Raw genomic sequence first — 54,386 nt, 5'->3', positions numbered from 1 at the left:
TTTGGAAACAATAGAAATGCTTCAGGAGCAGGATGCACCTGTCTGGAGCAGCGTAGCTGAAAACCTTGGAAAAGTTAACAGGAGAAGAGCAGAAGTCAATCTCTCAGATATTGAGAGAGTTGCTGAAGACGGTGAAACCATCGTTGTACCTGGAAAAGTTCTTGGAAGCGGTTACCTAAACAAAGAAGTCAATGTCGCTGCTTTCAAGGCTTCGAACAGCGCCAAGAATCAGATTAGTGAGGAAGGCGAGTTTATGTTCATCCAGGACCTAGTTGAAGAAAATCCTGAAGGAGAAAATGTCAGAGTGGTGAAATAAATAATGAAAGTAATCAATGCTGAAGGAAAAGTTCTCGGAAGACTTGCTTCCGAAGTCGCAGAGATCGCAAGAGATGGCGAAGAAGTTGCAGTTGTCAACTCTAGCAAAGCTGTTATCTCCGGCGACGAGAAAAATGTAAAGGAGAAGTACCAGCAGAAATATGAGAGAGGTAGAAGAGACACTGGTCCTTACTACCCGAAGAGAGCTGACAAAATCTTGAAGAGAACAATCAGGAACATGCTTCCATTCAAAGAAAGCGATGGAAGAGAGCAGTTCAAGAATGTGAAGACTTACTTGGGAATCCCTGAAAGAATGGAGGAAGAAGTTGAAGAGGCCGAAGCCAAGGAAGGCGACGACCTCAAACATAGGAATTATGTAAAGCTTGGTGAAGTATCAGAGTTTATCGGAGGTGCCGAATAAAATGGCAACACACACATCAGGAAGAAGAAAGACAGCAAAGGCAAGAGCCACCGTCAAAGAAGACGGAGAAGGCACACTCAGAGTCAACTCCAGACCACTTCACACTTACAGAGACATGTTTGAAAGCCGTGTAGAAGAACCTCTCACCATCGCCGGTGAAGAAGTATTCGGCGACCTAGAGATAACTGTAGATACTGAAGGAGGAGGAATCCAGGCTCAGGCAGAAGCCGCCAGAATGGCAGTAGCCAGGGCACTAGTCGATCACACAGGAAGCGACGACCTAGAGAGAGACTTCAGAGAATACGATCGTAACATGATGGTCGAGGATCCAAGAAGAACAGAAACCCACAAGCCAAGCCAGTCTTCGAAAGGAGCACGGCACAAACAGCAGAAATCCTACAGATAGGATTTTTCCACTCTTTATTTATTCCACGAGGTGCAAAGTTAATCTATGCAGTTTCCGGTAAGATGCATGTCATGCGGTAAAGTCATCAGCGACAAATGGGAAGAATTCGAAGAAAGAGCCCAAGAAGGTGACGAGGACAAAGGAGAAGTCCTAGATGATCTAGGAGTTGAGAAATACTGCTGCAGAACAATCTTCTTGACACATGTCGACACCATCGACGAAGTAGCAGAACACAAATTAACCTAATCTACATATTTTCCTATTTTGTTTTCTAGGATTGAAACTTGGGCATTTTTCCATACAATTTTAAATCTGTATGTACAATGTACATACATGACTACTAGGGTAAACTTTAGGCTGCCTGAGAAACTGCTTGAGAAGGCTGATGTTACAGCAGAAGCCACGCACAGAGATAGAACTGAGATAATGAAGGAAGCCCTGAGAGAGTACTTAGGAAATTTCGAAAATGATGAGGATTTCAAGCAGAAGGTCGTAGAACTCTATCTCGATGGAGAACTAGGTTTTGATGAGATGAAAGCTGTGATAGGTAAACAGGACGCTGAGTCAGTAAAAGCCACTTCTGAAATACTGAACGAATCCGATGAGAAAGCATCTGAACTTGCAGGCCTAAGCGAAAAATGATAATACTAGACACTACAGCATTTATCTCGCTTTCAATAGCAGAAATATTAGAAGAAACAATAAAACAACACTCAGTCCACACAACAGAAGAAGTCATCTCAGAGCTCGAAGAAATCTCCCAACAAGACGACTACCTGGCTGAAGCAGCAGAAAATGCACTTCAATCTAAGGAAGAGATAAATATTCATCAACTGGAATTTGGCAGATTTCAGACAAACCGGATTGATTCTGGAGAGGCAAGCTGCCTAGCGTTGACACGGGAAATAGACCCAGATTTCCTATTTACGGATGACCTTCATGCAATGGCTGAGATCAAAAAACTGTCTTCCTCGGAAGTAGCTATATCTCCAATAATGCTTCAATCGATGGTCAAAAACAATTCTATAACAAAGGAAACAGCTTCGAACAAGTTAGATAAATTGATGGAAACAAGAGACCGGATGGGAACGCCGATATACAGAAGAGCAAAAAATCAACTTGAAGAATAGCTACAACTTTCTCAACGCAGGCAATATCATTTTCAAGTTAGGAGCGAGTTCTAAATTATCCAGTTCGCTTCCTTCGAACCATTCTAACTTTCCAAAGTTATCTTCCGTTATTTCGGGTTCTCCTTCCTCTATTTCCGCGATATAGCCGTTCCACAAAAATAAGTCGTCATTATGTTGGAATTCTCCGGTGTAGAAAGGTTTCTCCAGTGAAACTTCAACTCCTATCTCTTCTTCAGCCTCCCGCACAGCAGCTTCAGTAGGGCTTTCGTCCTCCTCTACTTTGCCGCCCGGTACTTCCCAGTGTTCTTCGTCTTCTCTGTATAAGAGGAGTATTTTCCCATCTTCAACTATCAGGTTTCCAGCTAGTTCTTTCATATGAAGGTGAATAGGAGTATCATGATTATTAGTCCTGCGGTGTTTCCTCCGATAAATTCTGGCCAGCCACTTGTATCTATGTCCTCGGCTTCTTCAAATGCTTCTTCGACGAATTCTGTCAGCACTAGGTAGATCATTGCTCCTGCTGCGAATCCGTAGCCTATTGGCAGGAATGCCTGTGCTTCTCTGACGAATAGGAATGCTATTACTGCTCCGATAGGCTGTGGAACTGAAGAGAATATTGCCGCACCCATTGTTTTCCAATTGGAAACCCCGTTGGCTTTGAAAGGTATTGAAATGGCTACTCCTTCCGGTATGTTGTGGATTGAAATCGCTATAGTCATTGTGATCGCGATAGCTGGTACTGCGAATCCAAGTATTGGTACTCCGCTACCTAGTCCAAGTTCTGCGAATGCTACTCCTATAGCTACGCCTTCTGGGAAGCTGTGAATGGTTAAGACGCCTAGGATTAAAACCATTTTCTTGAATCCGGCTTCTTCGAATGTTCCAGGATCTAGTTCTGCATCATCCACTAGGCGCCGTGCTCCGATGACTAGAAGTCCTCCTGCGATTAAACCTATGCCGACAGCCAGGAATTCTGAGTTAAAGAACGGGTATTCTCGGGCAGCCTTCAATCCCTCTGGTATCAATCCGAGGAAGGATGCTGAAAGCATGATGCCTGAAGCTAATCCCCACATTCCTACAAGGTAGCGCTGAGAGAACTCTTCCACGAAGAAGAAAGGAATCGTTCCTAAACCGGTAGCCAAGTCTGTTATTAAGGCTGCTACAAATACTATTAACAGGTTTTCAAGAATTGCCATATTAATTTTTGAGGCTTGTTCTCTTATGATTCTTTCGTTAAAAGAAGGAAAAATAGCTGTGGGATAACTTTAGAGCTGTTCGCTGATCTCCTCAGCTACTGAATCACCTGATTCAAGGCTTGAACGGTTGTATGTGATATCCAGTTCATCTCCTTCGTAGATCGGAGTTACATGGAAGTGTAGGTGGAAGACTTCTTGCCCTGCTTTCTCACCGTTGTTCTGGGCGATATTCACGCCTTCAGCACCGAAGGCATCTTTCACAGCGTTGGAAACCTTGACCAATGGCTCCCACATATAGTCCATATCAGCAGCACCGTGAATATCATCTACATGCTCCTTCGGAATCACCAGTGTGTGACCTTTGGAAACCGGTTCAGCATCCAGAAAAGCGTAGACATTTTCATCTTCGTATACCTTGTAGCTTGGTACATCGCCTTCAATAATTTTGCAGAAAATACAGTCGTCACTCATAATCAACCTGTTTCGTGTTCTTTGTGAAAAGTTTTTGGGAGAGAAGAAATCCCATTTAAAAGTATTAAGTTCGTCAATGTTTTTCACACCGAAGCGGTTGTAGTGTAGTCTGGTCAATCATTTCGGCCTTTCGAGCCGATGACCCGGGTTCAAATCCCGGCAACCGCACAACTTCTCCAACTTACTTTAATACAAATTGCTAATTTGCCTCTATGACACAGAACTCAGAGTATGATTGGCTTTCGTTAGATGAAGAAGAACAGGTTCTCTGGAGCGGAGAACCATTGATGAAAAGCATTTATCCGGCACTGGCTATAGGAATTCCTTTGTCCGTGGTCGGTATAGGTATTCCGATTGTGGTAGGTGCTTATCTGAATATCAAGAACACTGATTTCGTGGTTACTACACAAGGTCTCTATAAGAAGACTGGTGTCTTGTCTAGAAGCGTTCAGAAGATCGGTTTCGACAAGGTTCAGAACATCAGCTTCTCACAGGGCTTCTTCGGAACACAGTTCGGTTACGGAAACATAGAGGTTTCTACTGCTGGAGGTTCTGGCGTTGAGATGCGTTTCAGAAGTATAGAAGAGCCTAAACAGGTTCAGGAATTGATTAACAAGCATATCAAGAAGGATAAGGAAGGAGGTTCTGACTCCGTAAACAGGAATGATATTCTGATGGAGATTTTAAAGGAACTTCAGGAGACAAGGAAATCAGTGGAAAGGATGGAAAAGAAGATTTAGTGAATATTCCTTCCTTTCTCACTATCTCTTCTATTCAATACAGCATCTACGCTTTCTTCTTCCGCGTTCTCTGCTGATTCGATTATCTCGTTGACTCTCTGATTTCCTGAGTATTCTGGCTCTAACTGTCCTCTGAACAGGTCTTGTAGTTCGTCCCATTTCTCGTCTTTGATCATTTCTTGGACTCTTTCCTGTTTCAGGGCGTCGACAAGTTCTTCCTGGTCCATGTCTTCTAGTTCCTGGACGATTCCTTGGTCCTCCATCAGCTGCTGTTTTCTCTTAACAGCGATTAATCCGTCGATTACTCTGAGTGCGTCCATTACCTGTGCGTGTTCATTGTGGTAGATGCTCATTTCGTCCTCGATACTGGCTATTTCTTCGGCTAGTTCTTCTTGTAGAAGATCGTCTTCTGTGTTTTGAAGCTTCTCAAATTTCACTCTTCTGTCTTCGGCTAGTCCTTCATGTTTATCTCGTTTTAGTTCTAGGTCTGCTCTTAGTTCGCTTCTTTCTTTCTTTAGTTCTTCTAGATCCATGTTCTCTATGCTGATTTCATCGTCCTCGGTGAATCTGTCGAATACTTTGCTTAGTACGCTTACCATGCTGAAAACTTGGTAAAACCTGTAATTAAAACCTGTGTATTCAAAAACCTCTGTCCGTCATTAGAACTACATGGTGTTAGAACAGCTTTTCCCGGATGTTCAGATCTATTTCAGGCTTCTAAGATTCCTTATAGTGATGTTTCTCGGGATTTCCATAACTAGGGTGGTCCTCATGCCGCTGACAGAGAAATTAATGGCTCGTAGGAACACTGATATGGTGACAAGACACTCATTCTCCAATCTAACAGGTATCACAGGAGTTTTCCTATCTTTCATAGTAGCTCTTCAGGCTGCAGAGTTCGGAAACCTTGTTAGTGTTCTCGGAGCAATAACTGCAGCTGCAACAGTTGCAGTAGGTTTCGGGATGAGGGATCAGATATCAAACCTGGTTGCAGGATTTATGCTGTACCTTGACAGTCCTTTTATCAAAGGAGATTACATCGAAGTCGGTGAAAAATCTGGAGTAGTCAAAGAAATACGCCTGCGACACACAACGGTAAAGAATGGGGAAAGTGAGAAGACTGTGCTGCCTAACAGCATGCTGACCACAACTCCGTTAGAAAATTACTCCAGGGGAAAGAGAGCAACAGCCTCAATAGAGTTTAAGGTAGAAAACTCTAAATCACAGAAACTTGAGGAGATGTTAATTGAATCCATGAATTTGGAAGAAGATATACTTGACAAGCCGGAGCCAAAAGTAAATTATAAGGGTTTAGAAGAAGGTAAAACTGTTTTAGAAGCTGTTTTCTCAGTAAGTACTGCGACAAAAGTCGGTGAAGCCAAGAAAAAACTTAACCGAGCAGTAAATCAGAAGGCAGCTGAGGAAAAACTGTTCGAAAAAGAAGAATAGTAATTGTGTTAGTGTAGCTGGTGGTAGGCACGCCACCTATAATTTAACCGCCTGAAACATTCTTCGACCTCATCTCCTACATGAAAGAAAAGTCTCTTCCACTTTCCATCAACTTTTATCTTGATGTTAGGATAGATGGAAGCCTTCTCCAATTTGATGTCCTCTACATCTTCAAAGTCCACGTAATCTACAAGATTCTCTTCGCTAAAGTTTTCATCTATTCTGTCCCAGTCATCGCTCTGACTTCTCTTCCTCTCTACATGGCCTCGGGTAACGGCTACTTCGCCTAGACTGGAGCGGAATCTATCTACATCAACCACTTCTCATTCACCTGTGTATTCTCCATCTTCTCTTCTGAAATCTTCGTTTTCCATCTCTTCGTGGACATGCGCTACTAATCCTGGTGTCCTGGCTATGATGAAAAATCCTTTACCAAGTTCTGAAGGCCATCCCAGATCACTCATGACTGCGGAGATAGCCCCGTCCACATTTATGACAAGCGGAACCTTTTCCTCTGCAAACTCCTGAGAAATACTCTTCATCCTCTCAACATACTTCCCGGAAATACCTAGTTTTTCAGCTTTCTCAAAGATTTTCTCCGCCCGAGGATCAACATCCTCGTAGACTTTGTGCCCCAAGCCAGGAATCTTGTCTCCAGACTCTATAAAAACATCTACAATTTCTTCTGGAGAGTAATCTTCGTCCTGAAGCACTTCCATACAGTCCTCTATCGCTCCACCGTGCTTATCGCCTAGTGCTAGAATTCCTCCAGCTACTGAAGTATTCATGTCGTTTCCACCGCTCTGAACTGTGCGGGCGGAAACAGTTGAAGGCGTCCCGACTCCATGATCGATAGAACTACTTAGTATAGTGTTGAATATTTTGGATTCTTGTTCAGAAGGTTTCTCACCTTTCAGTATCAACCATATTGCGTCAGCAAAGTCCATGTCCATTATTTCTTCTCTTGGAACTCCTCTGACTACTGAGTCTTCTCCTGAGGACGAGATTGAAGTTTTCCATTTATCGCTCATTGTGGGCTACCTAAGTTTACACAAGTCGATTCTAACTGTTAAACTTATGTTATTCATAATGTTGTCTTTTAATTATGCCTGGATTATACTAACTTTGTGGACAGGAAAACGGGCTTAGTTGCTTTGACAATTATTGTTTTAGCAGCGATTTCATACGCAGCAGTACATTTAGGAGCTGAATTCCAAACTAAAACCGATAAAGATAACGATATTCAAAATAAGGAAGAACTTGCCGATATACTTATTCAAAATAGTAACTCTGAATTAGGCAGAAATGTTAATACCTCATATACTACTGTTAAATCTTCTTTTTATCGTGAGGGTGAGGTTGATGTAGCTCAAAAGCAGTTTAAGGCGACCAGTAGTACAGGAAGTTCACCTCTATTTGTATACTCTACTGTAAAGAGGCATAATTCCTCAGAAGCAGCAGAAAATGCCTTCAATAATTATCTCTCAAAATATCAGGTCCAGAATATTGAGACGCCTGTTCCTATGACTCGGCAGCTTGAAGCATCAAACATTGGAACCGTATCTTATGGTCAGACCTATGAAGTTTATGCCCATAACGGCAAGTATCTTATCTCATTAGATATCCAAAGCATATACGACTCTAAGGTGGTCGCTGAAAACCTGTTCATGCTGATGTATATAGAAACGAACTAGAATATTTTCTGAAGTTTTTCGCCGATCTCATGGTGTACATCTACAACATGCGCGCCAGACTCCTGTAAAACTTTCTTCTTATAACTCGGCTTGTCCTCATCGCCTCGGATCACTGCTCCTGCATGTCCATACTGTTGAGTCGGCATAGACTCAGTGAATTCTCCTGTGATAAAGACAACAACGGGCATAGAGATTTCGTCCATAACTTCTGCGACCTGGTTCTCGTAAGTGCCTCCTAGCTCTCCGAAGATGACGACTGCATCGGTTTGATCGTCTTCTTCAAACATTTTCAGTGCTTCCACGAAGTTTGTTCCTGCTATTTTGTCGCCGCCGATATCCATAGCGGTGGAAATCCCGAATCCGGCGTTCTGAACGACCTGTGCGGTCTCTGTGGTCATACCGCCAGACTTGGATATAATACCTATATTTCCTTCTTCGTATGCTTCTTCAGCTTTGTTGCCGCCTATAGGACCGATCTTGGATTTTCCAGGGCTTATTACTCCGACAGATGTTGGACCTACGAGTGTGGCATCTTTTTGCTCTAGTTTGTCTTTGACTTCCCACATGTCTCGAGTGGGGATTCTCTCTGTTGTCACATTGATCTCCGTGATATCGTTGTCCAGTGCTTCCAGGATTGCATCTTTTGCTGCGAAGTGAGGGACATACACTAGTGAAGTATTGATTTCTGGGTGCTGTCTCTTGGCCTCCCGGACGGTGTCGTAGACAGGTACGCCATGCACTTCCTCGCCTCCTTTGCCCGGGGTGACGCCTGCCACGACATCGGTGCCGTAGTCTATCATGTGTGGTGTCTTTTCACTTGCTGCTCTGCCAGTAATACCCTGAATAACTAGTTTGGTGTCTTCATTTGCGAAAATACTCATCTTGTAACCTCCTCTCTAACATTCTCAAAGTTTAGTTTTGAAACCTGTCTGCCGTTCCAGTTATCTCCGAATACTTCGAACTGTTTTACGAGCACAAATTGCATTCCAACATTTTCACATGCTGAGTCTCTCGGAATATTGTTTCCAAAGTAGACGCAGTTTTCTCCGGATAAACTCCTCCTATTTAGAAATTCCTGAAAAATTCCTTTTTCTGGCTTCTTAACTCCTATCTCTTCAGAAACTACAAAGCCCTCTATTTCAACATTTTCTTCTTCGAACATATCCTTGTAGAATTTCTTGGCAGCTACTTTGTTGTCACTGATAATTCCAGGGGTTTCAATCTCTTTCCCGATTTTTCTGAGCATTTCAAACATTTCAAGCTCTTTTAACCTCTCTTTCTTTGCTTCTTTATACTTCTCAACAGCTACCTCGGCGTCAGCATCAATATCATCTCTTTCAAACCATTCCTGGATTGATTCTACACTCATCTCGTTGAATCCTTCATAAGGATACTTCGGAGGGTTCTCAACACCTTGCCTCTCTAATTCTTCTCTGAAGACTTTCCGGGAGAACTCTTTCGAAGGAGATAGAGTATCTCCGATATCGAAAACAGGAATTTTACTCATTCATCTCACCTTTGTATGCTTCGACCATCTCCATAAGGTCTTCAGCTGATTCTGTCATCGGTTTATCGTTTCTAAACAGCTTCATGTTCAAGTTGAGCTCTTCTTTTACTTCTCTGAGTTTTTCAAATGCTTCATCTGCGTGAGGACCGTCCCGCCTCACTACTATAGGGTATTTGGGCTTTATTTCTCTTAATGCTTGTATGAATCCGTCCATGGTTCTTTCCACATCTGTGTTGTTGGCTGTTCCTCCTACATGCCACAGCCCATTCAGTTCTTTGGACATGATGACCTTGGACAGTTTGTATACTTTTTCTGTCGGAGGGTTTCCACCGTACTCCGTGTAGTTTGCTGGTTTGCCGCCGTATTCCATCAGTGCGTCCATGTTTGTGAGAGAGGCGCCGCCCCCTGCTAGCATCATTCCGATGTCGCCGTCTAGCTCGGTGTATTTTCCAGCTACGCCTCTATGGTCGTCTTCATCTATTTTCTCAGCTCTTTTTTCTCTTTCAGTTTTTTCTCCTCCTTCTGCATTTCTCTCTGGAAAGTCTCGGTCATGGCGGTACGATGCATCGTCTTCTAGGTCCATCATTGCATCGAGTACGACAAAGCCGTCTTCTGTCTTGGCTAGAGGGTTTACTTCGAGCATCCGAGCGTCTTCTTCCAGGAAGGCTTGGAAAAGTTTCTGTAGTTGTATCGCTATTTTGACGATTTCTTTTCCTTTGAACTCGTTTTCTTTTAGGAATTGCCGGAATCTAAACTGTGAATCGTCCTCCAGATCTAGTTTTGCTGCTTCTTTTCCTTCGATTCCTGTTCCTCCTTCTCTGGAGAATATCATTACAGGGTTTCGGGTGTCTGTGCTGTACATGAAGCTGACATAGTATTCTTCTGAGAAATCTATTTGAGGTTCGATTAGTACTTCGTCTACTTCTTGCCCGTCTATCTCTGTCCCGAGCATTTCTTGCTTTAATTTTTCAGCTTCTTCACGGCTTTCTGCGAATTTTATTCCGCCTTTCTCTTTTCTGTGGTTGGCCAGTACCTGTGCCTTCACCACGAATTCCTCCCCGTCGCTAGGGGTCTTCAGGTCGTGATCTCTGAGTATTTCTTTGGCTTCGTTTTCGTACAGTTTCACAGTCTAGATTTGTGGCTTGAAGTTCTATAAGTTTCCGCTGTCAATCTTGATGCATGGTTTATACTGGGAATGGGGATAGAGGTCGGACGGATTTGAGTTCTGGTGAAAGGGTTTCGAAAAGCAGTGAGAGGATTCAGGCTTACGGAACGGTCGACGAGTTAAACTCTCTTGTAGGCGTCTGTAGAAGCTACGCGACTGACAAAGAGGGGGAGCTTGAGGAAATACAGAACGAGCTTCATATTCTTCAGGCTGAATTAGCTAACCGAGAACCTGATACTAAGGTTACAGATGAAAATATCGACAGGTTAGAGGATCGCTGTGATTACTATCAGGAAGAATGTCCGCCGCTTAGAAGCTTTGTGTTAGCTGGCGGTTGTAAAAGCGCTGCACAACTGCATAACGCAAGAAGCGTGGCTAGAAGAGCAGAAAGGAAAATAGTAAAGCTTGATCAAGATGTAGAACTCCGTGAAGAAGTTCTTGCGTATATTAACCGTTTAAGTGACTTGTTGTTTTTGATGGCGCGGCATGAGAACCATCTGGAGGGTGTGGAGGAGAAGAGTCCGAAGTACTAAAGTTTTTTGTTCCACTCCTCTGTTTTGAATTTTTCTTCTGACAGCTTCTCTGCTTTCTTGACTTCTTCATCAGTCAGACTTCCTTTTTCATGCTCTTTATCCTTAACAAACTTCTCAATCATTTTTTCAATAACTTCTCTGCGCTCGACATCAGCATGATCGGAGATGCGAGAGACTCGTTTCTCAGCAGACTTGACGGCTTTATCTGAGACCTTCTCCTTTCCGATTCTTAGAACTCTCAACATTTCAGCAGTATTCAGGTCATAACTCATTGTCGTATGATGAAGCACTGCGTTGTCTTTCCTGAGCTGGGCTGCCCCACCTAGTTTACCTGACTCGTGTTCGATGTCGTTTAGAGGGGCGTAGTCTGCGTCAACTCCTAACTCTCTCAACGCTTCAACAGCAAATCGGTCCAGTTCTTCGTAACTTTCCTTGAAGCCTTCTGATACCTGCTCTTTTGGGATATAGATTGAGTAGGTGATCACATTCCCTGGTTCGGCAAACATCGCCCCGCCACCTGTCAATCTTCTGACAACTTCGATGCCTTTTTCCTGTGCGTACTCTACTTCTACTTCGTCTTCAAAGGCTTGGAAACGACCCATTGGCACGCTTGGATTTTTTCGGTACCAGAATCGCAGCGTCGGCCTCATCTCGCCGTTGTCCATTTTCTCTGTCAACACTTCGTCGATCGCATGATGCATCGCCTCACTATATTCTCCTTCGTTGATTATACGCCATTCAGTCATTTTTCGTCACCTTCCAGTGCTTTTCTGAATGCTTTGCCTATGTCTTCGTGTGTAAAACCGATTAGGTCGGCCTCTACATTTTTGGCTTTTTCAGCAACTTCTTCTATGGTTGAATCTTGTTTGAGTCCTTCTAACTGTTTTTCCAGTTCTTCAAGTTTTTCTGGAGGTTCTAGGAAGAAGTCTCCTCTGATCTGGACTCCTTCAACTGTTTCGTCGTTTATTTCGAGCTGGATTTTCACCATTTTGCCGTCTTCGACTTTGTGAGACGCTTTTTTCATAAAGTATCAAAAGCAGGCGCCCGAATAAATAGACTGTGGGAACCTTCAAGGGGCTTGAATACGGCATTGAACAAGGAAATGGCAAGCCTATAATTTTCATTCATGGCTGGCTTGGCAGCAAAAAGTTCTGGAAGCTGATAACTCCTTACTTGGATCTGGATAATCCTGTGATAAGGTATGATCAGAGATGTCATGGTGGTTCAGGGTGTAAGCCTTTCACTATCAGAGAGTTAGCCAAGGATCTCAATGAAATGATTGAGGAACTTGAATTAGATAATCCGATATTGGTAGGTCATTCGATGGGAGGTATGACTGCACTTCAGTATGCAGCAGAGTACGAGAACTTTTCAGGCCTTGTTTTACTTGCTACTTCTGCTGACACTCCTGATCCTGAGAATAAATCTGTTGAATACTTCCTCGAACAGTATAATGAACTTGAGAAAAGTGAGTGGGCTGAGGAGATAACCGAGAACTATGTTGCTGAAAGTGAAAAACCAGAAATACGGGAAATGACTCGTAGAGAACTACAGAAAGCAGATGACAGACCCATAAGAAATGGGCTTAAAGCCATGATAGAATACGATGTAACAGAACAGCTTGGAGATGTGGAGAAACCTGCTGCAGTAGTTGCAGCTGAAAAAGACGGCGCAATAACTCAGGACAAGTCTGAACAAGTAGCAGAACTACTTGACTGTGAGCTGAAAACACTGAACACAAGTCATCAGATGCTCCCTGAGAAACCTGAAAAGGTAGCTGGAATTATTGACAGCTTTGTGAAATCTGTTTCCTGAAATCTTCAAGATCTTCTCTGTAGACGGGGCAGAATCCTCTGTGTCTGCTGCCGGTTCGCTCCTCTAGTTCTCTATAATCGTCTTCTCGATTATCCAGTATTTTGCTCCAGGAATCTGAATCTGTGTTCTGTTTTTCTAATCTTGAAGTGAGCGACTGGAAAAACTCCTGGATATCATCGGCGAAATCTGAAATAGCAGGCATCTCCCTTATGTATTCTTCCTCTCCTCTCCGTAGATTCACTACTTGGCTGATTCTTTCGGCGTCATAGGACCGAGCTGCTACGAAACCTGACAAAACATTCAATCTATTGGTGTTAACAGAACCAAAAGAAGAGATAGGCATATCATCTACATAGACTGCCCTCCTGTTAACATCGTCTTTTACTTCAATTCTGTCGCTTTCAACGCCATAGCTCTCTAAAGTGCTTTTAACCGCAGGACCAATCGTTTCTTCCAATGGATCGGCTTCAGAAGATACTGTTAAAACAACATCATCTTCTCTCCATAGGAAAGGAGAGCCGCCCGTATTTCTCCGGTAAACAGATAAGCTATTCTCTTCAGCGGCATCCCTGTCAACTTCCTCTAATGGAGTCCTCTCAGCGTAGAGAACGGCGCCATCATAGTTTCCAAAATTGCAGTCATGGATGCATAAAGCTTCTTCACCTGCTTCAGCTTTCATACCTACAGTATCTATAGCAGCTAAATTTCTTTCAACACTTCCTGAAACACTATACCTCTTTCTAGTCACTACAAACAAATTACGGGTAATACAACTTAAACCGGGTCCTCACCAAAACCAGTTAAAAAACTAGTCAACCGAAAACCATTCACAGGCTTCCAACGCGAAGGGTAGTGAAACTCTTCAGAGTTTCAGCACCTCAAGCAAATTTACAATTTGCGAGGGTAGCCAAGTGGTCAAAGGCGCAGCGTTGAGGGCGCTGTCCTGTAGAGGTTCCGGGGTTCGAATCCTCGCTCTCGCATATTTCTTTGTTCGTTTTGCGTAGAACGTGTTAGTACGGGTTTATAAGGGGTCTTGTTTATTTCTGTTTTTATGAAGAAGATTTTGTTGATGGGTTTGATGGTTGTTTCGTTGAGTGTATTGACGGCAGGTATTTATGATCCGAATAATACTGTTACGCAGCCGGAGGATAAGGAGTTGAAGGCTACTGCGGTACCGTTGTCGCAGGGTTCGGATTATCGCCTGGATTTCATTCAGATGGATGGTAGGTGTGGTGCAGCAGAGGCTGATAATGTTTCAATTGGTCATAGGAATGTTTCTCCAGGGAACAATACGTTGGTGGTTGAAGGGGTTTTCCAGACACCACACCCGAAGTATAACCTGACAAGTGAAGTGAGGAAGACTGGAGATAATCTCTACGAGATGAAGATTGAAGGAGTTGAGAGTTCGAAGGTTGCCCCGAGGTGTATAGGCAACGTCAACTACCATGCACACTTTACAGCACCGCAAAACTCCACTCTCAAAGTACTTCACAACCAGACTGTGGTAGGTGAGAAACAGATTTCCGAAGATCCTAGCACAGGAGCAGAGAAATCTCAGAAAGATGGGCAGGACAACGAAAAAGAAGCAGAAGGTTCCGCCACGGTCCTAGATAAGATCCTAAACCTCTTCTAAACCCTTCTTTTTTATATGAAGTTTTTTAGAGAGTTTTTTGGTTCTTCTTTTGTTCTCTCTTCTTGGTATGTTGCCCTTGCTATCATGTGTGCGCCGGTTGGGGCTATGAACAATCCTTCAAATAATTATAAAACAAACTGGTAACTGCTGAAGCAATAAAAGGACTCAGCAAACCAATTAAAACCATAAAACCTGAAACAGCCTCGCCTGAAGATCCTGCACCAGCCACAGGATCAACAGTTACTGCTAGAAGACATGTCAGTATTCCTAATTCCTTCCTCATCTCTCCATCTTAAAATCGAAATTCCTAATAACTTATTTAAACAGCTCGACAAGCCCAAACAATCAACATTTCATAAAAACCTGGGTCTCAAACAAAGGAAAAACCCAATAATGCTTCTAACCGCAAACTCTTATTCAACCGCTGGCACCCGCGCAGTGCCTGCAACAGAAAACATCTCCATCGTCCTCGTAACCATTATCGTAAATCTTACAACTGCAGTGACTGCACTCGTCTATCTCATCTCTTATAGCGGCGTGAAGCATCTCTCCAAAAGAGTCAAGCTGATCTCCAACAAAATCCTTACCTTCCTCAGTCAAAGAGTAAATCTTCTTCCCTCTACTACCATTCTCCGAAACAACATAATCATTCTCCTCAAGCTCTGAAAGAAAAGGATAAATATGAGACGTACTAGGATCTTTCCCCGTTACCTCACCAATCCTATCAATAATCTCATAACCGTGCCTAGAACCCATCTTCAACAACAAAAGAGTATAAACTCGATAAGTATGATTCAAATTCGGCTCCGACATAACCACATATCAAAATGTGAAACGTCTTAAAAACAGCCACATATCATAATATGATATGACTGCTGTCTCACACGAAAAAATCAAAAACAAGCTCAAACCCAACTCAAAGATAGCCACAGCATCAATAATACTGGTCCTAACAACCCTAATAACCCTGACAGCTCTAAACACCCAAGAAAACCAGGACGACCAAGGATTCAACCGCGCAGACCTCATGTTCATGAACATGATGATAGTCCATCACAACCAAGCGATCGAGATGGCGGAAATGGCTGAAAACAGGACAGAAAACGAAAATATCCTGGAACTTTCAAATAATATATCCAAAGCACAAAGAGAAGAAAATAGGCAGATGACTAAGTGGATGCAAAACCAAGGATTCGAACCAGGAAACCATCACAGAATGGCAGGAATGGCATCCGAACAACAAATGCAGCAACTGCGTGAAAACAACGGCACAGAATTCAACCATCTTTTCGCAAAACTGATGATTGAACACCATCAAGGAGGAATCGCAATGGCAGAACAGTTCCATCAAACCGGCAAAAACACAGAACTCAAACAGATGCAGCAACAGATGATCGACGCACAGACAGAAGAGATAAAGAAAATGAGGAAATGGCAGAGGGAAGACCAGCTATGATGCACGGAACAGGAACACATGGCTTATCCGGAATGAACGAATTTGGAACAATAACAACCCTACTAATCTGGACACTCCTAATCCTAGCAATAATCTACCTATACCAAAAAACCACAGAAAAACCAGCCAAAGAGGAATAACACGATGGAACACAATGAAGACACAGACCACGACCATGACTCAGGACACGGACACAAACACCACGAAAAAATGTTCAAAAAGAAGTTCTTCATCTCAACAATACTATCGCTACCCGTCCTCTACTTCTCAACATTCGTATCCGGACTACTCGGATACACACCAATCCAGTTCACAGGCAGCAACCTAATCGTACCCATCTTCTCAATCATAATCTTCGGCTACGGAGGACTACCATTCCTCAAAATGGCTAAATCCGAGGCAGAAGACAGACAGCCCGGAATGATGATGCTGATCTCCCTCGCCATAACAGTAGCGTTCACCTACAGCATGGCAGCACTCTTCCTAGATACACAGTCCAGCTTCTTCTGGGAATTAGTAACACTGATTGACATCATGCTTCTCGGACACTGGATAGAGATGCGTTCAGTAAGGCAAGCATCAGGAGCACTGGACGAACTAGCACAACTAATGCCGGACACAGCAGAAAAAATACTTGAAAACGGAACAACAGAAGAAGTCAAAGTATCACAACTGGAAAACGGAGACAAAGTACTAATAAGACCTGGAGCATCAATACCTGCCGACGGAGAAGTAATAGAAGGAGAATCAGATGTCAACGAGTCCATGATAACAGGAGAATCCGCACCAGTCTCCAAAAAAGCAGGCGATGAAGTAATAGGAGGAACAGTAAACAAACAAGGCAGCCTAAGAATAGAAATAACAGCCACAGGAGACGAAACAGCACTCTCAGGTATAATGAAGCTTGTGGAAGAGGCACAGGAAAGCCAGTCAAAGACCCAGATGCTGGCTGATAAAGCAGCAGGATGGCTATTCTACATCGCGCTAGGCTCAGGAATACTAACCTCGATCGCCTGGACCATAGCAGTAGGCTTCGATGTCACAGTAATCGAAAGAGTAGTCACAGTCCTAGTCATAGCCTGCCCACACGCACTAGGACTAGCAGTACCACTAGTAGTAGCCATAAACACATCGATGGCCGCAAAGAACGGGATACTGGTCCGCGACAGAGTAGCAATGGAACAAGCAAGAACACTCGACACAGTAATCTTCGACAAGACAGGAACACTCACAGAAGGAGAAATGGGCGTAGCAGACATAAAAACCGCAGAAATCTCCGAAGACGATGCACTGAAATATATGGCAGCAGTTGAATCAGACTCCGAACACACAATCGCTCAAGCAATCAGAAACTCCGCAGAACAGAAAGAACTCGAAGTACCTGAAGCATCAGGCTTCGAAGCAATCAAAGGAAAAGGAGTCAAAGCAAAAGTAAAAGGAGAAACAGTCCATGTCGGAGGACCAAACCTAGCAAAAGCAGAAAACTTTAAAATTCCAGAAGCACTCAAAAAGTTTGCAGACAAAGCAGCAGAAAACGCTGAAACAGCAATCTACCTTTTCAGAGATGGAGAAGCTGTTGCAGCAGTAGGGCTCGCAGATGTGATCAGAGAGGAAAGCAGGGAAGCAATAGAGAAACTTCACAACATGGGAATCGAGGTTGCGATGCTTACAGGCGACTCGGAAGAGGTAGCAGAGGCAGTTGCAAACGAACTCGGTATAGATACTTTCTTTGCACAAGTACTGCCGGAAGATAAAGACCAGAAAGTCCAACAACTCCAAGACCAGGACAAGAAGGTGGCAATGGTAGGTGACGGAGTGAACGATGCTCCGGCACTGACAAGGGCAGATGTCGGAATAGCGATCGGATCAGGAACAGATGTGGCCGTAGAATCCGCAGACATCATACTCGTACAGAACAACCCGCTGGACATCGTCAAGTTATTCAACTTGAGTAATGCCAGTTACAGCAAGATGAAGCAGAACCTGTTCTGGGCAACAGGATACAACGCATTAGCCATCCCACTAGCAGCAGGAGTCCTCGCACCGATCGGAATAATGCTTTCACCGGCAGTAGGAGCAGTAGTGATGTCTCTCAGCACGGTAATTGTAGCAGTGAATGCCCAACTACTGAAGAAAAAACAGATATAAAGAAAAAAGAAAGGTTTTTATCCAAAGATGCTGTTAAGCATGTCTGAGACGAATCCTGGGCGATTAGAGTTCTCTGCTGGACCTTTTGTTTCTACTTCCGTTTCCGTACCATTTCTCTCAACTTCTACCTCGGTCTCTGCCTCTCCATCCTCTGTTTCCTGTTCGATCTCGACCTCAGTTCCGTTTTTCTGTACTTCAACTTCTCTCTCCGACTCTGAACCTTCAGAGTTGTTGGAGTTTCTTGCCTCTCTTGCTCTGTCGCTTGCTTCTTCCGGAAGATCTTTTTCTTCTCCTTCTAGCTCTCTGATCTCTTTCTTAAGTTCTTTCACTGTTTCTTCAAGCTCGGAGATTCTTTCTCTTGCTTCTTCCAAGTTCTGAACAGGCTTTTCTTCATTTTCCATTTCTTCATCTTCTTCAATATCTTCACTTTGCCTGAGAACTTCTCCTGAGGAGCCATCTACTTGTATTTCTGCCTCGCTTTCACCTGAGACAAATTCGAACTCGTAGTAGCCTTCTTCCTCAACGCTTGAATCTTCTAAGCTCCAGTTTCTATCTGAAAGAGCCGAACGAGCTATCTCCTCAGCTTCACTCTGAGTTAAATTTAACTCTGTCGAGTCCTCATCTTCATCTCTGGATTTGTCTTCCTCAGATTCCGACTCATCTTCCTCACTCTCTTCATCCTCTTCATCTATATCTGAGTCATCTTCTGGTTCGTCAAAATCTGCGTCCGATTCATTCTGTGCTGCTGCAGGCGCCGCAACCACCAAAGATAGTACAGCCGCAACCACCAGCAACTTACCTGAAAATTTCATTGTAAGAAAGAAAAGTGTTCTCTCTAGATAAAAAACTGTCTCAAGTAGAACTGGTCATGAGATACCCGATAACCGTCGCACCCATGAACGTAATCGTAGCACCTATAGAGTAATAGAAAACCTTCCACTGCTCCGGCAAAACAGTACCAATACCCATAACAACAAATCCTCCGAAAAACAATATCACACCTCTAATAATATTCTTGTAACGACCGCTCATAACAAAAAAATACAACCTCTGAACAACCATACACATTCCTGCTTATTAAATGTTCACGAACCAAAAACAGTATTGTCAAGATGATGACATCCAGACATCGTCTGAACCGGGCAACCGGTAATGATGACGAAAACACCCACTGACAAAAACCAGCTAGGGTTAAAAAACATTTCCGCACAAAAACATTTCTAGAAGACCAATGGTGGAGGTAGGTTAGTTGGTCTATACTCCGACCTTGTGGCGGTCGGGACGCGGGTTCAAATCCCGCCCTCCGCCCTCCAAATTACATGTCTCAATACATTGTTGTGAAAATTCTTGGAAAGAACTTAAACTCAGACAGTGCCGTCTCATGTTTCCTTTCATAAGTGTTATCTTTCAATGCCTAGGTGTGCCGTGGCTTTTCACGGTCATCCGGTTTAAGGAGTGATACCCTTTATAAGATTTAAGCCGGACTTCATGCTTACCCGACGAGGAAACGCGTCCGGGGTTTAGCTCATTCAGAGCCATTTGATGAGCGCATTAATCTTTTTTGCGTGATGTAGGAGACGGAATCAACGAGAGCAATTTTGTTCTCGTTTGATAGCATGTAGCCGCATATTCCTAGTGAATATGCACTATATTTACTTGACACATATGGAAGGCTTGGAACCTTTCGTTATTTTACAAATTCCCGTCAAGAACCCTCCAATTGATTTTGGAGCAATTCTGGTTGATCCTGCCAGAGGCTACCGCTATCGGAGTCCGATTTAGCCATGCTAGTCCACCGATTCGTTCGGGGCAGATAGCTGAGTAACATGTGGTCAACCTGCCCTATGGATGAGGATAACCTCGGGAAACTGAGGCTAATACTCAATAGCAGAGAATCACCGGAGAGTGTTCTCTGTGAAATGTTCTGACGCCATAGGATGGGACCGCAGCTGATTAGGTCGTTGGTGAGGTAACGGCTCACCAAGCCGATAATCAGTAGCAGCCGTGAGAGCGGGAGCTGCCAGTCGTGTTCTGAGACAAGATACCGGACCCTACGGGGTGCAGCAGGCACGAAACCTTTACAATGCACTAACGTGCGATAAGGGGACTCCGAGTGTAGTCTTCCCACAAGGAAGGCTACTTTTCTGCACTGTAAGGAGGTGCCGGAACAAGGGGTGGGCAATACTGCTGCCAGCCGCCGCGGTAATAGCAGAACCCCAAGTGGTAGCCATTATTATTGGGCTTAAAGTGTTCGTAGCCGGGCTTGCAAGTCCGCTGTGAAATCCACCTGCTTAACAGGTGGGCGTGCAGCGGATACTGCAGGTCTAGGGACCGGACGGCGTCGAGGCTATTCCAGGGGTAGGGGTGAAATCCTAAAATCCCTGGAGGAGCACCTGTGGCGGAAGCGCTCGACGAGTACGGATCCGACGGTGAGGAACGAAAGCCAGGGGAGCAAAGCGGATTAGATACCCGCGTAGTCCTGGCTGTAAACATTGTCCGTTTGATGTCGGCTAACCTCCGAGGTTAGCCGGTGCCGAAGTGAAAACGATAAACGGACCGCCTGGGTAGTACGGTCGCAAGGCTGAAACTTAAAGGAATTGACGGGGGAGCACCACAACCGGTGGAGACTGCGGTTTAATTAGACTCAACGCAGAGTACCCTACCAGAGCCGACAGCAGTAATGACGGTCAGCTTGAAGAGCTTACCTGACGCGCTGAGAGGAGCTGCATGGCCGCCGTCAGCTCGTGCCGTGAGGTGTCCGGTTAAGTCCGGTAACGAGCGAGACCCGCACTCTATGTTGCAAAGGATTCCTTTGGGAATTCTGCACTCGTAGAGGACCGCTGGTGATAAACCAGGGGAAGGAGCGGGCCACGGTAGGTCAGTATGGCCCGAATGCTCTGGGATACACGCGGTCTACAATGGCTGGAACAAAGGGATGCGACTCCGAGAGGAGAAGCTAACCCCCTAAATCCAGTCTTGGTACGGATCGAGGACTGCAACTCGTTCTCGTGAAGGCGAAATCGGTAGTAGTCGCTGGTCATCATCTAGCGGCGAATAAGTCCCTGCTCCTTGTACACACTGCCTGTCAAGTCACCCGAGTCAGGTTCAGACGAGCTTCATCTTTTGGTGAGTCGAGTCTGAGCTTGGCAAGGGGGGCTAAGTCATAACAAGGTAGCCGTTGGGGAACCATCGGCTGGATCACCTCCAAAACAACTTAGGTCCCTCAGACACAAATCTGAGGACCAACCTAACTCACTTTCAATTTTCCAAGAAAGTGAGTATGAACCCGTCTCCTACAACCTTTTCACCACTTATGTTTAGACTTTTTGCGTCTTCTATGAAGTTAAATAAAATTTAGCTGCCTTGATTACTATATTATGAATAGTTATTTCCACTCAATTGCTGATGCTTTTGCAGAACATGTCTATACTGACAGGGCTACTTTTCTTTGCAGGAAGGTCTTTGTTCTTTCAGGTCTGAAACCAGTGACGAATAAATTTCTCAGCATCTATTATGATGATGGAGCCTGTTTTCAGATAATGAATGAGGAAATAATTTTTCACTCTCCTAACGTTGAGGAGTTCACGATATTAAGAGGCTTAAAATCTGATAAGCCTGTGCTGAGAGATATGGCCGAATCTTTAGATGAAAATAAAGTCTTCTACGATGTAGGAGCAAATATAGGGCTTTATACATGCTCCATAGGGAGTTTAACAGATTGCGAAGTCTATTCTTTTGAGCCACATCCTAAAAACGCTGATAAGTTGAAACAGAATGCGGAGAGAAATGATATTTCATTTACTTTGATGGAGAAAGCTGCCTCCGATAAAGAAGGCACAGAAAGAATCAGTATTGAGAAAGATGTTACAGGAGAAGGCCAAGTAAATCTGACAAACTCTGAAGAAGGAACTAAAATAAAATCATGCAGGTTAGATAATTTGGTAAACAAAGAAGTAATTCCGTCTCCTGATGTCATAAAGATAGATGTTGAAGGAGCAGAACTCAAAGTCCTAAAAGGAATGGAAAACATAGACAAAAAGGAGTTGCCAGAAGCAATCTACTGCGAGATACATCCAACAGTAGAAAGATACGGAGCCACAACAGATCAGGTAGAACAAAAACTTCGGGAAATGGACTACAAGCTGGAAACACTGGACAAGCTCTTTGGAAACCGCAGAATGGTAAAAGCAGAGAAGAAATAACTACTATTTCATCCATCTATTATAATAAAATAAAAAGGAGAAAAAGGTTATTCAAGTTCTTCGTCGAACTGGTCGACCTGTCTCTGGAACTTGGTTAAAAGCTGGTCTGTCTCTTCTACAGATTCTTCAAGTGAGTCTCTCTCGTTCTTGAGTTCCTCGATTCTCTGTTTCTGGTCTTCAATTTTGTCTTCCTGTTCTTCTTCGTGTTCATGTGCTTGATCAAGTTCGTCTTCCAGTTCATCAATCCTATCTTCTCTGTCACTGAGCTCGTTTTCCAAGTGTTCTTTAGTATCTTCAAGATCTGATACAGTATCCTGTAAGTGCTGTTTTTTGTCCTGAAGCTCGTCTACTCTCTCCTCAAGGTTTTCCTTTCTTTCTTTTATCTCTGCGACCTTTTTGCTTTCTTCATCGATTCTTTCAAGCAGTCCCTGCAGCTCTTCTACTCTTTTACCAGGGTGGTCTTGTCCTTCGTGGACATGCAGTTCTTTTTCACTTTCGAACTCCTCATCGCATACATCGCATACATATTGTTGTTCAGTTTCCATTGATTATCGTCCTCTATACCTAATTTTTACCTGTTTTAGCTTATAAAATATCTTTGTTGCTTAGAAGTTGATCTAGCTGCCTCAACTGCCTATCTACCGATTCCTCAGAAATATCCTCAATCATTAAACCATCTCTACGGCTACTCCAGCCCTCATGGAAGGAGTAACTGTGTTCATCCAGTTCCTCAAAGTCTACTCCGGCATCCTTCAAATCGTTCTCCATTGAGACCAAAATCCTCACCAATTTCTTATTCGCCTCAAGAAGCTTATCTCTATCTTCCTCCAACTCAGTTAACTTTTCATGCGCTTCCTCCAAAGTCTCGAACATTTCCTCAGCATCATCCATAAGAACAAGATTACGGGAAACCCGGTAAAAATACTTATCCCTGCCTTCAACAAAACAAAAATAATACAAGAGGCTAAAAAATGGCTGAAGATGAGGACATAGAAGAAGAACTAGAAGAAACCAAAAAAGAACTACAAGGAATGATACAAGGAATAAAATCGGAGGCAGAAAAACCTGAGAAATCTTCCAATGATGCCAAGAATCACTCTCAGACTGGTGAAGAAGACTCACAGAGCTTAGAACGTTTCAAAAACGACGACGGAAGTTTCGTCGATCCGGATACAGGAGAAGAATTTGATACCAAAGCAGCCCTCAAAATATACCAAGATAAGATAAAATAGGGAGTTCATCCCCCGTTTTTCTAGGTATTTTCCTGTCCTAAACCGTTTTATTTAATGTTCTGTCAACTTTTGTACATGGTTAATATTCTGGATGCTTTACTGAATTATGCAGAAATGGATGACAGAGACATGAGCGAAATATACTCCAGCAGTAACAGGATTAACAGGGTTGGTGATAGACTGGAGTACTTTACTATGGACCTGTTCTGCGGATCTTTTGACATAGAAACCAAGGATGAAAAAGAGAAAAAGTATTCAAAACATTTCTCGTGGCTTGGAAACAAGAACCATCCTCCAGACTTCATGATAGAGAATGGGGAAGCATTTGAGGTGAAGAAGACAACTTCAAAAGCAGGCTCAATACAGCTCAACAGTTCACACCCGCATCAAAAACTCAAGAGCTCCAATGAAAGAATAACAAACTCATGCCAAAAATGCGAAGACCATCTTGGTGGCTGGAATGAAAAAGAACTGGTGTACATCCTGGGAAGAGTGCCGAGGGGCGAAGACAACCTGGACTTCATCTGGATGGTTTACGGCGACTGCTGGGCAGCACCAGAACAAGTATACGAAAACCTTTCAAACAAGCTCTCCAAGAAGACAAGCCAAGCAGTAGGAGAACTAGACTATGGAGACCTAAGCTCACAGACCAATGAAATTGGAAAAGTCCACGACGCAGACCCACTAGGCAGAACAAAACTACGGATCAGAGGCATGTGGACAATGTCACACCCTGCCAACTACTTCTCACAACACATAGAAAACTACAAACACAAAATAGAAGAAAAACAACCGCTTTTCGCAGTTATGAAAAAATCAAAATACCAAGAAATACCTGAGGACAAAATAAAAGCAATAGAAGAACAGGAAAACATCAAATACCAGGAAATCCAAGCGCCGGATCCTGCAAACCCAGCAAACAGAATCAATGCTTTAATATTTGAGATAGAAGACTGAACTATGAACGAAGGAGACAAAATCATATCCCTCTTCTCCGGATGCGGAGGACTGGATCTCGGCTTCTCAAAAGCAGGCTACGAAATAGTATTCGCCACAGACTACGCAGACTTCCTCAAAGAAACATACGACCAAAACCACGAAACAGAACTAAAAATAGAAGACATCAGAGAACTAGACTACGACAAACTCCCCGAATGCGACGGAATAATCGGAGGACCGCCATGCCAAAGCTGGTCCCTAGCAAGCAACCACCTCAGAGGAAGCGACGACGAAAGAGGAGCAGTATTCTACAACTACATAGAAATCATCCAACACAAAAAACCAAAATTCTTCGTAGCCGAAAACGTACCAGGAATAATCTCCAAAACAAACATAGACGAATTCAAAGAAATAATCCAGAAATTCAAAGAAATAGGCTACAACGTAAAATACAAGAAAATGAACGCCTCCTACCACAACGTCCCACAGGAAAGAAAAAGAGTCATAATCGTAGGAATAAGAGACGACATCGACTTCAACTACGAATTCCCTGAAGGCACAGAAGAAAAAATGGGGCAAGAAGTACTGAAAGGAATGCCAGAATCCAAACCCACAGAAGGAGAACCACACAAACCAGAAGAACTAGAACTCCCCAACCACGAACACTACATAGGAAGCTACTCATCAAGATACATGTCCAGAAACCGGGTAAGAAACTGGGACGAACCCGCATACACAGTCCAAGCAAACGCAAGACACCAAAAAATACACCCAAAAGCACCAAAAATGGAGAAAATAGAAAAAGACAACTGGAAATTCAAAGAAGGACACGAAGACGAATACCGCAGATACAGCATACGAGAAGCAGCCAAACTACAAACATTCCCAGACAACTTCAAACTAAAATACGACAAAATCAGAGACGGCTACAAAATGATAGGAAACGCAGTACCCGTAAACCTAGCCAAAACCATAGCAAAAAGCATCCAAGGAAAAAACACAAACCAAAAACCAACAATCCAAGAATTCACCTAAAAAACACTCAAACCTGCCTATATTCTCCCACAAAAAACACAACTACTCTTTCTACCCTGCAGAAACCAAACAGTAAACAACAAAAAATGGACCCTCAGTCAAGCAATCCCACTAAACAGGCTCAGTCCAACGGTTCAAGGTCTCGCTAGAAGCTAAAACTTAAATAGTACTTGTAGTTTTCTTATCCTAAATTTTATTTCTTAATTACCTATATTCTCTATAATTTTTCGGAATGTATAGACAAACACCTATTTAGTATAGTTTTCTAATATTAGGTATAGAAATAACAAAGACTATATAAAAGTAGGTAGGTTTAATTAGTTATTATGCCAATTGACATGGAAACATTCCGAAAAGCAGATGCCGAAAATCAGATCAAAGGCTTCCTGCATGAGAACCCATCTAGATTCACTGATATCGTCGAAAATGTAGAGGTCTCAAAATCCACAGTATCAAAGTACCTGAAGCAGTTCAGAGAAATAGACCTAGTGAAAAAGCGGGATGATAACAAGTACGAACTGTTGAGTGATCTAACTGGAGACGAAGAAAGAATATTAGAAGCAATAGTTGAGCACGGATGTGGTGACGAAGAAGAATTGAGCCAGGTACTAGAACTCAGCGTAAACCTGAGAACGAAGCTGAAGAAACTGGCAGAACTTGGGTATTTAGGAGGCAGTCCGGAAGCATTTGCTATAGAAGACAAGACACTAAGCCTATTAAACAGGACAATTACAGGAGAAGAACTGGACAACCAGCTAGTAGCTCACACCACCAAAGGGGATGGTTTCTCCAGCTACGAAGTCAGCTTTGATCCGATACTCAACTCCCCAAAAGACTTTCTCTCATTCTTCCCAGAAGTTGAAAGCGATGTAGAAATATGCGAACACTGTGGCTTACCTCTCAACCCAGATTACATCAGAAAAATTACCTATACTGATCCGGAGAACCCTGAAGAAGATCCAAAAGAAGAAGTAAAGGAAGAAACAGAACAATTGATTAAACAACTCTACGGCCCTGTGGGTTCAATCTACCAAATGTTCAGAACCTATTACTCTGAAGGCGAAGGTGTTACGGAAAAACACTATACAACCTACAAGAAGGATGGGCAAAGCTACCATCCACACTGTCGAAAGGTGATTGAACAGCTCTAAAATCATATTTTTAGAGGAAGCATAGGAAATCTCAGCGTGCCCGGAGACATGGTCTCTTATGTCGTTCCGAGAACCGGAGGGCGGCTCCAGTAGGAGCATACCAAAACTGGTATCGACATATCTCCTGTCTAACTGGCCGGAAGATATGGGCAGACACTGTTTGTCGAGTGCAACTTCCTCCCTGCAACCTCTCTATACTAGTCTAAAGGTTCTAAACAGCCTCTAGACTCTTCCCCCTGTGATCCTTAATGAACATAGAACAAATGAAACAAGACCTTGAACATGGCAAAAATCTTTCCAACAAAGATGCTGTATGGAACCATAGAGAAAACCCGGAGAAGATCCTTCTTATCATAACCAAGTTATGTATAAATGAGCCCAATTCTGCCTTCAGCACAAAAGAAATCAAAGAAGAATACAGAGAGGGCATGGAAGCAGAAGTAAGCAATTTCCTGAAAACTCACGAGAAGTGGAATCCTATCTCTTGGTTCGCACAGCAACAAACTACCGGAAAAATACCAGAAAAGAGTAGAGATACACTAGAAAGATGGTATGAAACTCTAGAACGCCGACATGTAAATGGGTACTACCACTACAAGCTTCCAGAAGAGCTGAGAGAAAAACTGGAAGACAACCTAGATGCCCGATTAGAGCCGTTGAAACAGCCTGCAATCTAAACTATCAGAACAAGCCTATTTTCCCCTCCTTCTTTTTCTTCCAATATTAATAGGGATGAAATTGATTCAGAAGCTTGTAGGTAGCTAAATGGTTAAGACGTGTAGGTGTGATATATAACCAAGTCGTTTAAATTTCAGCTTTGGTTTAGTTTTTGTATGGAAGAGGACTTTCTCAGAGTAGGCTCCACAGACTATGATTCACTAGATACATTTAGCGACTACATTAGAAAGGAAATAGATTTGGAGAATATAAGTGGCAATCTTAACATAATTGGTACAGTCAGCGATTTTCACAGTAAGCAAGCTCTAATTAATTCACTAGAGAAGTCCTTTGACATTTTGACAGATAATGGCAATATTTTCTTATTGGAGACACACCAGGGACAGGAGCCGTACTACATGCTATATGATAAGGACTTTCCTGTGTTCTTTACAACTGCTAGAAAGACTGAAGGGCCTAGAAGCACTGGGAATATTACTAACACGCTTTTCAACCATATTAAGTGGGAGAAAAATCTTGGACGGATGTGGGTAAGTCAGGCACACATGGAAGATATCAGGATGGATATTGTAGAACAGTACAAGAACATAATGATCCCGCAGTTCTCAGCCAAGAGAAACAAGCATGTAAACATAGATGCTAAAAGAAGACCAGATTATGATCGATCAATCCAGTACTCTGCTGACGACGGTCTAGAAACATACAAAGAAATGAAGAGGCAGTACGGTGTTTTACCGACCATGATGAAGTTCCAGAGGCCTAACCAGTTCAAATTCAAGGTCTCGACGGACGGAGTTTTCACAATAAATAAAGGAGGGCTAAACGAATCTGTCAGGCTAATTAGAGAAACTATCGACAGATTGAGAGACATCAAAAGTGCTATAGACACTTCAGACTACGAAGTTAAGAACAATAAGTATTCAAAGGATTCTTCGATACCTCAAAGCAAACCTTGGGCCATTAATCTCAAAACGAAGCTAAAGCACAGAGATGTCAATAACTTCAGAGAAGCTATACAGAACGAATACTGGGGTTTTACAGTTTCTAAGCTGGATAAAAAGTTAGGTAGTAAGCCGCACTTATCTGCGACACTAGTCGATTCCAGTAACTATGGCCGTGTGGCGATAAAATCAAAGGATAATACCCTTAGAATCTATCCAAGGGAAGACAGCGGAATTGATGAGGCTCTGAGGATTTACGAATATGTCACAGACCAAATCGATCCGAGAGCTAATGCAATAGCAGTGAGATAATACATGAAGATGGAAGAGGTAGATTACGAAGATAAATTGTCTGAAATACCAAATCCATCTATTGAAAAAGTCAGAGAAAAGTATGAAGAAAAGAAATCAGAAATAGATGAAGAAGCTAAAAGAAAAGAACTCAAAAACTCTCTTAAAACACGGAAAAACCATGATGATATTGTAGGCAAGATATCTTCTGCCTTTCACCAAGCTGAAGAGGCGGAAGGAAGTGAAACAGGTTATGAATTTGCATTTACTGAGCCACTAGAAGAAAAAGGTCTTTCTAACGCCGATGTCCTACTTGTAAAGGATGAAGGGGACGCGGTTAAGCTGTGCATAGTTGAATGTAAATCTGGAAGTAACTACTCTTCGTGGATGGAACAAATTTCATCTATTGAAGATGTTCTAAATGAAGAAGAGAATAAAAGAGAGTTAAAGGCCCAGATAGGATGCAGAAAGAAGGACATTAGCTTCATACAGTATGTCGTAGCGACTAATGCTAGGAATTTAGCAGAAGTTAAACCAGATAGGTATGACTACGATTATCCTTCCAACTTGGCAGTTTGGGGGTTGGATGAGTGGGAACAGTCACTTTACGCTAAAGAAGATTACAACTGCAACGATAGTGACTTATCTTCTAAAGTAGGCGATGGAATTGATTATGGGAAAATTGAGAATCCTATAATGTATACTGTTTCCAGCCATCCAGTAATAATATTGAAGAATGTCCTATTTGAACTCTTGAAATCTAACCAATCTAGATCATATCCAAAGGAGTTTAATGAAGAAGAGTTCTATGATGAGTTCAACCAGAATCTACAGATGGGGGTTCAAGGCCCAAAAAGAGATCAATTAGTAGAGGAAAAACTGGACAATATACTATACTTTGCTGAAGATATTGAGATTCTCTCCGATGAAGATGTCAGAAGCACGAAAGACTACAGGATGAAGTTTAGAGGGAAGAAACCTCCTATGGTCGAAGAAGCTGTGGAAAGCAAGTTCCTGAAAAACAGACCTGTCAGAATAGTTTCTGAAGAAGCTTTCAAGGAGGCTTTAGATGAATATGAGTCCGAAGGTAAGCAGGGTAACTTAGGTAACTTCACAGACTGAACAATCTCTGCACTCTGGCGTTTAGAATCTCCATCAATATCGAGATTCATCGCCTATCTCATAACCAATCTTATCTCTAATTCTCTCCGTTAATCTTCTGTGGTATTCAGCAGTACTTTCTTCCTCCTCTCTGAAACTCTGAGGTACATCCACCTCCAATTCAGTTTCTAGCATGAACTTGCGAAGCTTTGGAGGAGCCTTAATTTGGAACTTACGGGGAATGTCAACAGGAACAACTTTAGTAACTTCTATCTCGAACTCCTCAAATAATTCTCTATTGTTCTCATAGTATTCCTGACTTTTCTCCCTTGTATTTTCGATTATCTTATCCTTCAACTCTTCAGGCCAAAGATAGAGGTGGAGAGCTTCTTCAACCCTGTTCTGTACATCTTCTTTCTTTTCTTTGATCTCTTCTGGATCTGGGCTTCTCCATTTATCAGACACAGACTTACGGAAAAGCATCCGAAACGCTTCTGTGTTCTCTCTGCCCAGTTCCTCAGCAACTTCCTCAATTTTGGGCTGACGGAGTATTCTGTTCTTCAACTCTTTCCTTGCTGATTCTATCTGTCTCTTCACACTAGGTTGAGGCAGAGTCCAATCAGTAGTTGACCATCTTTTTTTACTCCCTGAATCATCGCCGTAAACTCTCTTTATCCGTTCTTCTTTCTTCATTTCGTTGGTTTTCTCAGAAATCTGTCCATGCGAAGGCATTTCTCCTTCTTCCGAAAGTTCTTTTCTAATATCCAAATTCGATGCACAATCGGAACTATCCTCAGCTTCCTGCTGATATCCTCTGATTACATTCTCAATCTGGTCTTTGGTAACAGTTACAGTCATTCGTGACACCTGTGTCATCTTGCTGACACGCTATTCCCGTTATAAATGCATTCACCTGTGAGACGCATGGAAACAGATGACAATAATGTGAGAATAGGTGCCAAACTTGAAAAATCTGTACTGCAGACGCTTCGTGGCTTCTGTGATGCAAGAGGAGAAAACATCAGCACAGTAATCAGAAGGAGTATCCGGAGAGAGCTAGCCTCTCATTCATACCTGTCTGATTCTGAGAAAAAGGCTTTGGGAGTTGAGACAGATGACGGACAGTAATGATACAGATATTGACACCTTCATAGAAGAGGCTATCAACGACCTGATAGAAGATATGGAGGAAGATAGAGATGTATAAGCTCGAGGAGAATACGGTTGACCAGATAGAAGAAGAGGAACCGGAAAAGGAAATAACAAGCTTCTTCCTCTACAAATACCAGATTGAGATACTGGAAGATATCTCTGGCAGCTCAAAGAGCTCTCTACTCAGAAATATTCTAGCAGATGTTTTAGAAGAGGAGAAGCTGGAAACAGATGAAGCCCACTTGTTTGGGACAAAACTTGCTCTTGACAGGCTTGAAGGACTATATGCTGAAACCACTGAAAAAGACTCTCTAGACGCAATTTCGCATGTTCAGGAAATCTTAATTGAAAACTCAGATAATACTACGAGGTAATTACTCATGCAATCTAGAATATCGACCAAAAATTCGACCGATTCAAAAACCGCAGAAATTGAGATCACAAAGGGAGGTCTCAAAGAACTACACAACTTGGTGACTGGAGATGGTAAGCTCTTCTTAGATGGAAGAAGTGATGAGAACTCTCTTGTAGATGGATATACTATCAAGGCAAAGAGAGATCCTGACAGAGTGGTAGTCCAGGAACTGTCTAATGAGATAGCACTGATCAACATAGATTACCGTAATGTTTGGGTGAAGCAGACGGGAGAGCTTAAAATTCCTGATAGTGAAAGATTAGAAGGCTTGATTACAGGTTTTGACCAGAAAGAAAATCTTGTTCTGAAACATGTAGAGGGAGAGCTTTCTATCGAAACGGATACAGAAAGAATTAAGCTTGAGACTGGAGAATATGAATCTGATAGAGAATCCGTAAATGAAGCACTTCAAAGGATTCATTATGATTCTCAAAGCGATATCTATTATTCAACCGAGCATGTAATGAACGCTAAAGCAGAGTTATTTAGCGGGATTCTGACAGATTTTCTGAGTGAAGCAGAAACAGAAAGAGCAAACTTACTTGAGCTCTCAATTGATGATGGAGATTTGAATGTAGGCATTATGGATAAAAACAGGAACCAGATTACAGAGGAAGATATCGGATATTCGGCGGAAGGTACAGGTTCCTCCAAATACCGGTATGCTGTACTTTCAATACTGGAAGGATTATTTGGAAGAGTTAAATTTTACCTTTCAGATGATTCTGGACTGGTAATTAGGAAAGGTGACCTAGATTACTTCGAAGCAGTATACACCATAGCTCCAGTGATCTCAGAAGGTGAGGAACAGTGACAGAACTGAAACCGGAGAAGGTTCGACCAGAGAAACTTGAGAACTTCCACGGACAGGATGGGAAAACCCGGAGAATTATTGGAAGAGTTGTAGAAACAGGAGAACTTAACGCTGATCTACTTCTTCACGGGCCGAAAGGTACTGGGAAGACAACTGCGGCAGAGATGATGGCTAAGGCCCTTGTTGAACATGAGATGCACTGGGACAGGATTGACTGTTCTAAGCGAAATAGTCCGAAAGCCATCGTCAACACAATCAACAACATTCTTGAAACTGCATCTATGGACACAGACGAACAGAGAGTGCTAGTACTTGACCAGGTAGATCAGCTACGATCTGATTTCCATGAAGGCATACAGCAGGCAGTAGACTCAAGACAGAGAGTAATTGCTACTGCTAAAAATCCAGACAGTCTGGAAGTTTCAATAGGTGCAGAGTTGGAATTTGAACTTCTTTCTCAAGAAGAAGTCAAGAAAATCTTGCAAGACATCAATCAACACAGAAAACTTGGTATTACTAGTGAGAAAATCCAAGATATTGCAGAGATGTCAGATGGTGAAGCCAGAAGACCTATACAGGAGCTAGGTCTAGAAACAGGGTGATCTACATGGAAGATGATCTATTGGAGAAGAAGAAAGAGATTGAGAAAGAGGCTATGAGAGAGAAAGTTAGAGAATGGGAGGAAAATATTGTCCAGAGCAACAAATTGTTTCTCAGGTGGTTTTACACGAAAGGAAGGAAATCCCATATCTATGAGAAAAAATCTCTAGGTAATGTGTTTACATATTACAAGGAAATAGAGATTCCTCCTCTAGAAGTTACAGGCAGTTTGGAAGAGAAAGTTGATATGCTCCCAGATATCAGATTTGACGATTCAGTTAGGGATCTTTGGGATGACCTGTTTCTGGAGAATGAAGTTGGAGATATCAAGAAAGATTCCGATGATCTGGGCGATCTCTTCCATATTTCTAAGGCTGTAGAGTGTCCGGATTGCCAACAGGAAAGGAAGGAGTTTCGATTAACACCTGAGAAAGAATGGATCTGTGATTCATGTTACAAACTGGGTATTGTTAGAGATGGTCTGGAGCAAAGATCGGGATTGATCCCGAAATAGTGGGGTCGATCTATTAAAGGATCCTATTATGGATAAGGGACAATTATTCGGGATCTTTTAGACCTATTTCTTTCCACTTATTTCTCCAGTCGTAGTAAGTTGATTCTGGAATATCTTCGAAATTTTCGTTCTTCCATCTTCTCGTCCACTTCTTCAGATTTACATGAGAATTAACATAGGACTTCTCCTGAAATACTTTCTTCGGCATATCCTCCCAGTTTTCAATAATCTCTCTGTCCTCCTTCCTGTCACATAGCCAGTCTCCTGCAGTCCCGTTAGGATCCTTCAGGAAGTTCATGGCGTTGAATCCCATTCTAGTTACCTTGCCACCCACCTTGAACTGGTGTCTCATTCTGAAGTATGCATCGAACACAGGTCTCTCGATATTTCTGTCGAAGAAATCAGACCATTCCGTTCCTGAGTCAACTTCTATCTTCCCGGAGTGAAGTTTCTGAAGGAGGCTGTCAAGGTTCTCGGCTTTCTTCTCCACGGATATAACATCCCTGAAATCTACTAGGCCGCCGTGCGGACTGACTCTACGCATCTCCTCATTCTCCATGGGGTTGAAGGCAGGCAGTTCCCTATACTGTCGAATGTAATCCTGAAGAAGCCCTGCTTTTGGAGGAGATCCGATCACATACAGGTGATCGACATCTTTGAATTTGTTGGTTCCTTCTGACTGGGCGAAGTTCTGGGCAATTACCTGAGTGCCTTCAAACCGTCTCCTGATATGCTTGTACGATATTACACCAACTTTCTTTTCTTCTGCTTCCTTCTTGATCTCCTTAACTATCTCATCCATTACCTTTGATTTGGAGGCATTCATGGTCACAGTAGACCTGCTATCCTCAACATTCCAGTCCCAGAGATACCATTCGTATTCAGGTTCTAGCTCCTCAACATCAATTGATTCGTAGGTTCTGTCTTCAAATTCGACTCCTGAGAAATTATTGCCGTCTCCAAGGTATGCCTCATCTATATCTGCATCGTGGTTATCTGCCTCATATCTGTATTGTCTCTTCATGTACTGGTAGTAGTTCTTTCCAGTAGTAGCGTCCAGAACCCATATCTCCTGATCCGCTTTATCGGCTATATCCCATAGCTCGTAGTAAAGCGGTTTCTCTAGCTTCATGCTGTCTATTAGACTGTTTGTCTTGGAAAAAGTCAGTCTGCAGTGTCTGGAAATGAATATTTTGTTGAATACTCTTTCCATCCTTTCCAGCTTCTTCAACTTCTCAAGCTTTCCTTCTTTCATCAGTTTATGCTTTTCTTTGCCTATGAGGGTGCTTCCATGGAAGTTTTTCTTTGCTACATTAAGCCAGAGGTTAGAGAATTTTTGAACAAGAAACTCGGTATGAGGAGTTTCTGTTTCGATTTCTCCACCTGCAAATATTATGTGGTCTGTTAATCCCTTCTGGTCGGTCTCTTGAGAATCAACATCTACAGTTTCGACTTCGTAGGAATTGACATAGATGTTGATCAAAATCTTTCTGGCCATCGCCTTCAGGGACTCTATCTTCTCTTTTTCAAGGCCTGATTTGGGGTTATAATCTCTGAATTTGACCTGCCTTTTACTGTAGTCTTGCATATTGACCTGGCGTTTCTGAGGGTTCTTCACGCCTATTGCTGTAAGTTCTTCAGAAAGCTCTCCGAACCTTCTCTCAACAAATTCTTCTTCAATACCTTCGTCCATCATTACTCTGTCCATAGAGGACAGGAAGGCTCTCTGTTCAAGCAGTTCCATTCGGGAAGGACATGCAAATACGACATTTTCTCTCCAAGTTTCTTCCTTGAATTGCTTCAGGTATATATCCAGTAGTTCAGGATCTTCATCGTGTCTTTTCCTGTACTCAAGAATTGCCTGTCTGGGTGTCTCTTCTTGATCTCTGAGTTCTTCAAGCTCTTTCCTCTGATCTGATTCTTCCTCCCAAAGATCCCTGATAGTATCGGTTAAATATTGCTTCTTATCGGGTCTATCCTACCGATAATGTAGTCGAAACCGAATATTCTGATTGTCTTATGTTTATTCTCTGGGTGTATGTCCTCGTAGTGACTCTGATTGCTCTTGCTCTGCTTCTGTGTCGGAGAGATAAACAGGTCTCCTCTTGTTAGCTGTGAGAGGCCGAATGTAGATTTTCCCTCTCCGAATCTATAACGGAAGAAGTATATGTCAGGGTTTTCAACTTGTTTGCAGAGGAAGTACTCGTCCAGCATGTTTTCGAAGGATTTTTTGTAGCCACCTCTGTTTTTCTTGACTTCCTTCAGGTTGTTCAGAAGTTTTAGGTACTCTTCTTTAGATGTAGCTCTACTTTTGTAGGTAGTTGCCATCATCGTCCCAGTACACTTTGTGGCTTAAAAATGCTTTTAGCCGCTTAGATGTCTGAAAGCAACTTATAGAGTGTTTTTAGAGTTTAATGTTCTTGTCAATATTAGGTGTGAAGAAAATGTTGACGGGCTGTGAAACATGCTGATGTACTTCCCGTAATAAGGTATTTAACCGGCTAGTGCCCGGAGACTAGATGTAGGGAAAGCCATCAGGGGTCGGGGAATCAACTCCCTTTTTCAGACCCTCTTTATACTATTTTCTAGCTGACGACTCATTAAGAGGATTTAAACGACTGTAGAGATCCCACTGCCATTTTTTCAACTGTTCCGACTGCTGAGAATGATAAAATTTCAAAGTCTGACTTATGTGACCGGAGTTAAAGGTGCGTGTCCGGCTCTTTAGCCAATAACCCCTATATACAGGGATCAACATAGATGAAATGGCTATTTCACACCGATATAGCTTTTCAGGAAAATGCTTCCTGATAGGTGTCGAACCTCTCCTCCTTGTCTCTTTGCAGGTAGAACTGTTCTGTGGTGCTTGGTTTGGAGTGTCTTGCGACCTGTGCTGTTCTGGATAGATCGTTACTTGAATCATAGACTTTGTGTATGAATGAACGCCTCAGCTTATGGCTGGAAAATTCATCGGCCCTGTTTATCCCTGCTCTCTGAGCCGCATCTTTCAGCTTCTGGTTCAGGTGGTAGCGTTCACGCATTAAGTCCTGGTATGTTTTCTCGGTATCTTCTACAAAGTTGAAGACAGGTTCAAACTCTTCCTTATCTGATAGGTCTTCCACTAGGTCTTCATAGCTTCCATCATAGTTGTAGTGGTCTAGTATGTACTTCTTGAGGTCTTGTTCGTACAGCTTTTTCACAAATGTGAACTCTTTTTCCCTGTTCTCTTTCTGACCTTTGGCGTACTTTGGCGGAATCTCTACCTCGATTCTTTCTTCCTTGAACTCCAGCCATTCCGGTGTCAAATGAAGCAACTCGAAGCTACGCATACCTCCGTAGTACATTAGTGATATGCCTAGGAACAGTTTCCTGTTGTCGGAAACTGCCATCATCATGTCCTGTATTTGATCCTCTGTGTACTTCAGTGTGTGCTTCTGTGAGGTGGGCTTTGTGAAGTTTCTGGACTCTGGAAGGTACTGAAGTAGTTCAGGTTTCTGCGATTTGATGTATTTCTTCAGCGATAGGAATGATAGGTACTGGTATCTGTGCCTGCTGTTACTTTTGCCGTCGCTTGTTCCGAACTTTTTTCTGGATTTCTTCCGCGTCCACCGCTGGAACTGGTCCAGATGGAAATCATCAATATCTATTTCTTTAGGTTCAGGATTCTCGGCCAGTGGATCGAAGTCCAGTTCTGCCAGAAATCGGAGGTACTGTATTATTGAGCCTTTTGCAAGGTCTCCCTTGTAATAGTCTACAAAAGAGTGTAAATCAGCCTTTACAGGTTGATATTTCTCTCCGGTGTAGTCATCTGCGATCTCGTTAAGGTCGTCAGACATGTCTTATCAAGAAAAGATGTTTTTTAGCGACTTATAAGAGCGGCACGGAGATTCTGAATGGCTAGGGCTTTTAAGCAACAAAGGAGACTGGATTAATATCCAACAAAGGGTATTTCATCGTTTAGCTGGCGTAACCAAGCTGACGTATGGAGTCATCGAGTAACGGCCGTAAGCCGTCTTAGGCTCTCATAGACTGGCCGCCTCAAGCGGCCTCTACTTTTTGAATAATTCAACTTTCTATACCTTTGAACAGCTTTATCACCAGTGATCATATCAAGATTATTATGGTATTGATAAACAGAGGGAAGCGATAGATTATGTCTGATTTTAATGAAATATCCAATTTTGTTTGGGGGGCGGCTGATCTAATAAGAGATAAATTCAAAAGAGGAGACTACGAAGAGGTAATACTGCCCTTCCTAGTGTTAAGAAGGTTAGACTGTGTTCTTGAACCTACAAACGATGAAGTAAGAGAACAATACGAACAATACAAAGATGAGCTAAATGAAGATGCTCTACAAGAAGTATTAAAAGAAGCCGCAGAAGCACCATTCTACAACTACTCCGAATACACACTTGAAACACTTCTAGACGAACCAAACGATATTGAAAGAAACCTGAAAGAGTACATGCACTCTTTCTCACCGGAAATGCAAGATGTTCTGGACAACTTTGGGTTCGAAGGTACAATAGAAGAATTAGACAAGCATGACCTACTTTACAAAGTAGTCAAAAGATTTTGCCAGCCGGAAGTTGATCTACACCCTGACAGAGTAGACAACTCTACTATGGGAGATATCTTCGAAGAACTGATCCGAAAATTCAACGAATCTTTGGATGAGAACCCTGGAGAACACTTTACTCCAAGAGAAGTAGTAGATCTGATGGCAGAACTAGCAATCGAACCAGACAGAGAAGACTTCGAAGAAAACCAGATCATGCATGTCTACGACCCTTGCTGTGGATCAGGAGGTATGCTCACAGAAACAGAAGACCGAATACTCCAAGCCAACGAAGATGTAGAAGTCTGGATGTTTGGACAGGAAGTAAACCCACAGACATATGCAATCTGCAAATCAGACATGTTTATCAAAGGAGAAGAAGAAAGAGCCGCAGACAATATAGCAGACGGAAGTACACTATCTAAAGACGCTTTCCCCGATAAACAGTTCGATTACATGCTAGCCAATCCTCCATACGGAAAAGACTGGAAAAGTGATAAGGACGCTGTAAAGAACGAAGCAGAACAAGGCTACGGAGGAAGATTCGGAGCAGGACTACCATCAACCGATGACGGACAGCTACTATTCCTACAAAACATGCTATCAAAAAGACAAGAACCTGAAGACGGAGGAAGTAGAATAGCCTTCATATCAAACGCTTCACCCTTATTCACTTCAGATCCAAATGTTTCAGAAAGCAAAAACGAATGTAGCATAAGAAGATGGATTCTAGAAAACGACTGGCTAGAAGCTCTGATCAGGATGCCAGACGAACTCTTCTACAACACAAAAATTTCAACCTATATCTGGGTTTTATCTAACGACAAGCCTGCAGAAAGAGAAGGTGAAGTACAACTAATTGACGCTTCAGGAGAAGAGTTCTGGAATCTGATGTCCGAAAACAAAGGCGATAAGAGAAAAGAACTGACAGAAGACCAGATTCAAGATATCCTTGACCTTTACAGAGCAAATGAAGAGTCAGAAAACTCACAGATACACGATATCAGTGAGTTCGGATACAGAAAAGTCAGGATTGAACGGCCTCTACGCAAAAACTTCAAAGCTTCCAAAGAAAGGATAGAACAGATCAAAGAAGAAAGAGCCTTCCAGAACCTGTCAGATAACGAAGAAGGAGAGAAGAAACAGGAAGCGATTATAGAAATGCTTCAAGGAATGGAAGACAAGCTCTACAAAGACAAAGATGAGTTTGAGGAGAAACTTGAAGAAGCAATTGAAGAAGCAGGTCTTGACTTGAAGAAATCGGTTGAAGGCAATATCTTCAAAGCTCTCGGAGAAAAAGATCAAGAAGCAGAGATCGTCACAGACGGTAACGGCAATCCCGAAAGAGACACTGACCTAACCGACTACGAATATGTGCCGCTTGGAAAAGATGTCAGAGAATACTTTGAGGAAGAGGTCAAACCTTACCAGCCACATGCATGGATCAACGAAGATATGAAAGATCCACAAGATGACGGACTAGGAAAGATTGGTTACGAAATCAACTTCAACCGCTATTTCTACGAATACGAACCACCAAGAGACCTCGGAGAAATAGAAGAGGACATCGAAGAAGTCGAAAACCAGATCGTAAACATGATCCAGAAGGTGACAAAAGAATGAGTGAAACTAAATCGCTTGGAGAATTTAGAGAAGAAAATTCAGGAACTACTGAATATCAACCTTATGGTGCATACAGAGAAACTAAAGCAGAATGGTTGGGAAGGATTCCTCAAGATTGGGACTTAACTAAACTGAAATTTCTAATAGAGAAAAATTTAAAGTATGGTGCTAGCGAATCGCCAAGGGAGTATGATCCTAAAGAGCCCCGATACATAAGGATCACAGACATCAAAGAAAATGGAGAACTCAGAGAGAAAACTAAAAAATCTCTCCCACTAGAAATAGCCAAAGATTATCAGTTAAAAAGGGGAGATATCTTATTAGCTAGAAGTGGTGCGACAGTAGGTAAAGCCACGCTTTATAACGGTGTGGAAGAAGATGATGCATCGTTTGCAGGTTACCTAATAAGAGTAAGACTCAAGAATCACATACTTCCAGAATATTTTAGTTACTTTACATCATCTTCTAACTATTGGGACTGGATAGATACATTTCTTATTCAGTCGACCATAGAAAATGTAAGTGCTGATAAGTATAAGGATCTTCTAGTTCCTTTGCCTTCCGAAGATGAGCAAAAAGCTATTGTAAGATTTCTAGATAGAGAAACAGAACAGATTGATAGGCTTATTGAGAAAAAAGAAGAATTAATTGATTTATTGGAAGAAAAACGAAAATCTTTGATAACAAACAGGATAATGCAAGGTGTAAACTCTGAAGTAGAATTGAAGGGAACAAATAGTGAGTGGTTAAAGAAAATACCTCAGAATTGGGAGATAGTTAAATTAAAATTTCTCTGTTGGGTGAAGAGAGGGGCCTCTCCAAGACCTATTTCAGATAAAAAATACTTTGACGAAAATGGGGATTACAATTGGGTTAGAATCTCGGATATATCCTCAAGAGGCAAATATCTGACTGAGACAGAGCAGACGCTTTCTGAACTTGGATCTAGTAAAAGCGTTAAAGTACCAAAAAACGAACTTATAGTCAGTATAGCAGGCTCTTATGGGATACCAAAAATTACAAAGATAAATACTTGTATTCACGACGGTCTAGTTTGGTTAAAAAATTTAGAAGCGGATAAGGAGTTTATTTACTATCTTTTCCATTCGCAGGGTGTATTTACAGGTGCAGGCAAGACAGGAACGCAAACTAACCTAAATAGTGATACGGTTGGAGAAGTGAAAGTTCCACTTCCTCCGAAAGAAGAGCAAAGAGAGATAGTAAATCATCTAGATCAGGAAACTTCGGATATTGATGAACTTATTGAGCAGGTAGAGGAAGGAATTGAACGCTTGAAGGAATACAGGAAGGCTTTAATTACAGAGGCTGTCACAGGACAGATTGATGTAAGAGGTGAAGTATAATGTCGAAGGAATTAACAGAAGAGAAGTTTGAAGACATCATCGTTGAAGAACTAGTTTCCAAAGACACAGAGTGGAAAGAAGGCGAAGTTGAACCTCTCTACACAGGCTTTAATCCCGGAAACTACAGGAAGAGAGAAAACAGACATTTCGATACAGAATATTGCTTAATTCCAGAAGATGTTCTGGAGTTTGTAAAAGATACACAGCCAGAGGAATGGCAGAAACTAGAGAACTTCGAAGGTGATAATGCAGAGGAGAAGTTCCTGAAGACACTTGATCGACAACTCAAGAGAAAGGGAGCCATAGAAGTTCTTCGTAATGGTTTGAGGATGAGTGGAGCAAGGTTTGAGCAACTTGCATACTTCAAGCCAGCGACAGACAGGAACAAGGAGGCGGTAGAAAACTATGAGAAAAACATTTTCTCCGTAATAAGGCAGTTAAGGTACAAAGGAAGTAAGGAATCTGTTGACCTAGCCGTTTTCCTTAACGGAATACCTATCTTCACTTCCGAATTGAAAGTAGATTTTAACCAGAATGTAAACAAGGCCAAGAGACAATATAAGGAAGATAGAGATCCTAGGGATAAGCTTTTCAGCCCTGGTAGGTGTTTGGCTCACTTTGCGGTCAGTCCGGAAGAGGTTTACATGACAACTGAACTTGCTGGACAAGATACAACTTTCCTGCCGTTCAATAAAGGAAACGATCACGGTGCAGGAAACCCTTCTAACCCATCAGGATACAGAACAAGCTACTTCTGGAAATACCTATTGAGTAAAGATAGTGTTCTAAACATAGTTCAGAACTTTATTACTGAGTTCAAGGAAAGGGACGATCAAGGAGACCTTACTGAAGAAGAAATACTTGTCTTCCCGCGTTACCACCAGCTACAGGCAGTCAGGAAATGTGTTGATGATGTAGAAAAGAATGGTGCAGGAGAAAGATATCTGATACAGCATAGTGCTGGCAGTGGAAAGACATTTACGATATCTTGGTTGGCACACCAGTTAGCAGAAATTCATAATGATGAGAACGAACCAGTATATGATTCAGTTATAGTTATCTCTGACAGAAGAGTTCTTGACGATCAGCTTCAGCACCACTTGAAGCAGTTCTCACAGGTAGAAGGCGTAGTCGCTAATGTAGAGGAAAGTTCTCAACAGCTAAAAAATGCCTTAGAAAGTGGAGAGAAAATAATAGTATCCACAATCCATAAGTTCGACTACATAGTTGAAGAAATGGAAGACTTGTCCGACAGAAACTTTGCTGTCTTGATAGACGAAGCTCACTCCTCACAAACAGGAGAACTGAAGGATAGTCAGACCAAGACCCTAGCAGATATAGATGATGAAGAAGGGGAAGAAGTCACACCTCAGGATAGATTAAATCAGGATATGGAAAGTAGAGGAGCTCTCTCAAATGTTAGTTCATTTGCATTTACCGCTACTCCTAAGGAAAAGACCTTGGAAATGTTTGGAGAACCTAAAGAAGATGAGGGCTATGAACCATTCAGCCTCTACAGTATGCGTCAGGCAATAGAAGAAGGATTCATCCTAGATGTACTTCAGAACTACACTACCTACGATGACTACTTCAACCTATTGAAAACCATAGAGAACAACCCGGAGTTCGAAGAAAGCAAGACAAAGAGGCTTCTGAAATCCTTTGTTGATAGTCACGATCTTGTGATATCCAAGAAGACAGAGATAATAGTTGAACATTTCGTAGAAGAAGTAATGCACAAAATCGATGGAAAAGCCAAAGCTATGCTTGTAACAGGATCAAGAGAACAGGTAATCAAGTACAAAGAAGCCTTTGACGAATACCTTGATGAAAACAATTACAACTTCAAGGCTCTAGCCGCCTTCTCCGAATTTGAATATAACGGAGAGAAAGTCTCTGAGAAAGATGTTAACGAAGATTTAGACACAAAGATTGAAGACAAATTTGAGGAAGATGACGCAAGAACAATCATAGTAGCAAACAAATTCCAGACAGGATTTGATCAACCTCTACTCCATACCATGTATGTCGACAAGAAACTAGGGGGAGTAAGAGCAGTTCAGACACTCTCTAGACTTAACAGAACTCATCCAGACAAGGAAGACACCATGGTGGTAGACTTCAAGAATGATCCTGAAGATATACAGAAAGCCTTCGAGAGATTCTATACCAAGACAAAAGTGAAGCAGGGAACCAATCCACAGCTTGTTTATGACTTGGAAGAAGAACTGAAGGAGTTCAAACTATTCAAGGAAAGTGAAGTTGAGGACTTCGCAGAACTTTGGTACAGTAAGGAAACTAGACAGGACGAACTGACAGCCGTTCTTGATCCTGTGAAGGATAGATACGAAAACACCGATGAAGAAAAACAGGAAGACTTCAGGAAAAAGCTGAAAGACTTTATACAGCTTTACTCATTCCTCATAAAAGTAGTTAACTTCAGAGATGAGGAATTGCATAAGCTTTACCAGTTCTCAAGAGTTCTATACAGGAAGCTACCTGTAGAAACAGGCGATATGCCTAATGAAGTAAAGCAGTTTGTGGATTTAGACCAGTACCACATAAAAGAAGTGTCCAACGAAGAAGACCGATCACTAGAGCAATCTGGTGGTGAACTTGGCCCTACGCATAAAATGAAAGATGGTAAGAAGGTCAGCGAAGAGAAAAAATCTCCACTAGAGAATATCGTAGAGATGTTGAACAAGCAATTTGGATATGAAGTCGATGAACAGGACAAGAACTTTATCAAGCACTTGAAGAACAGATTACAGGAGAATCAGGCCCTTAAGGAGACTGTAGAGAAGAACAATAAGGAAAAGGCACAGATGAAGTTCAAGAATGTAACAAGGAAAGAGATGCTGGATATGATAGATCAGAACACAGAGTTCTTCAACAAGGCCACGAATGATAACCAGTTTGCTGAAGTATTCCAGAGTTGGCTCTACAACCAGTTCATCAATTCCTCAAAGAAAGATAGCAGAGATATGGTGGAAGAAGGCCGGGACAAGAATGTAGAGTTTGAAGAAAGGATGCTTCCAGATAAGGAAAGTGATGCTCAGGCAAAGGAAAGAATTGCCAAGCATGTATGTGCTTTTGCAAACTCCGCAGGAGGCCACCTCATTCTAGGTGTTGATAAAGAAGGACAGGTTACAGGCTTAGAGAAAGACTTCAAAGCCGTTCAGAAGGGGCAGGATGGGTTCCAAGACCAGCTACATGAGGCCTTGAGCCAGAATCTAGGGGAGACATTTGCCTCTCAGAAAATACAGGTCAGGTTTGACACGCTTGGAGATAAATCCATCTGCGTAATTGGGGTAGAGCCTAGCGATGAACCAATCTATGTGGCAACTGATGACTTCTATGTGAGAGAAGACAGCAGAACAGACCAATTAAGCAAAAGAGACACAGAAAAATACATCAAGAAGCATTTCAGGGATGAATAATGGGATATAGTACAGAAAGCATAGCAGAAGCAGTCGAAAACATAAACTCCAAGTACTACCTCCCAGCGATACAGCGAGAGTTCGTCTGGGACGAAGATCAGATAGTAAAACTATTCGATTCTCTAATGAGATCGTATCCTATAGGTTCATTCCTCTTCTGGAAAGTAAATGAAGAAAACAAAGAAGAGTATGTCAAATACCAGTTTATACAGAACTACACCACGAACAGGAAACATACTCCACATCCTGCACTACATAGAAATCAGACAACTGATGCTAATGGTCAATCAGATATTCGTCTGGTACTAGATGGTCAGCAGAGGCTTTCTTCCCTGTTTATTGGCTTGAAAGGTAGTTACACTTCCAAAGAAAAATGGAAAAGATATGATAATGAAGACGCATGGAAAAAGAAGAAGCTATACCTAAACCTGCTTTCAAACCCTGACGAAACAACAGAAGGAGAGATGCGACTCCAGTACGAATTTGAATTTAAGAAAGATCCAGAAAACAGCGAAGGCGAATACTGGTACAGGGTAGGAAAGATCCTAGGGCTAGAAAACGACAAACAGAAGCACAAAGAAGTAAATAGGATTAAAGAAAGCGAAGATTTATCCTCTGACGAAGAGTTCTATGTTCAAAGCAACTTGAGCCAGCTATACGATATAATCAAAAAACAGGAGATAATCAACTACTATACTGAGAAAGAACAGGACATGGAGAAAGTCCTTGACATATTCATTAGAACAAACGACGGAGGAACCCAGCTAACAAAGTCAGACCTTCTACTTTCGATGGCAGTTGGAAACTGGGCAAAAGGAAGCGATTCAGAAGACGAAATAAACGCAAGAGAAGAGATAACCAACTTCGTAGACCGGATCAACAATAAACTAGACGAAGACAACGACTTCGACAAAGACTTCGTGCTGAAAAGCTCTCTCGTACTATCTGAATTACCTGTAAGATACAAAGTAGATAACTTCACAGCAACTAATCTAGAAAAGATCAAAGCTAATTGGAATGATATCAAAGAAGCTATAGAAAAGGCAGTAAAACTGGTTAACAGCTTTGGAGTTGACTCAAACAACTTAACAAGCCAAAATGCTCTGATACCTATAGCCTACTTCTACATGAAGAACCCGTCAGTAGAACTCTACGGAGAATCCGTAGAGAAAACAGAGACTAGGAAAAAGATTCAGAAATGGTTCTTAAGCTCTCTACTGAATGGAACATTCGGAGGACAATCAGATACTGTTCTTAGAGATGCCAGAGAAGCAATTAAAGGCAATAGCCAATTCCCTGTAGAAAAGATCAATTCAAAGTTGCGTGGAAGAGGAAAGACTGTCGGGTTCAACGAAGAAATAGTTGAAAACATTCTAGAGTTCGAATACGGCAAGAAAAGAACATTCCTAGCACTAACCCTTCTATACGATAGAACAGATTGGGGGCACATCAGCTACCACACCGACCACATCTTCCCAGACTCCAAGTTTGAAGAAGAAAAACTACGAGAAAGAGGTTACTCCGAAGAAAAGATAGAAAAATATCTTGAGAACTACGAACAGATAGGAAACCTCCAGCTTCTCACAGAAAATGAAAACACAACAAAGAATGATCAGGAATTTGGAGAATGGATAAAAACACAATCAGAGAAATCACCAGAAAAACACCTAATCCCTACAGGAGAAAGTCTTCAGGAGTTTGATCAGTTCCTCAAGTTCAAGAAGGAAAGAGAAAAGTTGATAGAGAAAAGGTTGAGAAGCCTATTCAGTTAGCCTTCTAACTCCTCCACTTTGTTCTGTAATTTCTGCATCTTCTCAACTATATCCTCTTTGTCTAGATCCTCTATACCCTCCTCATCTCCATCTTCAAGGTCTTGACTGTCAAAGTCCACTTCCTGAAGCTTGTTGTCAAGCACATCCATCAACTCACTCTTGAAGTCTTCCTCTTCAATAGAGGATTTGTCCAAGAGATAGTCAATACCCCAGTCCTTCACTTCGTGCTTAATCTCATTCTTTGTGGAATCCGGTGTATCTCCTGTCATCACCATACCATCGTAGGTAAGTTCTTTGCCACAACGGTTGCATATGTCCCATAACCTGCTATTAAGCTTTTCGCACTCGCTACACTTGGTTGGCTTTAATGACTCATCGTAGAATCTGCCCTCGACATTAATATCGAGTTCTGGATGTTCGTTCTGCAGGTCTTGTTTCTGATTGACTTCAAGTGCTTCTTTGTAGTGGCCAGGAGAACTGCTGTTTTCTGCCCAACCAAAAAAGCTCCTAATTCCTCCATCTCCCCAGTTCATAGCTTGTTTATGTAAAGCACGTGCCTTACGAAATACTGCGTGAGGGTTATCATCAATATTCCTTACTTCGGAATCATTTACTGCCTCTTTGACAATATCTCTAACCGCTCCAGCTCCAAGAGCTTCTTTCTTTCTATAAGCAGAAGAACTTTTCCCTCTCCAGCTACATTCATCACATGCATACTTTCTACGTGAGCTTGTTGACATAGACTTATCGCTATTCTTGGCGACTCTAGTGGCGTTGGCTCTACAATCAGGACAGCGAATATCGGCATCTTTTTCCTTAAAAACAGGTTCGTCTGGATCTGGATTCTGTTCTTCATAGAGCTTTTTCATTACAGGTCTTGAGTTAACCATATTGATCACTCTCCTACTGGAGCTACCGCCCTTCTTATTCACTCTTAACCGCACAGTCATCTTGTCATCGTTGCTTTTGAAGTTGATATCTTTCCATAGTAGTGGCTGTGGCTTATCATCGGTTGGAAAAATTTCCCCAATACGGCATCCTGTAGCCCAACCAAAGAATATTATACAGCGGTTCCTGAAAGAATCAGCAGATTCTATGATTTTCTTCATTTGTGATGGATCTGGTTTTGTTTCTGGAATTACTTCCTTTTGAGGCTCATTAAGATATTTGTCAAGTTTTCTGACCAGTGCAGACCCGTTTAATTCTTCAAGGTATTCTTCTTCTCCCTCGCCTGTGTATTCCACGAAACTTCTGTAGAAAACGGTCAGAGCTTTCTTAGTTTTGTCCTTACTGTAGTCAGAGTAAGTCTCTCCATTTCTTTTCTTAATTTCGTCCCTGCCGAGCTTCTTTATTATTTCCTTGACATCTTCTCTTTCTGCTTCATCCAGATTGAAATCTATTTCTTCGGCTATCCTGTTCCACTGTGAGGAGTAATCATCAATAGTCGAGCTTTCGACTCGATCTATCCATTCGTCAAAGAAGTCTTCGAGAATCTGCTTGTTATGATCAGAAATTTCAGGGTTTTTGGCCAGTTCTGAGTTAACTCTATGTAGAACTTCAAAACTGGTTTCTTTAGAATTAGAGTCTGAAGTCGTGTTTTTGGTCATTTTTGGTTCACCTTATTGTGAACCGCCGACCAAGCCCATTTTATAACTCATTATTAAGAAATGGGAGACTTGGACTCTCAGTCGTTTACTCCCAACGATTGCTAAAAGTCCTACCCAGTCCATCTTGGAAATGGGCTACATGGACCCTCAGGGATTTGAACCCTGGGCCTTCCCCTATCTTGCTTTTGGTTTCTCGGCAGGCATTCTGTGAATGCATTCTTGCGTGTCTCGAAGACCTCTAAGAGGTCTTCTGCTCCAGAAAACCTCGGGAAGAGGTTTTCGGTAACCGAGCGTAACCAGTCGTTGCAAGGGGGACGTTCTGCCAGGCTGAACTAAGGGCCCGTACTCCGTATCTAGAACTTTGATGGTTTATTTTTTTAAACTGGTTCGGCACCATTTGACCGGGTACACGGGTAATGGTTAATAGGTATTTAAAGTTTTGACAGGTTTTCTTTGCATACGGCGTGACAGTTTGTTTAGGAGGGTCGACGGTTTGTTAATGTATGACCCTTTTTAACTGTTAAGGCCGTGTCTAATGTTACCGGGCATCGAACCGGTACATTGTTTCGTGGGCGCCTGTTTAGGGTGTCCTCAGCACGAATCAGTCTCTGAATTCACAATGTGGAGATGAGTAGTGCACACCGCATATGATTTGTTTTGTTTGGTGTAAGTAGGGTTCGAACCAGAACCAAGATTATTTTTTATCCGGGCATCCGATTTACTAGCTTGATGTCTCAGGAAAGTTTCGACTTTCCAGGGAGTTAATCAAGCTGGTGTCAGAAGCTGGATTACTGTCAAGCCGGGTAGTGAATGGCTCGGTTCGAGAAGCCGAAGAAGGACGTGGCAAGCTGCGATAAGCTTGGGCGAGGTGCATGCAGCCTTTGAGCCCAAGATCTCCTAATGTGACTTCATAGGTCGCTTCGGCGACCTGTACATTTCTATGTACGGGAACGCGGTGAATTGAAACATCTTAGTAGCCGTAGGAAAAGAAACCAATATGGGATTCCCTTATTAGCGGCGAGCGGACGGGGAACACGCACAAACTGAACGCCTTCGAGAGATCGTAGGTGGATGTGGTTTGGCCGCCGTTGGATCCAAGCAGTTTAGTTGAACTCTTGCTGGAAAGCAGGACCATAGAGAGTGATAGTCTCGTAGACGACTACTGCACCGATCTTAGGCGTGCCAAGAGTAGCATGGGTTGGAAATCCTGTGTGAATATGGGAGGCACTTACCCTTTTCCAATGCTAAATACTTCTCGAATCCGATAGCGTACTAAGTACTGTGAAGGAACGCTGAAAAGTACTCTTCGAAGGAGGCTTAAAAGACCCTGAAACTATCTGGTCTTAGGCTAGGCACGGCATTCAAGCGTCGATGACTGACAAAGAACTTTCCGAGAGGTCTTAGTATGAATCAGTCGGAGCAGTGTTGTGTCATCCGTTTTGAAAAACGGGGCAGGGAGTTTGCCGTCGTGGCGAGGCTAACCACCGATTCGGTGGGGAGTCACAGCGAAAGCAAGAAGACCGCAGCACGCTTTGCGTGTGAGGGTCCTCGTGTTAACGCGCGAGAAGTCACCACGGCATTATCCGAAACCGGTCGATCCTGGCCTGGCTAAGGTGAAGCGGCGCGAAAGCTCCGTGGAGGCCTGAAGCGTTGCTGCGATACAAGCGCTCGTGTAAGCTGGGTCAAGGGGTGAAATGTCAATCGAGATCGGTAATGGCTGGTTCCACTCGAAATGGATCGAAGTCCAACCTTCGACGAGACTGCTGTAGAGGTAAAGCTACTGATTTTGGCTGCCTGTAGGCTCTGCCTACAGGACCGAAGTCAAACTCTGAACTCTGCAGCGTTATAGACTCGAGGAGTGAGGGATGGCGCGTAAGGTGCCATTCCGAGAGGGAAACAACCCAGAGAAAGGTTAAGGCCCCCAATTCCTGACTAAGTGCACATGAAGGGCGTTTCGGTTCTCAGACAGCGGGGAGGTTAGCTTAGAAGCAGCTACCCTTTAAAGATAGCGTAACAGCTCACCCGTTGAGAACTGAAGCACCGTAAATGGACGGGGCTCAAGTCAGGAGCCGAGACCTTTCCATCGTTTATCGATGGGTAGAGTGGCGTTCCGCAGGGACAGAAGCATGGCTGTGAAGTCGTGTGGACCGTGTGGAAACGAGAATCCTGCCGGCAGTATCAGCGAAAAAGATGTGTGAATCATCTTCGCCGCAAGAGGAAGGGTTCCTCAGCAATGATTATCAGCTGAGGGTTAGTCGGCCCTAATCCAATCCGTAATTCGCGATTGGAGAACAGGCAAACAGGTTAATATTCCTGTACCTCCTCACATTATTGGACGCTTTGGGATAACAACAGCTGCGTTTTCGCGCAGTCTAATCAGGTAATGCATGGCGAGCGTAATGCTTAGAGCCTGCGAACCTGTCAATTCGAACTGGGAATAATCCCGGTTTGTTGTGATTCCTGGAGCCCTTGAAAACATGTGAGAGACCGTACCAAGAACCAGCACAGGTCCTCTGGCTGAGTAGGCTTAGGCGTTCGGGTGCAACTCGACTTAGGGAATTCGGCAATCTAGCTCCGTACCTTCGGTATATGGAGTGCCTATCGTCTTGTTACGATAGGTTGCAATTACATGGGGAGCTCGACTGTTTACTAAAAACATAGCCGACTGCTAGTCCGAAAGGATTTGTATAGTCGGCGACTCTTGCCCAGTGCCAGTACCTGAAACCTCCGTACAAGGAGCAGAAGGGCTGGTAAACGGCGGCGGTAACTATGACCGTCTTAAGGTAGCGTAGTCCCTTGCCAATTAATTGTTGGCCCGCATCAATAGAGGAACGAGGCTCCTGCTGTCCCAAGTCGTGGCCCGGTGAACCCGCTGTACCGGCGCATAAGCCGGTGACTCCCAGTGGGAAGCGAAGACCCTGTGAACCTTTACTGCAGTCTGACGTTGCGGTGGGGTTCCATGTGTGAAGTGTAGGTAGAAGACATTACAGAGGTGCATACGCTAGTATGTCGCCCAGTCGACCATGGGACACTACCCACGTGGAACCCTGCTGCTTACTTCTACGGAAGGACAGCGTTAGCTGGGCAGTTTAGCTGGGGCGGCATCCCTCTGATAACGAATCAGAGGGGTTCAAAAGTATGCTCAAGTCGGTCAGAAATCGACTGTAGAGGACAAAGCCAAATGCATGCTTGACTGGATTCCTGTTAGTAGGGGATCTAGGCGCGAAAGCGTGACTTAGCGAACGCCTTTAGCCAATAAGTGAGGCTTAGGCCTGACAAAAAAGGTACTCCAGGGATAACTGGATTGTCTGTGGCGCGAGCTCATATCGACCCGCAGGCTTGTTACTTCGATGTCGGCTCTCCGTATCCTGGCTGTGCAACAGCAGCCAAGGGTGAGGGTGTTCACCTATTAAAACGGATCGTGAGCTGGGTTTAGATCGGCGTGAGCCAGATCTGTTGCTATCTGCTGGGAGTGTTTGTGGTTTGAGAGTAAAGTCCGGACAGTACGAAAGGAACCCTGGACTGAGGCCTCTAGTGTATCTGTTGTCCGAAAGGGCAAATGCAGAGTAGCTACGCCTCACAGTTGTAAGAGCTGAAAGCATCTAAGCTCGAAAGACTACTCAAAAAGAAACCGCATCCACTCTCGTACAAGACGAGTTGATAGAGTGGCGGTGTAAGATCCAAGGCAACGAGGATTTCAGCCGACCACTACTAATCGTGGGTTCTAATCTAGTGGAAGACACCAGCTTGAGCTCTACCCTTACAGGTGGGACTCAATGCTTAGTCTGCCTGGATAAGAACTCCGTCTTAACACGGTTATCTTGGACTCTCTGTGTTCGAACCCTACTATTTTTCATCACCTTTCCTAATTTCATTCTCAAAAGATTTTCTAATCTATAGTTGAATTACTGATTGGAGATGGTGTGGCTGTCATCGCTGCCTTCGTCAATTTGGAAGGTGTTTAGTGAGTGAAAGTCCCGACCACAAGTCCGAAACTTCCTTGACTGGAGTTTCTGGGCTTTCAGAAAATCTTGGGAAACCGGATTTTCGTAAGCGGAGCAGGTGAAAGACCTGTGGCCTGAGAAGGCTCTGAACTAAGCGTAAAACCAGGTAATACTGTGTTGTAGCAGAAGTTCATGGACATCAGAAACGACACGCCCAACTGGCTGAGCGATGATATGAGTGTTTGAAGCCTGTTGGATTCGTTGAAACGTGGTCCGAACCGTGTGGCAAGCCCTGAAAAATCGGGTGCAAGACCAATCATCGTGAATTGGTTGTAGTTAAATGCAGCTGTCTCTTCTATTGAGAAGAGGCATCTTGGAAAGGCGTAAGGCTTTCGGACGTAGCAACAGAATCGGGCTTACTGCCATCTCCACTAATTTTATTCTCTGAGTAAATTGAAACAACCTTTTTGAAGGTTTCAAACCCTTAACTCTTTATGGCTAAAGAAGAAGGCGGTGCACTTCCTTCCAGTCAAGGAGGACTCGTCCAGTATATGGACGCAGACACAGGTATAGAAGTCGATCCGAAAACAGTTATCGCATTCGGATTCGTAGTATCCATCTTGACACTAGGACTACACCTCTAAAAAAGATTTTCGCCCAAACATCTATTTACAGAGAAAGGGCCCGTAGCTCAGCCTGGACAGAGCGCGAGACTTCTAACTGCCGTAGCAGATTAACAATACTTTATGGCGTTTCAGCCATCTCTCACTGTTTACGGAAAAAGAGAAGTTATCTCGTTGTCAAGGGTTCAAATCCCTTCGGGTCCGCTTAAGCTGATTTTTCATGAAAACCAATTCTCCTGAGGACGCAGAAATTCTACTTCAGAAACTTCCTAGTGATATAGGCATTCATAGAAATCCTCGTAAGGGTACTCTGAATGCTCCGGAAGTGATTTTGGAGGGGTTCGAACCCGGAAAGGATGTTTTAATCGATGAAGTGTTTATTGACGAGTTTGATTTAGAGAAGACGCATGAAAGGATTCGTGAGAATACTGAGGAGCTTTTAGAATATGATAAACCGATTTTTTCTCTAGGAGGAGATCACTCGGTCTCTTTTCCTGTTATCAAGGCTTTGAAGCAGGAGAATCCTGGAATGCAGTTGGTTTGGCTTGATTCTCATCTGGATTTGAAGGAGAAGGTTGATGGTCATGTCTCACATGATGTAGTTGTTAGAGAGCTGCTAAACTCTGGTTTTGAGGAGGATGAGATTACTTTTGTTGGGATTACTCGGGTTGACGATGATGAACAAGAATTTCTGGATCAGCATGACTTAGATGTTTACCGTGCTGATGAGGTATTATCCGAATTCCTGCAGGAATACGATTCAACTAGTCCGACCTATCTAAGCGTTGACATAGATGTGTTAAGTGAAGACGAAGCACCTGGCACAGGATATCCTGATGGTCGGCTCTCTATGCAGCAGGTTGAAAGAGTGATAGAAAAGGTAAAACCGGTTCATGCTGACTTGGTTGAAGTAGCACCTCCTTTCGATGAGGAAGGAAAGACTGTGGGGAATGCTAAGGAAATTCTGGGGAGATTGACAGAGGTTGTTCGCTGAACTTGAACTCTCATCTGATAAGTGTTTTGAAGCTTAACAAGAAGTATTTCTTATGAAGCAGATTAAAAGAGAGCTGGTCTCTAAACTTTCAGAAAAACTTGATGTAGAAGTAAGTATTTCAGATATTGAGAGACCGGAGCCAGAGCACGGGGATTTTGCCTATCCTGTTATGAAGGCAGCCTCAGAACTAGGAGAGAATCCGCGGCAACTTGCTGAAGAGACTGCTGAAAGCTTTGAAAACCATGGTTTCATTGATTCTGTTGGTGTAGCTGGTCCTGGCTACTTGAACTTTCATTTAGATAGGGAGAGTTTCGCTAGCCAGGTTCTTGAAGTCCTTGAAACGGATTCAATGGGTGTTGAAGCCCGAGATGGCAGTATGTTGGTTGAATTTTCCGCACCTAACCTAGCTAAGCCTATGCATATCGGTCACATGAGAAACAATGTTATAGGCGATTCGCTTCAGAGAATAATGCGTTTCATTGGCTATGAAGTTACCTCAGAGAACTATATCGGGGACTGGGGGACTAAGCACGGTCAGGTGATCTATGCGTTCAAGAAGTGGGGAAGTCAGGAAGAATTCGATGAAAATCCTATGGACCACATGTATGATCTGTACGTCAAGCTTCACGATGAAGCAGATGAGGAAGATAAGGAGAAGGCCCGTGAATGGAGTAAGAAAATCGAAGAAGGTGATGAAGAAGCTGTACGGCTTTGGGAAATGTTCAGAGAAGCAACCATCGAACACAACGAGAAAGAATATGATAGAATGGGCATCGAGTTTGACAGGGTCACGGGAGAATCTGTAGTAGCTGACGAAGCCCAAGAAGTAATTGAAAATGGTCTTGAGAAAGGTATTTTTGAGGAAGATTATGATGGCAGCATCTATGTAGACTTTGAAGATGATAAATATCCGAACACAGTCGTTAAGAGAAGCGATGGATCTACATTGTATCTTTCTCGGGATGTCGCTAACATACAGAAACGAGAGGAGGAAGGCTTCGATTACAACCTTTATATAGTAGCTAACGAGCAGGACCTCCATTTCCAGCAGTTGTTCGAGATAGCGGAAATGTTTGGTGTAGAAGGAATCCAGAATGAACACATCTCCTATGGCATGGTACATCTTCAGGATGGTTCTATAAGCTCGAGTAAAGGAAATATAATCCGACTATCAGACCTTATGGATAAAGCAGTTGACAAAGCTGCGGAAATTGAAGGAAGAGATGTCGACAACGCGGAAGAAGTAGGTCTAGGTGCTATCCGGTACGCTAATCTCTCAGTCTCACGGTCTAAAGATATAAATTTTGACTGGGATGA

57 protein-coding genes, 5 tRNA genes and 2 rRNA genes (2 of these 64 running past the window's edge) are annotated in these 54,386 nt (G+C 42.9%); 41 read left to right on the top strand and 23 right to left on the bottom strand.

Features of this window, described 5'->3' with window-relative positions; all coding sequences use genetic code 11:
• The 6 genes from LC1Nh_RS05325 to LC1Nh_RS05300 all read left to right on the top strand — a co-directional run.
• Positions 1-316: the 3' portion of a 50S ribosomal protein L18e gene (locus tag LC1Nh_RS05325; RefSeq protein ID WP_153550667.1), read on the top strand. It extends 35 nt beyond the left edge of the window; 316 of the gene's 351 nt are visible here — the last part of the coding sequence; its start codon lies off the left edge, out of view; it ends in the stop codon at positions 314-316.
• A gap of 3 nt (positions 317-319) precedes the next feature.
• Positions 320-736 carry a 50S ribosomal protein L13 gene (locus tag LC1Nh_RS05320; RefSeq protein ID WP_153550666.1) on the top strand — a complete coding sequence of 139 codons (417 nt, stop codon included), beginning with the start codon at positions 320-322 and terminating at the stop codon, positions 734-736.
• A 1-nt stretch (position 737) separates the two neighbouring features.
• The gene (locus LC1Nh_RS05315) at positions 738-1,142 is read left to right on the top strand and encodes a 30S ribosomal protein S9 (protein WP_153550665.1); all 405 of its coding nucleotides are present in this window, start codon (positions 738-740) and stop codon (positions 1,140-1,142) included.
• Positions 1,143-1,187: 45 nt separating this feature from the next.
• Entirely contained in the window at positions 1,188-1,388 is a 201-nt protein-coding gene (locus LC1Nh_RS05310) for a DNA-directed RNA polymerase subunit N (RefSeq protein ID WP_153550664.1), read from the top strand.
• A gap of 87 nt (positions 1,389-1,475) precedes the next feature.
• Entirely contained in the window at positions 1,476-1,784 is a 309-nt protein-coding gene (locus LC1Nh_RS05305) for a CopG family ribbon-helix-helix protein (protein ID WP_153550663.1), read from the top strand.
• Positions 1,781-2,272, top strand: a complete 492-nt coding sequence (locus tag LC1Nh_RS05300; RefSeq protein ID WP_153550662.1) for a PIN domain-containing protein — start codon at positions 1,781-1,783, stop codon at positions 2,270-2,272. Before LC1Nh_RS05305 ends, LC1Nh_RS05300 begins: the two co-directional genes overlap by 4 nt.
• Here LC1Nh_RS05300 and LC1Nh_RS05295 read toward each other — a convergent pair whose 3' ends face one another.
• From LC1Nh_RS05295 to LC1Nh_RS05285, 3 genes are all read right to left on the bottom strand, one after another.
• The gene (locus LC1Nh_RS05295) at positions 2,273-2,647 is read right to left on the bottom strand and encodes an NUDIX domain-containing protein (RefSeq protein WP_153550661.1); all 375 of its coding nucleotides are present in this window, start codon (positions 2,645-2,647) and stop codon (positions 2,273-2,275) included.
• A complete protein-coding gene (locus LC1Nh_RS05290; protein WP_153550660.1) occupies positions 2,644-3,468 on the bottom strand; it encodes a ZIP family metal transporter in 825 nt (274 codons plus the stop codon). Before LC1Nh_RS05290 ends, LC1Nh_RS05295 begins: the two co-directional genes overlap by 4 nt.
• Positions 3,469-3,537: 69 nt before the next feature.
• On the bottom strand, positions 3,538-3,939 hold the full coding sequence (locus LC1Nh_RS05285; protein WP_153550659.1) for an HIT family protein: 402 nt from the start codon (positions 3,937-3,939) through the stop codon (positions 3,538-3,540).
• A gap of 93 nt (positions 3,940-4,032) precedes the next feature.
• Here LC1Nh_RS05285 and LC1Nh_RS05280 point away from each other — a divergent pair.
• Positions 4,033-4,107 (top strand) — tRNA-Glu (locus LC1Nh_RS05280).
• Positions 4,108-4,151: 44 nt separating this feature from the next.
• A complete protein-coding gene (locus tag LC1Nh_RS05275) occupies positions 4,152-4,679 on the top strand; it encodes a PH domain-containing protein (RefSeq protein WP_153550658.1) in 528 nt (175 codons plus the stop codon).
• On the opposite strand, the gene LC1Nh_RS05270 is transcribed toward LC1Nh_RS05275, so the two are convergent.
• The gene (locus LC1Nh_RS05270) at positions 4,676-5,278 is read right to left on the bottom strand and encodes a hypothetical protein (RefSeq protein WP_153550657.1); all 603 of its coding nucleotides are present in this window, start codon (positions 5,276-5,278) and stop codon (positions 4,676-4,678) included. The two genes, LC1Nh_RS05275 and LC1Nh_RS05270, sit on opposite strands and share 4 nt — an antisense overlap.
• Before the next feature lie 172 nt (positions 5,279-5,450).
• Between LC1Nh_RS05270 and LC1Nh_RS05265 the strand changes: the two genes are divergently transcribed.
• Positions 5,451-6,128 (top strand): mechanosensitive ion channel family protein, encoded by a 678-nt coding sequence (locus LC1Nh_RS05265; protein WP_217907027.1) that lies wholly within the window; start codon positions 5,451-5,453, stop codon positions 6,126-6,128.
• Between the two features lie 8 nt (positions 6,129-6,136).
• Here LC1Nh_RS05265 and LC1Nh_RS05260 read toward each other — a convergent pair whose 3' ends face one another.
• Positions 6,137-6,448 carry a hypothetical protein gene (locus tag LC1Nh_RS05260; RefSeq protein ID WP_153550655.1) on the bottom strand — a complete coding sequence of 104 codons (312 nt, stop codon included), beginning with the start codon at positions 6,446-6,448 and terminating at the stop codon, positions 6,137-6,139.
• Positions 6,449-6,451: 3 nt separating this feature from the next.
• Positions 6,452-7,159, bottom strand: a complete 708-nt coding sequence (locus LC1Nh_RS05255; protein ID WP_153550654.1) for a citryl-CoA lyase — start codon at positions 7,157-7,159, stop codon at positions 6,452-6,454.
• Positions 7,160-7,255: 96 nt separating this feature from the next.
• On the opposite strand from LC1Nh_RS05255, the gene LC1Nh_RS05250 reads away from it, so the two are divergent.
• Complete coding sequence (locus LC1Nh_RS05250) at positions 7,256-7,822, top strand: hypothetical protein (protein ID WP_153550653.1); 567 nt, start codon at positions 7,256-7,258, stop codon at positions 7,820-7,822.
• Here the strand turns inward: LC1Nh_RS05250 and LC1Nh_RS05245 are convergent.
• From LC1Nh_RS05245 to LC1Nh_RS05235, 3 genes are read right to left on the bottom strand one after another with little or no spacing between them, the layout of a single operon-like run.
• Positions 7,819-8,703, bottom strand: coding sequence for a succinate--CoA ligase subunit alpha (locus LC1Nh_RS05245; RefSeq protein ID WP_153550652.1), 885 nt, complete (start codon positions 8,701-8,703; stop codon positions 7,819-7,821). The genes LC1Nh_RS05250 and LC1Nh_RS05245 overlap by 4 nt on opposite strands.
• Positions 8,700-9,329, bottom strand: coding sequence for an HAD family hydrolase (locus LC1Nh_RS05240; protein ID WP_153550651.1), 630 nt, complete (start codon positions 9,327-9,329; stop codon positions 8,700-8,702). The genes LC1Nh_RS05245 and LC1Nh_RS05240 overlap by 4 nt, the downstream gene beginning before the upstream one ends.
• Positions 9,322-10,455: an ATP-grasp domain-containing protein gene (locus tag LC1Nh_RS05235; RefSeq protein WP_153550650.1), complete on the bottom strand. Its 1,134-nt coding sequence runs from the start codon at positions 10,453-10,455 to the stop codon at positions 9,322-9,324. The genes LC1Nh_RS05240 and LC1Nh_RS05235 overlap by 8 nt, the downstream gene beginning before the upstream one ends.
• Before the next feature lie 53 nt (positions 10,456-10,508).
• Between LC1Nh_RS05235 and LC1Nh_RS05230 the strand changes: the two genes are divergently transcribed.
• Positions 10,509-11,027 (top strand): cob(I)yrinic acid a,c-diamide adenosyltransferase, encoded by a 519-nt coding sequence (locus LC1Nh_RS05230; protein WP_153550649.1) that lies wholly within the window; start codon positions 10,509-10,511, stop codon positions 11,025-11,027.
• On the opposite strand, the gene LC1Nh_RS05225 is transcribed toward LC1Nh_RS05230, so the two are convergent.
• Entirely contained in the window at positions 11,024-11,773 is a 750-nt protein-coding gene (locus tag LC1Nh_RS05225; RefSeq protein WP_153550648.1) for a lipoate--protein ligase family protein, read from the bottom strand. The two genes, LC1Nh_RS05230 and LC1Nh_RS05225, sit on opposite strands and share 4 nt — an antisense overlap.
• The gene (gene lplB, locus LC1Nh_RS05220) at positions 11,770-12,051 is read right to left on the bottom strand and encodes a lipoate-protein ligase small subunit (RefSeq protein WP_153550647.1); all 282 of its coding nucleotides are present in this window, start codon (positions 12,049-12,051) and stop codon (positions 11,770-11,772) included. The genes LC1Nh_RS05225 and lplB overlap by 4 nt, the downstream gene beginning before the upstream one ends.
• A 35-nt stretch (positions 12,052-12,086) precedes the next feature.
• On the opposite strand from lplB, the gene LC1Nh_RS05215 reads away from it, so the two are divergent.
• Entirely contained in the window at positions 12,087-12,842 is a 756-nt protein-coding gene (locus tag LC1Nh_RS05215; RefSeq protein WP_153550646.1) for an alpha/beta fold hydrolase, read from the top strand.
• Here LC1Nh_RS05215 and LC1Nh_RS05210 read toward each other — a convergent pair.
• Positions 12,811-13,590, bottom strand: coding sequence for a hypothetical protein (locus LC1Nh_RS05210; RefSeq protein ID WP_153550645.1), 780 nt, complete (start codon positions 13,588-13,590; stop codon positions 12,811-12,813). The two genes, LC1Nh_RS05215 and LC1Nh_RS05210, sit on opposite strands and share 32 nt — an antisense overlap.
• A 149-nt stretch (positions 13,591-13,739) precedes the next feature.
• Between LC1Nh_RS05210 and LC1Nh_RS05205 the strand changes: the two genes are divergently transcribed.
• Together LC1Nh_RS05205 and LC1Nh_RS05200 are read left to right on the top strand one after the other, a co-directional pair.
• Positions 13,740-13,822 (top strand) — tRNA-Leu (locus tag LC1Nh_RS05205).
• A 71-nt stretch (positions 13,823-13,893) separates the two neighbouring features.
• Positions 13,894-14,475 (top strand): hypothetical protein, encoded by a 582-nt coding sequence (locus tag LC1Nh_RS05200; protein ID WP_153550644.1) that lies wholly within the window; start codon positions 13,894-13,896, stop codon positions 14,473-14,475.
• 103 nt (positions 14,476-14,578) lie between these two features.
• Here the strand turns inward: LC1Nh_RS05200 and LC1Nh_RS05195 are convergent, their stop codons facing one another.
• Positions 14,579-14,758 carry a hypothetical protein gene (locus tag LC1Nh_RS05195; protein WP_153550643.1) on the bottom strand — a complete coding sequence of 60 codons (180 nt, stop codon included), beginning with the start codon at positions 14,756-14,758 and terminating at the stop codon, positions 14,579-14,581.
• 134 nt (positions 14,759-14,892) lie between these two features.
• Positions 14,893-15,288, bottom strand: coding sequence for a PadR family transcriptional regulator (locus tag LC1Nh_RS05190; protein WP_153550642.1), 396 nt, complete (start codon positions 15,286-15,288; stop codon positions 14,893-14,895).
• A gap of 55 nt (positions 15,289-15,343) precedes the next feature.
• On the opposite strand from LC1Nh_RS05190, the gene LC1Nh_RS05185 reads away from it, so the two are divergent.
• The 3 genes from LC1Nh_RS05185 to LC1Nh_RS05175 are packed head-to-tail and all read left to right on the top strand — an operon-like array spanning position 15,344 to position 18,079.
• On the top strand, positions 15,344-15,931 hold the full coding sequence (locus LC1Nh_RS05185; protein WP_153550641.1) for a DUF305 domain-containing protein: 588 nt from the start codon (positions 15,344-15,346) through the stop codon (positions 15,929-15,931).
• Entirely contained in the window at positions 15,907-16,071 is a 165-nt protein-coding gene (locus LC1Nh_RS05180) for a hypothetical protein (protein ID WP_153550640.1), read from the top strand. Before LC1Nh_RS05185 ends, LC1Nh_RS05180 begins: the two co-directional genes overlap by 25 nt.
• Positions 16,072-16,075: 4 nt before the next feature.
• A complete protein-coding gene (locus LC1Nh_RS05175) occupies positions 16,076-18,079 on the top strand; it encodes a copper-translocating P-type ATPase (protein WP_256727636.1) in 2,004 nt (667 codons plus the stop codon).
• A gap of 17 nt (positions 18,080-18,096) precedes the next feature.
• On the opposite strand, the gene LC1Nh_RS05170 is transcribed toward LC1Nh_RS05175, so the two are convergent.
• Positions 18,097-18,891, bottom strand: a complete 795-nt coding sequence (locus tag LC1Nh_RS05170) for a PepSY domain-containing protein (RefSeq protein ID WP_153550639.1) — start codon at positions 18,889-18,891, stop codon at positions 18,097-18,099.
• A 422-nt stretch (positions 18,892-19,313) separates the two neighbouring features.
• Between LC1Nh_RS05170 and LC1Nh_RS05165 the strand changes: the two genes are divergently transcribed.
• The 3 genes from LC1Nh_RS05165 to LC1Nh_RS05155 all read left to right on the top strand — a co-directional run bounded on the left by LC1Nh_RS05165 (position 19,314) and on the right by LC1Nh_RS05155 (position 22,281).
• Positions 19,314-19,387: transfer RNA gene (locus LC1Nh_RS05165), tRNA-His, on the top strand.
• A 426-nt stretch (positions 19,388-19,813) separates the two neighbouring features.
• Positions 19,814-21,286: ribosomal RNA gene (locus LC1Nh_RS05160) — 16S ribosomal RNA — on the top strand.
• A 170-nt stretch (positions 21,287-21,456) separates the two neighbouring features.
• Positions 21,457-22,281, top strand: coding sequence for an FkbM family methyltransferase (locus LC1Nh_RS05155; RefSeq protein WP_153550638.1), 825 nt, complete (start codon positions 21,457-21,459; stop codon positions 22,279-22,281).
• Between the two features lie 47 nt (positions 22,282-22,328).
• Here the strand turns inward: LC1Nh_RS05155 and LC1Nh_RS05150 are convergent, their stop codons facing one another.
• Positions 22,329-22,826, bottom strand: a complete 498-nt coding sequence (locus LC1Nh_RS05150; RefSeq protein WP_153550637.1) for a hypothetical protein — start codon at positions 22,824-22,826, stop codon at positions 22,329-22,331.
• Between the two features lie 40 nt (positions 22,827-22,866).
• Positions 22,867-23,172 (bottom strand): hypothetical protein, encoded by a 306-nt coding sequence (locus LC1Nh_RS05145; protein ID WP_153550636.1) that lies wholly within the window; start codon positions 23,170-23,172, stop codon positions 22,867-22,869.
• 80 nt (positions 23,173-23,252) lie between these two features.
• Between LC1Nh_RS05145 and LC1Nh_RS05140 the strand changes: the two genes are divergently transcribed.
• The 7 genes from LC1Nh_RS05140 to LC1Nh_RS05110 all read left to right on the top strand — a co-directional run bounded on the left by LC1Nh_RS05140 (position 23,253) and on the right by LC1Nh_RS05110 (position 29,670).
• Positions 23,253-23,513 (top strand): hypothetical protein, encoded by a 261-nt coding sequence (locus LC1Nh_RS05140; RefSeq protein WP_153550635.1) that lies wholly within the window; start codon positions 23,253-23,255, stop codon positions 23,511-23,513.
• A 75-nt stretch (positions 23,514-23,588) separates the two neighbouring features.
• Positions 23,589-24,470, top strand: a complete 882-nt coding sequence (locus LC1Nh_RS05135) for an NgoPII family restriction endonuclease (protein WP_217907025.1) — start codon at positions 23,589-23,591, stop codon at positions 24,468-24,470.
• Between the two features lie 3 nt (positions 24,471-24,473).
• A complete protein-coding gene (locus LC1Nh_RS05130; protein ID WP_153550633.1) occupies positions 24,474-25,487 on the top strand; it encodes a DNA cytosine methyltransferase in 1,014 nt (337 codons plus the stop codon).
• A gap of 326 nt (positions 25,488-25,813) precedes the next feature.
• Entirely contained in the window at positions 25,814-26,638 is an 825-nt protein-coding gene (locus LC1Nh_RS05125) for a winged helix-turn-helix domain-containing protein (protein WP_153550632.1), read from the top strand.
• 248 nt (positions 26,639-26,886) lie between these two features.
• Positions 26,887-27,315, top strand: a complete 429-nt coding sequence (locus LC1Nh_RS05120) for a hypothetical protein (RefSeq protein ID WP_153550631.1) — start codon at positions 26,887-26,889, stop codon at positions 27,313-27,315.
• A 156-nt stretch (positions 27,316-27,471) separates the two neighbouring features.
• A complete protein-coding gene (locus tag LC1Nh_RS05115) occupies positions 27,472-28,569 on the top strand; it encodes a hypothetical protein (protein ID WP_153550630.1) in 1,098 nt (365 codons plus the stop codon).
• 3 nt (positions 28,570-28,572) lie between these two features.
• Complete coding sequence (locus tag LC1Nh_RS05110; protein WP_153550629.1) at positions 28,573-29,670, top strand: hypothetical protein; 1,098 nt, start codon at positions 28,573-28,575, stop codon at positions 29,668-29,670.
• Positions 29,671-29,703: 33 nt separating this feature from the next.
• Here LC1Nh_RS05110 and LC1Nh_RS05105 read toward each other — a convergent pair whose 3' ends face one another.
• Positions 29,704-30,507 carry a sigma-70 family RNA polymerase sigma factor gene (locus LC1Nh_RS05105; protein WP_153550628.1) on the bottom strand — a complete coding sequence of 268 codons (804 nt, stop codon included), beginning with the start codon at positions 30,505-30,507 and terminating at the stop codon, positions 29,704-29,706.
• Positions 30,508-30,573: 66 nt separating this feature from the next.
• Between LC1Nh_RS05105 and LC1Nh_RS05100 the strand changes: the two genes are divergently transcribed.
• The 5 genes from LC1Nh_RS05100 to LC1Nh_RS05080 all read left to right on the top strand — a co-directional run bounded on the left by LC1Nh_RS05100 (position 30,574) and on the right by LC1Nh_RS05080 (position 33,144).
• Positions 30,574-30,777: a hypothetical protein gene (locus LC1Nh_RS05100; RefSeq protein WP_153550627.1), complete on the top strand. Its 204-nt coding sequence runs from the start codon at positions 30,574-30,576 to the stop codon at positions 30,775-30,777.
• A gap of 71 nt (positions 30,778-30,848) precedes the next feature.
• Complete coding sequence (locus LC1Nh_RS05095) at positions 30,849-31,175, top strand: hypothetical protein (protein ID WP_153550626.1); 327 nt, start codon at positions 30,849-30,851, stop codon at positions 31,173-31,175.
• Positions 31,176-31,181: 6 nt separating this feature from the next.
• Positions 31,182-32,030 (top strand): hypothetical protein, encoded by an 849-nt coding sequence (locus LC1Nh_RS05090; protein WP_153550625.1) that lies wholly within the window; start codon positions 31,182-31,184, stop codon positions 32,028-32,030.
• Positions 32,027-32,632: an AAA family ATPase gene (locus LC1Nh_RS05085; RefSeq protein ID WP_153550624.1), complete on the top strand. Its 606-nt coding sequence runs from the start codon at positions 32,027-32,029 to the stop codon at positions 32,630-32,632. The genes LC1Nh_RS05090 and LC1Nh_RS05085 overlap by 4 nt, the downstream gene beginning before the upstream one ends.
• Before the next feature lie 5 nt (positions 32,633-32,637).
• Entirely contained in the window at positions 32,638-33,144 is a 507-nt protein-coding gene (locus LC1Nh_RS05080) for a hypothetical protein (RefSeq protein WP_153550623.1), read from the top strand.
• 43 nt (positions 33,145-33,187) lie between these two features.
• Here the strand turns inward: LC1Nh_RS05080 and LC1Nh_RS05075 are convergent, their stop codons facing one another.
• The 3 genes from LC1Nh_RS05075 to LC1Nh_RS05065 form a co-directional block, all read right to left on the bottom strand.
• Positions 33,188-34,888, bottom strand: a complete 1,701-nt coding sequence (locus LC1Nh_RS05075; RefSeq protein ID WP_153550622.1) for a hypothetical protein — start codon at positions 34,886-34,888, stop codon at positions 33,188-33,190.
• 206 nt (positions 34,889-35,094) lie between these two features.
• The gene (locus LC1Nh_RS05070) at positions 35,095-35,472 is read right to left on the bottom strand and encodes a hypothetical protein (protein ID WP_153550621.1); all 378 of its coding nucleotides are present in this window, start codon (positions 35,470-35,472) and stop codon (positions 35,095-35,097) included.
• A 464-nt stretch (positions 35,473-35,936) separates the two neighbouring features.
• Positions 35,937-36,980: a tyrosine-type recombinase/integrase gene (locus LC1Nh_RS05065; RefSeq protein WP_153550620.1), complete on the bottom strand. Its 1,044-nt coding sequence runs from the start codon at positions 36,978-36,980 to the stop codon at positions 35,937-35,939.
• Between the two features lie 317 nt (positions 36,981-37,297).
• Between LC1Nh_RS05065 and LC1Nh_RS05060 the strand changes: the two genes are divergently transcribed.
• Genes LC1Nh_RS05060 through LC1Nh_RS05045 form a run of 4 tightly spaced genes read left to right on the top strand, consistent with a single transcriptional unit; the run spans position 37,298 to position 45,901 of the window.
• Positions 37,298-39,325 carry a type I restriction-modification system subunit M gene (locus tag LC1Nh_RS05060; RefSeq protein WP_153550619.1) on the top strand — a complete coding sequence of 676 codons (2,028 nt, stop codon included), beginning with the start codon at positions 37,298-37,300 and terminating at the stop codon, positions 39,323-39,325.
• Positions 39,322-40,689 carry a restriction endonuclease subunit S gene (locus LC1Nh_RS05055; RefSeq protein ID WP_153550618.1) on the top strand — a complete coding sequence of 456 codons (1,368 nt, stop codon included), beginning with the start codon at positions 39,322-39,324 and terminating at the stop codon, positions 40,687-40,689. Before LC1Nh_RS05060 ends, LC1Nh_RS05055 begins: the two co-directional genes overlap by 4 nt.
• Positions 40,689-44,129 (top strand): DEAD/DEAH box helicase family protein, encoded by a 3,441-nt coding sequence (locus tag LC1Nh_RS05050; RefSeq protein WP_153550617.1) that lies wholly within the window; start codon positions 40,689-40,691, stop codon positions 44,127-44,129. Before LC1Nh_RS05055 ends, LC1Nh_RS05050 begins: the two co-directional genes overlap by 1 nt.
• On the top strand, positions 44,129-45,901 hold the full coding sequence (locus LC1Nh_RS05045) for a GmrSD restriction endonuclease domain-containing protein (protein ID WP_153550616.1): 1,773 nt from the start codon (positions 44,129-44,131) through the stop codon (positions 45,899-45,901). Before LC1Nh_RS05050 ends, LC1Nh_RS05045 begins: the two co-directional genes overlap by 1 nt.
• Here LC1Nh_RS05045 and LC1Nh_RS05040 read toward each other — a convergent pair.
• Both LC1Nh_RS05040 and LC1Nh_RS05035 read right to left on the bottom strand, forming a co-directional pair.
• Positions 45,898-47,508 carry a site-specific integrase gene (locus tag LC1Nh_RS05040; protein ID WP_153550615.1) on the bottom strand — a complete coding sequence of 537 codons (1,611 nt, stop codon included), beginning with the start codon at positions 47,506-47,508 and terminating at the stop codon, positions 45,898-45,900. The two genes, LC1Nh_RS05045 and LC1Nh_RS05040, sit on opposite strands and share 4 nt — an antisense overlap.
• A gap of 140 nt (positions 47,509-47,648) precedes the next feature.
• Positions 47,649-47,850: transfer RNA gene (locus LC1Nh_RS05035), tRNA-Ala, on the bottom strand.
• Positions 47,851-48,289: 439 nt separating this feature from the next.
• Here LC1Nh_RS05035 and LC1Nh_RS05030 point away from each other — a divergent pair.
• The 5 genes from LC1Nh_RS05030 to argS all read left to right on the top strand — a co-directional run.
• A 23S ribosomal RNA gene (locus LC1Nh_RS05030) occupies positions 48,290-51,243 on the top strand.
• Between the two features lie 703 nt (positions 51,244-51,946).
• Complete coding sequence (locus tag LC1Nh_RS05025) at positions 51,947-52,096, top strand: preprotein translocase subunit Sec61beta (protein WP_153550614.1); 150 nt, start codon at positions 51,947-51,949, stop codon at positions 52,094-52,096.
• Positions 52,097-52,132: 36 nt separating this feature from the next.
• Positions 52,133-52,279 (top strand) — tRNA-Arg (locus tag LC1Nh_RS05020).
• Positions 52,280-52,295: 16 nt separating this feature from the next.
• A complete protein-coding gene (locus tag LC1Nh_RS05015) occupies positions 52,296-53,069 on the top strand; it encodes an arginase family protein (RefSeq protein ID WP_153550613.1) in 774 nt (257 codons plus the stop codon).
• Between the two features lie 52 nt (positions 53,070-53,121).
• A protein-coding gene (gene argS, locus LC1Nh_RS05010) for an arginine--tRNA ligase (RefSeq protein ID WP_153550612.1) crosses the window boundary here: on the top strand, positions 53,122-54,386 show its 5' portion. The gene runs 373 nt beyond the window's last position; the window shows 1,265 of its 1,638 coding nt (coding positions 1-1,265); it begins with the start codon at positions 53,122-53,124; its stop codon lies off the right edge, out of view.

Origin of the sequence: Candidatus Nanohalobium constans (genome assembly GCF_009617975.1) — an archaeon.
Lineage (GTDB): Archaea > Nanohalarchaeota > Nanosalinia > Nanosalinales > Nanosalinaceae > Nanohalobium > Nanohalobium constans.
This window is presented reverse-complemented; position numbering and strand designations above follow the sequence as displayed.

Bases quoted from the DNA above. Each gene is read 5' to 3' on its own strand.
- LC1Nh_RS05050 (WP_153550617.1), top strand. From the start codon at position 40,689: ATGTCGAAGGAATTAACAGAAGAGAAGTTTGAAGACATCATCGTTGAA.
- LC1Nh_RS05270 (WP_153550657.1), bottom strand. From the start codon at position 5,278: ATGGTAAGCGTACTAAGCAAAGTATTCGACAGATTCACCGAGGACGAT.
- LC1Nh_RS05275 (WP_153550658.1), top strand. From the start codon at position 4,152: ATGACACAGAACTCAGAGTATGATTGGCTTTCGTTAGATGAAGAAGAA.
- LC1Nh_RS05290 (WP_153550660.1), bottom strand. From the start codon at position 3,468: ATGGCAATTCTTGAAAACCTGTTAATAGTATTTGTAGCAGCCTTAATA.
- LC1Nh_RS05025 (WP_153550614.1), top strand. From the start codon at position 51,947: ATGGCTAAAGAAGAAGGCGGTGCACTTCCTTCCAGTCAAGGAGGACTC.
- LC1Nh_RS05055 (WP_153550618.1), top strand. From the start codon at position 39,322: ATGAGTGAAACTAAATCGCTTGGAGAATTTAGAGAAGAAAATTCAGGA.
- LC1Nh_RS05255 (WP_153550654.1), bottom strand. From the start codon at position 7,159: ATGAGCGATAAATGGAAAACTTCAATCTCGTCCTCAGGAGAAGACTCA.
- LC1Nh_RS05060 (WP_153550619.1), top strand. From the start codon at position 37,298: ATGTCTGATTTTAATGAAATATCCAATTTTGTTTGGGGGGCGGCTGAT.
- LC1Nh_RS05240 (WP_153550651.1), bottom strand. From the start codon at position 9,329: ATGAGTAAAATTCCTGTTTTCGATATCGGAGATACTCTATCTCCTTCG.
- LC1Nh_RS05015 (WP_153550613.1), top strand. From the start codon at position 52,296: ATGAAAACCAATTCTCCTGAGGACGCAGAAATTCTACTTCAGAAACTT.
- LC1Nh_RS05295 (WP_153550661.1), bottom strand. From the start codon at position 2,647: ATGAAAGAACTAGCTGGAAACCTGATAGTTGAAGATGGGAAAATACTC.
- LC1Nh_RS05115 (WP_153550630.1), top strand. From the start codon at position 27,472: ATGGAAGAGGACTTTCTCAGAGTAGGCTCCACAGACTATGATTCACTA.
- LC1Nh_RS05150 (WP_153550637.1), bottom strand. From the start codon at position 22,826: ATGGAAACTGAACAACAATATGTATGCGATGTATGCGATGAGGAGTTC.
- LC1Nh_RS05230 (WP_153550649.1), top strand. From the start codon at position 10,509: ATGGTTTATACTGGGAATGGGGATAGAGGTCGGACGGATTTGAGTTCT.
- LC1Nh_RS05080 (WP_153550623.1), top strand. From the start codon at position 32,638: ATGGAAGATGATCTATTGGAGAAGAAGAAAGAGATTGAGAAAGAGGCT.
- LC1Nh_RS05180 (WP_153550640.1), top strand. From the start codon at position 15,907: ATGGCAGAGGGAAGACCAGCTATGATGCACGGAACAGGAACACATGGC.
- LC1Nh_RS05075 (WP_153550622.1), bottom strand. From the start codon at position 34,888: ATGGAACTGCTTGAACAGAGAGCCTTCCTGTCCTCTATGGACAGAGTA.
- LC1Nh_RS05315 (WP_153550665.1), top strand. From the start codon at position 738: ATGGCAACACACACATCAGGAAGAAGAAAGACAGCAAAGGCAAGAGCC.
- LC1Nh_RS05155 (WP_153550638.1), top strand. From the start codon at position 21,457: ATGAATAGTTATTTCCACTCAATTGCTGATGCTTTTGCAGAACATGTC.
- LC1Nh_RS05225 (WP_153550648.1), bottom strand. From the start codon at position 11,773: ATGACTGAATGGCGTATAATCAACGAAGGAGAATATAGTGAGGCGATG.
- LC1Nh_RS05170 (WP_153550639.1), bottom strand. From the start codon at position 18,891: ATGAAATTTTCAGGTAAGTTGCTGGTGGTTGCGGCTGTACTATCTTTG.
- LC1Nh_RS05110 (WP_153550629.1), top strand. From the start codon at position 28,573: ATGAAGATGGAAGAGGTAGATTACGAAGATAAATTGTCTGAAATACCA.
- LC1Nh_RS05145 (WP_153550636.1), bottom strand. From the start codon at position 23,172: ATGGATGATGCTGAGGAAATGTTCGAGACTTTGGAGGAAGCGCATGAA.
- LC1Nh_RS05105 (WP_153550628.1), bottom strand. From the start codon at position 30,507: ATGACTGTAACTGTTACCAAAGACCAGATTGAGAATGTAATCAGAGGA.
- LC1Nh_RS05175 (WP_256727636.1), top strand. From the start codon at position 16,076: ATGGAACACAATGAAGACACAGACCACGACCATGACTCAGGACACGGA.
- LC1Nh_RS05095 (WP_153550626.1), top strand. From the start codon at position 30,849: ATGTATAAGCTCGAGGAGAATACGGTTGACCAGATAGAAGAAGAGGAA.
- LC1Nh_RS05070 (WP_153550621.1), bottom strand. From the start codon at position 35,472: ATGGCAACTACCTACAAAAGTAGAGCTACATCTAAAGAAGAGTACCTA.
- LC1Nh_RS05040 (WP_153550615.1), bottom strand. From the start codon at position 47,508: ATGACCAAAAACACGACTTCAGACTCTAATTCTAAAGAAACCAGTTTT.
- lplB (WP_153550647.1), bottom strand. From the start codon at position 12,051: ATGAAAAAAGCGTCTCACAAAGTCGAAGACGGCAAAATGGTGAAAATC.
- LC1Nh_RS05195 (WP_153550643.1), bottom strand. From the start codon at position 14,758: ATGAGGAAGGAATTAGGAATACTGACATGTCTTCTAGCAGTAACTGTT.
- LC1Nh_RS05300 (WP_153550662.1), top strand. From the start codon at position 1,781: ATGATAATACTAGACACTACAGCATTTATCTCGCTTTCAATAGCAGAA.
- LC1Nh_RS05090 (WP_153550625.1), top strand. From the start codon at position 31,182: ATGCAATCTAGAATATCGACCAAAAATTCGACCGATTCAAAAACCGCA.
- LC1Nh_RS05045 (WP_153550616.1), top strand. From the start codon at position 44,129: ATGGGATATAGTACAGAAAGCATAGCAGAAGCAGTCGAAAACATAAAC.
- LC1Nh_RS05140 (WP_153550635.1), top strand. From the start codon at position 23,253: ATGGCTGAAGATGAGGACATAGAAGAAGAACTAGAAGAAACCAAAAAA.
- LC1Nh_RS05320 (WP_153550666.1), top strand. From the start codon at position 320: ATGAAAGTAATCAATGCTGAAGGAAAAGTTCTCGGAAGACTTGCTTCC.
- LC1Nh_RS05130 (WP_153550633.1), top strand. From the start codon at position 24,474: ATGAACGAAGGAGACAAAATCATATCCCTCTTCTCCGGATGCGGAGGA.
- LC1Nh_RS05065 (WP_153550620.1), bottom strand. From the start codon at position 36,980: ATGTCTGACGACCTTAACGAGATCGCAGATGACTACACCGGAGAGAAA.
- LC1Nh_RS05185 (WP_153550641.1), top strand. From the start codon at position 15,344: ATGACTGCTGTCTCACACGAAAAAATCAAAAACAAGCTCAAACCCAAC.
- LC1Nh_RS05125 (WP_153550632.1), top strand. From the start codon at position 25,814: ATGCCAATTGACATGGAAACATTCCGAAAAGCAGATGCCGAAAATCAG.
- LC1Nh_RS05190 (WP_153550642.1), bottom strand. From the start codon at position 15,288: ATGTCGGAGCCGAATTTGAATCATACTTATCGAGTTTATACTCTTTTG.
- LC1Nh_RS05265 (WP_217907027.1), top strand. From the start codon at position 5,451: ATGCCGCTGACAGAGAAATTAATGGCTCGTAGGAACACTGATATGGTG.
- LC1Nh_RS05285 (WP_153550659.1), bottom strand. From the start codon at position 3,939: ATGAGTGACGACTGTATTTTCTGCAAAATTATTGAAGGCGATGTACCA.
- LC1Nh_RS05310 (WP_153550664.1), top strand. From the start codon at position 1,188: ATGCAGTTTCCGGTAAGATGCATGTCATGCGGTAAAGTCATCAGCGAC.
- LC1Nh_RS05200 (WP_153550644.1), top strand. From the start codon at position 13,894: ATGAAGAAGATTTTGTTGATGGGTTTGATGGTTGTTTCGTTGAGTGTA.
- LC1Nh_RS05120 (WP_153550631.1), top strand. From the start codon at position 26,887: ATGAACATAGAACAAATGAAACAAGACCTTGAACATGGCAAAAATCTT.
- LC1Nh_RS05100 (WP_153550627.1), top strand. From the start codon at position 30,574: ATGGAAACAGATGACAATAATGTGAGAATAGGTGCCAAACTTGAAAAA.
- LC1Nh_RS05305 (WP_153550663.1), top strand. From the start codon at position 1,476: ATGACTACTAGGGTAAACTTTAGGCTGCCTGAGAAACTGCTTGAGAAG.
- LC1Nh_RS05135 (WP_217907025.1), top strand. From the start codon at position 23,589: ATGGTTAATATTCTGGATGCTTTACTGAATTATGCAGAAATGGATGAC.
- LC1Nh_RS05245 (WP_153550652.1), bottom strand. From the start codon at position 8,703: ATGAGTATTTTCGCAAATGAAGACACCAAACTAGTTATTCAGGGTATT.